This window comes from Gilliamella sp. CG16 (genome assembly GCF_046635785.1).
Classification (GTDB): Bacteria; Pseudomonadota; Gammaproteobacteria; order Enterobacterales; family Orbaceae; genus Gilliamella; species Gilliamella apicola_I.
The window spans coordinates 57672-103463 of sequence record NZ_JBIDFL010000007.1 but is presented as its reverse complement, the minus strand read 5'-3'; the positions used below and the strand labels follow the sequence as shown (position 1 = coordinate 103463).

Annotated in this window: 45 protein-coding genes, 1 tRNA gene and 1 pseudogene (1 of these 47 cut by a window edge); 27 read left to right on the top strand and 20 right to left on the bottom strand. The window is 34.7% G+C overall.

Translation table 11 applies throughout. The features are described from left to right. From ACGH47_RS08365 to ACGH47_RS08350, 4 genes are all read right to left on the bottom strand, one after another. A partial coding sequence (locus tag ACGH47_RS08365) for a hypothetical protein (protein WP_411623189.1) occupies positions 1-710 on the bottom strand: 710 nt, incomplete at its 3' end. Between the two features lie 241 nt (positions 711-951). Next, positions 952-1497 (bottom strand): hypothetical protein, encoded by a 546-nt coding sequence (locus tag ACGH47_RS08360; RefSeq protein WP_411623188.1) that lies wholly within the window; start codon positions 1495-1497, stop codon positions 952-954. Between the two features lie 365 nt (positions 1498-1862). Next, positions 1863-2933: a membrane-bound lytic murein transglycosylase MltC gene (mltC, locus tag ACGH47_RS08355; RefSeq protein WP_411590418.1), complete on the bottom strand. Its 1071-nt coding sequence runs from the start codon at positions 2931-2933 to the stop codon at positions 1863-1865. Between the two features lie 8 nt (positions 2934-2941). Continuing rightward, entirely contained in the window at positions 2942-3211 is a 270-nt protein-coding gene (locus ACGH47_RS08350) for an oxidative damage protection protein (protein ID WP_065559651.1), read from the bottom strand. A 208-nt stretch (positions 3212-3419) separates the two neighbouring features. Between ACGH47_RS08350 and ACGH47_RS08345 the strand changes: the two genes are divergently transcribed. The 3 genes from ACGH47_RS08345 to ACGH47_RS08335 all read left to right on the top strand — a co-directional run bounded on the left by ACGH47_RS08345 (position 3420) and on the right by ACGH47_RS08335 (position 6310). Next, entirely contained in the window at positions 3420-4631 is a 1212-nt protein-coding gene (locus tag ACGH47_RS08345) for an aspartate aminotransferase family protein (protein WP_411623187.1), read from the top strand. 68 nt (positions 4632-4699) lie between these two features. Further along, positions 4700-5311 carry a ribosome biogenesis GTP-binding protein YihA/YsxC gene (yihA, locus tag ACGH47_RS08340; protein ID WP_065559653.1) on the top strand — a complete coding sequence of 204 codons (612 nt, stop codon included), beginning with the start codon at positions 4700-4702 and terminating at the stop codon, positions 5309-5311. A 12-nt stretch (positions 5312-5323) separates the two neighbouring features. Continuing rightward, a complete protein-coding gene (locus ACGH47_RS08335) occupies positions 5324-6310 on the top strand; it encodes a serine/threonine protein kinase (protein ID WP_411623186.1) in 987 nt (328 codons plus the stop codon). Between the two features lie 24 nt (positions 6311-6334). Here the strand turns inward: ACGH47_RS08335 and ACGH47_RS08330 are convergent, their stop codons facing one another. Beyond that, entirely contained in the window at positions 6335-6634 is a 300-nt protein-coding gene (locus tag ACGH47_RS08330; RefSeq protein ID WP_267351934.1) for a GIY-YIG nuclease family protein, read from the bottom strand. A gap of 230 nt (positions 6635-6864) precedes the next feature. Here ACGH47_RS08330 and ACGH47_RS08325 point away from each other — a divergent pair, with 230 nt between their 5' ends. The 7 genes from ACGH47_RS08325 (at position 6865) to rpmE (ending at position 12919) form a co-directional block, all read left to right on the top strand. Next, positions 6865-7527, top strand: a complete 663-nt coding sequence (locus ACGH47_RS08325) for a lipopolysaccharide core heptose(II) kinase RfaY (RefSeq protein WP_411623185.1) — start codon at positions 6865-6867, stop codon at positions 7525-7527. Between the two features lie 182 nt (positions 7528-7709). Continuing rightward, positions 7710-8294, top strand: a complete 585-nt coding sequence (locus ACGH47_RS08320; RefSeq protein WP_267351936.1) for a hypothetical protein — start codon at positions 7710-7712, stop codon at positions 8292-8294. A 730-nt stretch (positions 8295-9024) separates the two neighbouring features. Further along, on the top strand, positions 9025-9486 hold the full coding sequence (locus ACGH47_RS08315) for a DUF721 domain-containing protein (protein ID WP_267351938.1): 462 nt from the start codon (positions 9025-9027) through the stop codon (positions 9484-9486). 61 nt (positions 9487-9547) lie between these two features. Further along, complete coding sequence (locus ACGH47_RS08310; protein ID WP_065559659.1) at positions 9548-9949, top strand: ZapG family protein; 402 nt, start codon at positions 9548-9550, stop codon at positions 9947-9949. Between the two features lie 72 nt (positions 9950-10021). Beyond that, entirely contained in the window at positions 10022-11395 is a 1374-nt protein-coding gene (locus tag ACGH47_RS08305; protein WP_324101220.1) for a Do family serine endopeptidase, read from the top strand. Positions 11396-11507: 112 nt separating this feature from the next. Beyond that, the gene (gene degS / locus ACGH47_RS08300; protein WP_267351941.1) at positions 11508-12560 is read left to right on the top strand and encodes an outer membrane-stress sensor serine endopeptidase DegS; all 1053 of its coding nucleotides are present in this window, start codon (positions 11508-11510) and stop codon (positions 12558-12560) included. A gap of 143 nt (positions 12561-12703) precedes the next feature. Further along, positions 12704-12919: a 50S ribosomal protein L31 gene (gene rpmE, locus ACGH47_RS08295; protein WP_065559662.1), complete on the top strand. Its 216-nt coding sequence runs from the start codon at positions 12704-12706 to the stop codon at positions 12917-12919. Positions 12920-13026: 107 nt separating this feature from the next. Here rpmE and metJ read toward each other — a convergent pair whose 3' ends face one another. Beyond that, a complete protein-coding gene (metJ, locus tag ACGH47_RS08290; protein ID WP_065559663.1) occupies positions 13027-13344 on the bottom strand; it encodes a met regulon transcriptional regulator MetJ in 318 nt (105 codons plus the stop codon). 174 nt (positions 13345-13518) lie between these two features. Here metJ and metB point away from each other — a divergent pair, with 174 nt between their 5' ends. After that, the gene (gene metB, locus ACGH47_RS08285; RefSeq protein WP_411623184.1) at positions 13519-14703 is read left to right on the top strand and encodes a cystathionine gamma-synthase; all 1185 of its coding nucleotides are present in this window, start codon (positions 13519-13521) and stop codon (positions 14701-14703) included. A 107-nt stretch (positions 14704-14810) separates the two neighbouring features. On the opposite strand, the gene citX is transcribed toward metB, so the two are convergent. The 7 genes and pseudogenes from citX to ACGH47_RS08250 all read right to left on the bottom strand — a co-directional run. Continuing rightward, positions 14811-15347 carry a citrate lyase holo-[acyl-carrier protein] synthase gene (citX, locus tag ACGH47_RS08280; RefSeq protein WP_220215743.1) on the bottom strand — a complete coding sequence of 179 codons (537 nt, stop codon included), beginning with the start codon at positions 15345-15347 and terminating at the stop codon, positions 14811-14813. A 70-nt stretch (positions 15348-15417) separates the two neighbouring features. After that, positions 15418-16947, bottom strand: coding sequence for a citrate lyase subunit alpha (gene citF, locus ACGH47_RS08275; protein WP_267351946.1), 1530 nt, complete (start codon positions 16945-16947; stop codon positions 15418-15420). A 12-nt stretch (positions 16948-16959) separates the two neighbouring features. Then, positions 16960-17847, bottom strand: a complete 888-nt coding sequence (gene citE / locus ACGH47_RS08270; protein WP_065559667.1) for a citrate (pro-3S)-lyase subunit beta — start codon at positions 17845-17847, stop codon at positions 16960-16962. Then, positions 17844-18134 (bottom strand): citrate lyase acyl carrier protein, encoded by a 291-nt coding sequence (citD, locus tag ACGH47_RS08265; protein ID WP_065559668.1) that lies wholly within the window; start codon positions 18132-18134, stop codon positions 17844-17846. The genes citE and citD overlap by 4 nt, the downstream gene beginning before the upstream one ends. Next, positions 18135-19190, bottom strand: a complete 1056-nt coding sequence (gene citC / locus ACGH47_RS08260; protein WP_411623183.1) for a [citrate (pro-3S)-lyase] ligase — start codon at positions 19188-19190, stop codon at positions 18135-18137. 8 nt (positions 19191-19198) lie between these two features. After that, positions 19199-20041 carry a fumarylacetoacetate hydrolase family protein gene (locus ACGH47_RS08255; RefSeq protein WP_294828307.1) on the bottom strand — a complete coding sequence of 281 codons (843 nt, stop codon included), beginning with the start codon at positions 20039-20041 and terminating at the stop codon, positions 19199-19201. A 94-nt stretch (positions 20042-20135) separates the two neighbouring features. Beyond that, positions 20136-21428: pseudogene (locus tag ACGH47_RS08250) on the bottom strand (2-hydroxycarboxylate transporter family protein); the annotation flags it as partial. Positions 21429-21707: 279 nt separating this feature from the next. On the opposite strand from ACGH47_RS08250, the gene ACGH47_RS08245 reads away from it, so the two are divergent. From ACGH47_RS08245 to ACGH47_RS08215, 7 genes are all read left to right on the top strand, one after another. Then, a complete protein-coding gene (locus ACGH47_RS08245; RefSeq protein WP_411623182.1) occupies positions 21708-23297 on the top strand; it encodes an ATP-binding protein in 1590 nt (529 codons plus the stop codon). Positions 23298-23315: 18 nt separating this feature from the next. Beyond that, positions 23316-24017 (top strand): response regulator, encoded by a 702-nt coding sequence (locus ACGH47_RS08240; protein ID WP_065559672.1) that lies wholly within the window; start codon positions 23316-23318, stop codon positions 24015-24017. A 173-nt stretch (positions 24018-24190) separates the two neighbouring features. Then, entirely contained in the window at positions 24191-25162 is a 972-nt protein-coding gene (locus ACGH47_RS08235; RefSeq protein ID WP_411623181.1) for a glutathione S-transferase family protein, read from the top strand. Between the two features lie 17 nt (positions 25163-25179). Then, on the top strand, positions 25180-25920 hold the full coding sequence (locus ACGH47_RS08230) for an amino acid ABC transporter permease (RefSeq protein ID WP_267351956.1): 741 nt from the start codon (positions 25180-25182) through the stop codon (positions 25918-25920). Further along, complete coding sequence (locus ACGH47_RS08225) at positions 25917-26675, top strand: amino acid ABC transporter ATP-binding protein (RefSeq protein WP_411623180.1); 759 nt, start codon at positions 25917-25919, stop codon at positions 26673-26675. The genes ACGH47_RS08230 and ACGH47_RS08225 overlap by 4 nt, the downstream gene beginning before the upstream one ends. A gap of 18 nt (positions 26676-26693) precedes the next feature. Beyond that, positions 26694-27119, top strand: coding sequence for a GNAT family N-acetyltransferase (locus ACGH47_RS08220; protein WP_411623179.1), 426 nt, complete (start codon positions 26694-26696; stop codon positions 27117-27119). Positions 27120-27161: 42 nt separating this feature from the next. After that, positions 27162-27998, top strand: coding sequence for a transporter substrate-binding domain-containing protein (locus tag ACGH47_RS08215; RefSeq protein ID WP_411623178.1), 837 nt, complete (start codon positions 27162-27164; stop codon positions 27996-27998). A 269-nt stretch (positions 27999-28267) separates the two neighbouring features. On the opposite strand, the gene ACGH47_RS08210 is transcribed toward ACGH47_RS08215, so the two are convergent. Further along, positions 28268-29008 carry a carbonic anhydrase gene (locus ACGH47_RS08210; protein WP_411623177.1) on the bottom strand — a complete coding sequence of 247 codons (741 nt, stop codon included), beginning with the start codon at positions 29006-29008 and terminating at the stop codon, positions 28268-28270. A 455-nt stretch (positions 29009-29463) separates the two neighbouring features. Here ACGH47_RS08210 and ACGH47_RS08205 point away from each other — a divergent pair, with 455 nt between their 5' ends. The 8 genes from ACGH47_RS08205 (at position 29464) to ACGH47_RS08170 (ending at position 38918) form a co-directional block, all read left to right on the top strand. Continuing rightward, a complete protein-coding gene (locus ACGH47_RS08205) occupies positions 29464-31776 on the top strand; it encodes an excinuclease ABC subunit UvrA (RefSeq protein WP_411623176.1) in 2313 nt (770 codons plus the stop codon). A 17-nt stretch (positions 31777-31793) separates the two neighbouring features. Then, positions 31794-32804, top strand: a complete 1011-nt coding sequence (locus ACGH47_RS08200; protein ID WP_411623175.1) for a serine hydrolase domain-containing protein — start codon at positions 31794-31796, stop codon at positions 32802-32804. Positions 32805-33045: 241 nt separating this feature from the next. Then, positions 33046-34428: an MATE family efflux transporter gene (locus tag ACGH47_RS08195; protein WP_411623174.1), complete on the top strand. Its 1383-nt coding sequence runs from the start codon at positions 33046-33048 to the stop codon at positions 34426-34428. A 232-nt stretch (positions 34429-34660) separates the two neighbouring features. Then, positions 34661-34963 carry a hypothetical protein gene (locus ACGH47_RS08190; protein WP_220215760.1) on the top strand — a complete coding sequence of 101 codons (303 nt, stop codon included), beginning with the start codon at positions 34661-34663 and terminating at the stop codon, positions 34961-34963. Between the two features lie 317 nt (positions 34964-35280). Further along, positions 35281-35955 (top strand): hypothetical protein, encoded by a 675-nt coding sequence (locus tag ACGH47_RS08185; protein ID WP_411597279.1) that lies wholly within the window; start codon positions 35281-35283, stop codon positions 35953-35955. 75 nt (positions 35956-36030) lie between these two features. Then, complete coding sequence (locus ACGH47_RS08180) at positions 36031-36621, top strand: hypothetical protein (protein ID WP_267360573.1); 591 nt, start codon at positions 36031-36033, stop codon at positions 36619-36621. A 324-nt stretch (positions 36622-36945) separates the two neighbouring features. After that, positions 36946-37998 (top strand): hypothetical protein, encoded by a 1053-nt coding sequence (locus tag ACGH47_RS08175; protein ID WP_411623173.1) that lies wholly within the window; start codon positions 36946-36948, stop codon positions 37996-37998. 440 nt (positions 37999-38438) lie between these two features. Next, a complete protein-coding gene (locus tag ACGH47_RS08170) occupies positions 38439-38918 on the top strand; it encodes a hypothetical protein (RefSeq protein WP_220215764.1) in 480 nt (159 codons plus the stop codon). Between the two features lie 404 nt (positions 38919-39322). On the opposite strand, the gene ACGH47_RS08165 is transcribed toward ACGH47_RS08170, so the two are convergent. Continuing rightward, positions 39323-39398 (bottom strand) — tRNA-Asn (locus ACGH47_RS08165). A gap of 148 nt (positions 39399-39546) precedes the next feature. Here ACGH47_RS08165 and ACGH47_RS08160 point away from each other — a divergent pair. Further along, entirely contained in the window at positions 39547-40122 is a 576-nt protein-coding gene (locus ACGH47_RS08160) for a TIGR00730 family Rossman fold protein (protein ID WP_411623172.1), read from the top strand. A 50-nt stretch (positions 40123-40172) separates the two neighbouring features. Here ACGH47_RS08160 and fruA read toward each other — a convergent pair whose 3' ends face one another. The 5 genes from fruA to ACGH47_RS08135 all read right to left on the bottom strand — a co-directional run. Next, positions 40173-41918 carry a PTS fructose transporter subunit IIBC gene (gene fruA / locus ACGH47_RS08155; RefSeq protein ID WP_411623171.1) on the bottom strand — a complete coding sequence of 582 codons (1746 nt, stop codon included), beginning with the start codon at positions 41916-41918 and terminating at the stop codon, positions 40173-40175. Between the two features lie 8 nt (positions 41919-41926). Then, on the bottom strand, positions 41927-42862 hold the full coding sequence (gene fruK / locus ACGH47_RS08150; RefSeq protein ID WP_267351979.1) for a 1-phosphofructokinase: 936 nt from the start codon (positions 42860-42862) through the stop codon (positions 41927-41929). Next, a complete protein-coding gene (fruB, locus tag ACGH47_RS08145) occupies positions 42862-44064 on the bottom strand; it encodes a fused PTS fructose transporter subunit IIA/HPr protein (protein ID WP_267380124.1) in 1203 nt (400 codons plus the stop codon). The genes fruK and fruB overlap by 1 nt, the downstream gene beginning before the upstream one ends. Before the next feature lie 389 nt (positions 44065-44453). Then, positions 44454-45482: a catabolite repressor/activator gene (gene cra, locus ACGH47_RS08140; RefSeq protein ID WP_411623170.1), complete on the bottom strand. Its 1029-nt coding sequence runs from the start codon at positions 45480-45482 to the stop codon at positions 44454-44456. Positions 45483-45610: 128 nt separating this feature from the next. Next, on the bottom strand, positions 45611-45792 hold the 3' end of the coding sequence (locus ACGH47_RS08135; RefSeq protein WP_411599607.1) for an ABC transporter ATP-binding protein. Its footprint extends 574 nt past the window's final position; 182 of the gene's 756 nt are visible here — the last part of the coding sequence; its start codon lies beyond the right edge, outside the window; it ends in the stop codon at positions 45611-45613.

Genomic DNA, 45792 nt, shown 5'->3' with positions numbered 1-45792 from the left:
ACTAAGCGCTCACCATTGAGCATCACTGCTTTTTTATCTTCCAGTCCCGCCATTTGAATGACCACTTTACGGTCTTGGGCACTGGTGACGATGCCCTGATGGTTTATTCGGCTTTCACCAAAGCCCGGTATGGTGCTATCTGATTTTAATTGACCAAATAATAAATTCGACGAGGTAGATTGGAGGTTAGATTTGCTATAGGAAATAAAATCACTGTCGGTTTGTGCACTGCCATAACCTAATGTCTTAAAAAATGTCGCATAAACATTGTCTTTCAAACCGTCATAACTGGTGGTGGTTAAAATCGCTTTATACTCGCTATCAATCGATAATGGCTCACCATTATCCGTATCGCCATTCCATAATACCGCTTCATAAGGGCTGATATCACTAAAACGGAAAGTCTTTAAGGGATATTGGTTATCTAAATCAGATTGTCGGTAAATGGTGATTTGGTATTCCGCAATTTTGGTTGGATAGTTGGTATAAACATAAAGCCCCATTGGTGTTGTAAATAATCCTTGTGAAGTTAACTTCACTTTAGGATTATAGATACTTAAATTAAGCTTTTCTTTTGCATTAAACTCATCCCGGATAATGTTCAATTTGGGCACGTTATCCGTACCGGCATAAACACCATTTGAGCCGAGTAAAAAAGCAACACTTATCCCCAAACAAAGCGGATGTCGGGTCCAGTTATGTTTTTTCATCTAATTTATTTCCTTTCTTTTAATAGCTATTATTTTTATTTATTGTTAGTTCAGTTAAATGTCTTTTATTAACATCTATACCGATTATCGTTTTAAGTTAACATTTAATTAATAATTAATGATTTAAATAACATTTTAGTTTGAGACTTTTTGAGCTGACATAACATATTGATCGAATAAAACGATCAATAAATAATAAATATTTGCCTTAAACTATCAAGATATCATCAAGTTAATATCTTTATGTGTATTTTTTATACGCTCTATCTTTTCGTTGAAATAAATTAGTTAGCAAATTGCTATCTTGCACAACACATTGACCTAAAATCTGAAAGGATGCCGCATTAATACTGTTTTTGAAAAGTCCGTATTGAGCAGCCGAGATTACACTGTATTTATTGTCTATTGATAATAGTTCTTTTATAACAGTAACAGTCTTTTCAAATAGCGCTGTAACAAAATGGCTATGACTGAAAAACAATGTTTCTAATTGACGGTGATTATCTAAATTAGGTTGCTGATATATCTCATTGTGAGATCCGACATTTTTAATCGGATAATTTGTATCTTTATAAAATCCCAAAGAAGCAAGAAATAACTTTTGTAAGGTGAATCCAGAATGGTAGATGCCTGAGTTCAATTTTTCTGTTGTATTTAATTCATCATCAATAGATCTAAGCATGATTAAATTAGTCATTGTTTTAGCGAAAGCAAAAATTGATCCAAGCAAAATCAACAAACCTATTACCAGATCAGAAAAAATACGGAACCGTTTACATTTATTCATGAATTAGAATTTCCTTTCATTTTATTGCAACTCTGTTATTAAATTTAGGTTGATGACCTTAAACGATATAAAGAAAAGATAAAATTTACTAAAAATTTAATAGCTAAAACTTTACTATTATTTTCACTTATTCTAAGTTTAGGTTGAAACCGCATCAACTCCTTATTTGCTAAGAGTTGTAAGCGGTTAAACAGCAAATAAAACAGATTATTATCAATTTCAATTACCTTCACGGTAAGCTTTTCTTAAGAAGTGAAATTTAAAATTAACAAATCGGGGTTAATTAAATAACTATTGTTTCTTTAACAAAGACCATCATAATATAAATAAATCAATATAATATGATGGCACGACAATTTTATATCCTACCTATTGTCTAATATACTACTGACTTTGATAAGATAGTTGCGAGACTCTTGTGAAACATGGGAAGTAACCAATTTTCGATATACTTGCTGTGGGGTCATAGAATTGATAATGTTAATCGCTTCGTTACGATCATTAGAGAAGGTACGAAGTACACTACCTGCACCACCATTATAAGATGTTATCATTGCGTATCTCAAAGAAATAGGATTATTAATTCCAGCTAGATATTTTGTTTTTAATAGTGATAAATAAGCGGTACCCATATCAACATTATTTTTAGGATCGAGTAAAAATTGCCTGCTAGGTTCCCCTGATTTTCCCCTTAATGAAAAAATATCGCGTCCAGCAGTATGTTGTTGAACTTGCATTAATCCAAGTGCATCACTACGGCTCACAGCATAGGGGTTAAATGCCGATTCAACTTCCATAATCGCTAAAATTAATCGTTCATCTATAAGGTAACGATTTGATGCTTCAATCACTAACGGTAAAAATTTTCTGGCGCGCTGATTGATATGATTAGGAACAAGTTTAATTTCAACATAAGTAATTTGATGAGAACCCGATGTGCGAACTTGCATATTATGAGCAAGAACATAGTCAGCAAAGTTATTGGCTCTACCACTCCAACGAATAGGTTGCATTTCTTGGTCAAGCACCTGATTATACAAAAAAGGCTCTTGTGACTGATCCTGCCCCATTTTACCATGACGAATAATATCATCTGGTTCTGGCATTAGTAGCGTTGAAACAATAGCATCTTTTAAACTGATTATAGGCATATCAGACAATGTTTCTATCGTAATCACCCCAGAAACAAAGTTAATATGAACTCGCGTTTCTAAATTATCCTCATATTGAACATAATCTTTAGGTCCCGCAATAAGCACCTCTTTGGGCCCCCATATTTGTTCAATATTATTAGCATATTGGCTGATTAAAATATTAAATGCATTGGTATCTTTAACATAATAATCTTCATTATCGAAATTTGCATTTTTACTAGGACAACCCGCTAAAAAACTTGCAGTAACAAATAATGTAATAATTTTTATGTTATTTTTCATGTGATTTCTCAATTTTGTGGTTTATAGCCATCAATAATGATATCTTCACCATCAAATAAAAATTTAACCATTTCATCTTCAATTTTTTTTCGATGTTCAGGATTCATCATATTGAGTTTATTTTCGTTGATTAACATGGTTTGTTTTTTAAGCCATTCTTGCCAAGCTAGTTTTGAAATTTCGTTATATATACGCTTGCCAAGCTCTCCCGGATATAGCTGAAAATCCAAACCTTCCGATTCTTCTTGTAAATAATGGCAAAATATAATGCGGCTCATATTAATCTTTTTCCAAATACAATTAAAAATAGTGTCCAATTATAACTGAAAACATTTATGTAAAAGAAGAAAATTATTCGGTCGCTATCCTGCGCAAAACTTTCAAATTGAATTTTAATTCAAATAAAATGAATAATTATTTACTTTACTAAACCTCTATTTGGCATAAAATAGATTGCAACATGTCAATATAGGTAAGGATGTAACAATGCAACATAACGTTTCTCGAGAACTGTTTGATAAAGTCATTTTACCCGTTTATTCACCCGCACAATTTATCCCCGTTAAAGGTGAAGGTAGCCGGATTTGGGATCAAAATGGCGTAGAGTACATCGATTTTGCTGGTGGCATTGCAGTAAACGCTTTAGGGCATTGCCACCCAAGATTAATCAAAGCATTACAAGAACAAAGTCAAAAATTGTGGCATGTCAGCAATGTGTTTACTAATGAACCGGCATTAATGCTTGCTCAAAAACTGATTGACTATACTTTTGCTGATCGCGTATTTTTTGCCAATTCAGGGGCGGAAGCCAATGAAGCAGCGTTCAAACTTGCTCGCTATTATGCCACAAAAAAGTTTCATCCTTATAAAACTAAAATTATTTCTTTTTACCAATCTTTTCATGGACGCACTTTTTTCACGGTTTCTGTTGGAGGTCAAGCAAAATATTCCGATGGATTTGGCCCTAAGCCAGCTGATATCGTTCATGTTCCGTTTAATGATCTTAATGCTGTTAAAGCGGTCATGGATGATCATACTTGTGCGGTCGTCCTTGAACCGGTACAAGGGGAAGGCGGCTTAGCATCGGCTACACCTGAATTTTTGAATGGTGTTAGGTTGCTTTGTGATGAATATAATGCCTTGCTAATATTTGATGAAGTTCAATGTGGCATGGGACGAACAGGCAGTTTATACACCTATCAACAATACAATGTGATACCGGATATTTTAACCTCCGCTAAAGCATTGGGTGGCGGATTCCCGATTAGTGCAATGTTAACCACCGATCAAGTATCCTCTGTGATGCATGCTGGTGTACATGGTACCACTTATGGTGGTAATCCTCTTGCTTGTGCAGTAGGCTGTGAAGCGTTTGATATTATCAATTCACCAGACGTGCTTTCAGGGATCGAAAAGCGTCGAGCAATATTTATTGCTAAACTGGAAGAAATTAATGACAAATTCAATGTGTTTAGAGAATATCGAGGAAAAGGGTTACTTATTGGCGCTGAATTACAACCTGAGTTTCATGACAAAGCTCGCGATTTTTTGAACGTCGCAACAGAATATAAAGTAATGATTTTAAATGCCGGTTCAAATGTATTACGTTTTACACCTTCACTGATTATATCAGAAGATGAAATCCAAGAAGGGATGAACCGATTTGCAAAAGCCGTTGAAAAAGTTGTCAATGCTTAAGTTTTTCTATACAGTAACAGCATTTTAATCGATTAAATGCTGTCTACGCATTTATAGGATACTTATTTATGTACGATATTCGACCATTAAATTATGCAAAAACTAAATTTATATTAAGTGCACCGGATATTTCACATTTGCCCTTTGACGGTGGTGTAGAAGTCGCATTTGCCGGTCGCTCAAATGCAGGAAAATCGAGTGCGCTTAATACGCTGACTAACCAAAAAGGGTTGGCCAGAACCAGTAAAACACCGGGGCGGACTCAGCTTATTAATCTTTTTGAAGTCGAGCCTAATTGTCGGTTGGTTGACTTGCCAGGATATGGTTATGCGCAAGTGCCAGAAACAATCAAGCGAAAATGGCAGAAGTCATTAGGGGAATACCTACAAAAACGTGAAAGCCTTAAAGGTTTAGTGATATTAATGGATATAAGACATCCTTTAAAAGATTTAGATCAACAGATGATTGAATGGGCGGTATCGGTGAACATTCCCGTCATGTTGTTATTGACCAAAGCAGATAAGCTGGCGTCTGGAGCGCTCAAAAAACAAGTTAATATGGTCAAAGAAGCCATCTTACCTTTTCAAGGTGATATTACAGTATCCCCTTTCTCATCACCAAAACGTATTGGTCTTGAACCATTAAAATGGCAATTAAACGAATGGTTTAACCAACAATAAAAGAGAAAATTAATGAATCATCCTGCTTTTTCATTCCAGACGCTATCCCCTGAATTTATTCTTGATTGTTTATTGTCTATCGGGATACGTGTTGATTCGGGTTTAATAGCATTAAATAGCTATGAAAATCGTGTCTACCAATTTATGGATGAAGAGCGAATACGTTATGTTGCTAAGTTTTACCGTCCACATCGCTGGAATCGAGAGCAAATTCTTGAGGAGCATCAATTTACCCAAGCATTATTTGATGCTGAAATCCCTGTTGTTACGCCTATAATAGTCAATAACAACACTCTGCATGAATATCAAGGTTATTTGTTCTCGCTTTTTCCAAGTATAGGCGGCAGACAATACGAATCTGATAACATTGAACAAATGGAGTCAGTCGCACTGTTATTAGGTAGAATGCATCAAATTGGCGCTCAAAAAAACTTTATACACCGACCGACAATCGGTCTTGAGGAGTACCTTTATCAGCCTCAAGAGGTACTTTTATCTTGTCAGTTTATTCCTAAAAATATTCATTCAGCGCTTAGAACAAACCTGACACACCTAATTAAAGCCGTTGAACAACATTGGCATAATGATTGGCAATGCATCCGTTTACATGGTGATTGTCATATTGGTAATATATTATGGCGAGACCAAGCCATACTTGTCGATTTTGATGATGCACGTAATGGCCCTGCAATTCAAGATTTATGGATGTTACTGAATGGTAATCGTCAAGAACAACGTCTACAACTTGATACGTTAATAGAAATGTATCAAGAGTTTAACGATTTTGATAGTCAACAAATTAAATTAATTGAGCCATTAAGAGCAATGAGAATGGTTCATTATCTGGCTTGGATTATTACACGTTGGCAAGACCCGGCTTTTACTGCTGCTTTTCCTTGGATCACAGATGTTGATTTTTGGTATCAACAACTCAAGGAATTTGAACAGCAAACTAAAGCAATTTACTCACCACCTTTAGCATTGATGTCGGCATTTTGAATTATAAACTCATCTAAAAATAAATTAGTTAGCAATGAATCTTGCCAATAATTCCGTTAAGTTAGGAGATTGTGCAATGAGTTTTTCTTTATGAGTCTTAGAAAGTTGTTTGATACGATACTCAAGCTTTAAAGCTGTGGATTTATCCCCAACATAAACTTGATAGACAAGCGTAAGATCTTGATGACCTTTCAAATATTTAGCGCCCTGACCAGTTTGATGTTGATGTAAACGTCGACTAATATCAGTAGTAATACCGGTATAGAATGTTTGATTAGCCGTTTTAATAATATAGAGAAACCAAACTGATGACTTATTTAGCATAGTAAACAATAGCAGTTAACGTATTTATCAATAATTTTCAATTATAAGAAAACATTTTAATCAGCGCAAAATTTTGATGATTATAATTAGGTTATGTAAACGTTATAATTATCATCGTTTCATTTACTTTAAGATAGATAGTGTTTAAGATAAACCAATTGTGTTGTTGTATGTTGGAGCCAAGTAATTTGAATAACTTTGCAAATATAATTGAAACTGAACGTGGTGATATGAAGTTCGCTTACGTCCAAAATGATGAAATTGACTATCTTGAACTGTTTGATCACTTTCTGGCAGAGGAAGGTCACCATGAATTACTGGATCCTAGTGATCGTATTGAAAGATATACTTATTTAATTAATCATAATCAAAGCAAATTTATTTTTAAAATTGATGGTGGCGTTGAAAATCGTTTGGAACGTCAACTGATTGCCAAAATAACCGGTGATTTTTATTTCAATTTAATCCATAAATTAGCTAAAATTTCGCAGGATAAATGCGACATAGCTTATGAGCTTTATTTAGTCGCATTCGATAAAAAAACTAAACGCCACTATATGATTTTTAATTTTATCGAAGGTCGTTCATTAACAAGGGACGAAATGAAATTACATGGCGAACAAGTCAAAAATTGTATCGAAAAACTTCATCATTATAATTTAGTCTCTAACGATGTGCATGGCGGTAATTTCATTTTAACGCCAGATGGCAAAATTAAAGCCATCGACTTAACAAATTCAGGGTTTATTTGGCTAACCAAAGCTAACGATGCCATAGAACTGCAAGAACGATTTAATATTAAGATTAAAGTTCCGGCTATGGCTATGGCAATTAAAAAATTCACCCATGGATTTAAACGATTATCACGAAAAATTCGTGGTAAAAAGGTTTAATATTATCTTAATGATGTGAGGTAATTATTTACCTCACTCGCATAACGTCTAAAATTGTTATTGATTTCCACATTTTTAACATTGGTTCTTTTCATTCAATTTTAAATATCAATTTATGGTTAATGTTTATCAATATGAGTAAACTAATCAATAAACCATTTAACACCTATGAGGAGCTAGCCATGAAAGCGTTTATAATTTTATTCACTCTTGTTGCAGTGCTAACGGGCTGTACATCGCCCAAAATGGCGTCGATTTATCAAACCCAAGGCGTCGAAATATCACAAAACGCATCGGGCGATGATATTCTCAATAAATATAGCAAAACAATACCAACCCAAAATCTTCATTCTTCCTTGTCGCTGTGTATTGCACAAGAACTCAATAATGGACCAGTTGTGCTAACAAACGAAAGTTATTTTGGATCACCTTGGTGGTATTCATACAACATCCCTAATCAACAATCGATCACAATAAATGGGGGGCAAACGATTAAGCTAGTTGAAGGAAATCATGTTGTTGCCAATGCCATAACCGACTATCATTATAACGCTAAATATTTTGTCAGTTATACTTTAACGGCTACTCACCATCAAAACAATATTCATTATCTATTTAGCAACATTAAACAGGCTCAACAATATACGGGTTCGACAGTAAATGATGGTTTTGAAAACGTTAAAACTTTACAACGATCACATCCTGACTTAGTTATCGATGCACTAAATAAAGAAATCAATAAGATCCAATCATGTTTATTAAAATAATAACACGTTTTATTTGAATTAAATTTTTCTGAACTTATTAAGTATTAAACCAAAATCACCGTATTTAATATTTTAGTGTCATTAAACAGAAATCATTAACATACGGTTTGAAATACTGGTTTTAGATCAGGACATAATTTAAAGCGAATATTTTAACAAGCACAATTAAGATGCAAAAAACCAAAACAGTGACAAAATACGATAACCCAATCGCTTCATACTATTTATACTTTTTCTGTTTAATTAAATTTTTTTAAGTTTTGTTATTAATTTTTATAATCGGCAATGATAATCTTATTTAAATTACATTCCACGTTATTTATTTACACTTTGCAACATTTTTTTATGTTTTAATTTGAAATATATCAAATTAAATTAGCGATATAACTAATCTGTATCAATTATTGCTTTTAATCATTTACTGCTTGGATATCTTTGTTAAAATAATAGTAATAAATGATGATTTCCTTTTTTATAAAACGATAATTATGCTATTACTTGAAATAAACGTTTTTAAGCGGTGCTATTCCTATAAAGGATCGACTTCCAAAACAAGTTGTTTATTTTCAGTATGCTAGATTAACAATATGAAAAAGTTTTTTTAACTATCTGTAAATATTTTTTTTTAGTAAGATATTTTTTATTAGATGCGCTAAATTATTTTAGTCATATATTGCGTATGTTTTTTAAACAGAGCAAAAGATCATAATGGAGAGCATGAGGTTAGCCTATGCGTGATAATGAACCACAAATACTTTCGTCAATTTTGACGCAAGATTCTTCTTTATTGCATATTCAAGAAAGAATATATGCGTTAAAAAAATTAGCTAATGTTGTATTTGATCTATTGCCTCCTCCGTTAAATGTTCAATGTCGGGTATCTAATTTTAGGCAAGGTATTCTCATTCTTGAAGTCAGTTCAGCGAGTTGGCTTACTCGGCTAAAATATGAACAAAGCAATTTATTAACCGGTATTCGCAAAAACCTATTGCCATCTTTAGCATCAATTCAATATCGTATTAATCCTGATATTGCTGCACCTTCATCCCAAAGGGTTAATCATTCGTCAAATGATGCTACAATGAACAGTACCATGACACAAATTAGTGCAACTTATTTATATGCATTAGCAGAAAATGCACCAAATAAACTAAAAAAACAATTGATTAAACTTGCTAACCATGCAAAATGATAACTAGCAAGTTTATATTAATTTTATATAATCAGACTATATAAAGTACAAGGAGTAATTTATGGAAAAAGACATCATCATTTATATTTTAATTGGATTAGTGATAGGCTTGATTGTTGGCGCTATTTTAATGAATGTGGTTAGTCCTAAAGCTCGTCAATATGCAAATACCAAACGAGAGCTTGATAAAGCACAAGAAGAGTTGAAAACTCAAAAACAAATGATTGCTCAACATTTTTCCCACAGTGCTGAAATCTTAGATAATATGGCTAAAGAGTTTAGACGTCTTTATCAACATATGGCAGAAAATTCGCAACAGATTATTGGTAGCGAAAATATGCCTAATCTTAGTCTTGATGAAAATAATTCTGACAGTAGCCCAAAATTAGTTTTAGAAAAGCAACCTAAAGATTATTCTGATAATCCTTCAAATTTATTTAAAACGGATGATCAACGGTCTTAATACGAATTCACTAGTAAGCGCTAGTACAAGTTTCTATTATTTTTAAATTATTCGAAAAGCGAGAGTTGTAAAATGAACAATTCAGTAAAAAAACAAAAAAAACTATTAAGTGTTATTGCTTTAAGTATAAGTATAAGTTTATCGATGTTTTCAAATGCTTATGCTGCTTTTCCATCGATACCTACCGATAATAATACTGAAAAACCGAGTTTGGCTCCAATGCTAGAAACAGTATTACCGTCTGTTGTCAGCATTAAAGTTGAAGGTGTTGCTCAGATGCAAAATAACATGCCAGAGGAATTTAGACGTTTCTTTGGTTATCCTGACAGTCAATCGAGAGCGTTTACTGGTCAAGGTTCTGGTGTCATTATTGATGCTGAAAAAGGCTACGTAGTAACCAATAATCATGTTATTGAAAATGCAGATAAAATCATTATTTCTTTAAATGATGGTCATGAGTATCAAGCCAAATTAATTGGTAAAGATCAACAAAGTGATATTGCATTACTGCAAATTCAAGATGGTAAAAAATTAACCGCACTGAAACTCGCTGATTCGGATAAATTACGTGTTGGTGATTATGTTGTGGCAATTGGTAATCCTTTTGGAATTGGTCAAACGGTTACTTCGGGTATTATTTCCGCGCTTGCTCGTAGTGGACTTAGTATGAATGGTTTTGAGAATTTTATTCAAACAGATGCGTCAATTAATCGAGGCAATTCAGGTGGAGCCTTGGTCAATTTAAATGGTGAATTAGTTGGAATTAATACCGCTATTATTGCACCTAGTGGTGGAAATGTAGGTATCGGTTTTGCAATTCCAAGTAATATGGTGAAAAATTTAACTTCGCAATTAATTGAATTTGGCGAAGTCAAACGGGGTGTATTAGGTATAAAAGGAAATGAATTAACTTCTGATATTGCAAAGGCGTTTGATCTCGAAATTCAAAAAGGCGCATTTGTTAGTGAAGTTATCGATGACTCGGCCGCAAAGGAAGCCGGTATTAAATCTGGCGATGTGATTGTGTCAATGGATGGAAAACCCGTTGATAGTTTTGCCGAATTACGAGCTAAAATTGCTACCGCTGGTGTTGGACGAACTGTTGAATTAGGTTTAATTCGTGACGGTAAAAATCTAACCGTTAGTGTAAAATTAAAAAATAGCGACGAATCGACGACCGAAGCAAAATCTTTACACGCTTCCCTTGACGGCGCTATATTAACTAATGGTGAAATTAAAGGACAAAAAGGTGTAATTATTGAGAGCATTGCTAAAAATTCACCTGCATCAAGTTTAAGCCTGCAAGAAGGCGACCTTATCACGGGTGTAAATAAAACACGTGTCAACAATATTGCGGATCTTCGCAAAATTATTGACAGCAAACCATCTGCAATTGCGCTAAATATTGTTCGGGGTGATAGCCGTTTATATTTAATTTTACGCTAATTCCTGAATAAATTTTTTTTCGTCGATGCTTTTGTATCGACGAAAATCATTAATTTCAACATCTAGTCAGATGTGCTAAAATCTTCTTATCACCCTTTACAATCAAATCATTATGCTTAAGAAAATTTTATGGCCTATATTGATTGGTACTGTTTTAGCGATAGTGCTATTGATTATATTTCCGACCTTGCGCAATGGAACACAATCAAACTTTTCAAGATCAATCTTTGATAACGAACCCATAAGTTATTCTGATGCTGTCAAAATTGCTGCACCCGCGGTTGTGAATATCTACAGCCGTTCAGTGAATGCAATGTCTCAACAATCGACAGATAACCCAATTACACCACTAGGTTCTGGGGTAATTATGAGTAAGCAGGGTTACATTATTACTAATTATCATGTTGTTGATGGTGCAGAACAAATTATCGTTGCTTTACAAGACGGACGAATTTTTGAAGCGCTAACTGTTGGTTCTGATAAACTGGTTGATATTGCAGTTCTTAAAATTGAAGCTACCAATATACCAACAATTCACATCAATCCTAACCGAGAACCAAAGATTGGAGACGTTGTTTTAGCTATAGGTAATCCATATAATATTGGGCAAACCATTACGCAAGGTATTATCAGTGCAACAGGACGTGATGGTTTAAGTCCTTATCGTCGACAAAACTTTATTCAAACTGATGCATCAATTAACCATGGTAATTCTGGAGGGGCACTCGTCAATACTAAAGGTGAATTAGTCGGAATTAACACCCTAACCTTTGCTAAAAATTTAGGAAATGAAGTACCCGAAGGTATCGGTTTTGCCATTCCAACGGCCTTAGCGGTAAAGATAATGAATAAATTGATTCAAGATGGCAAAATAATTCGCGGTTATATTGGTATTGATGGATTAGAATTTACGCCTACTCGAAATCCAAGCGATATGCCGGTTGTTTTAGGTATTTTGGTTACTAATGCCGAAGGTCCCTCTTTACAAGCCGGAGTACAAACAGATGATATTTTAATTATGGTTGATAACAAGCCTGTAAAATCCATTATTCAAACAATGGATCAAATAGCCGAGTTGAAACCAGGCACAACCGTCCCCATAGTAGTATTGCGAAACGGTGAAAAGGTTGAGTTACAAGTAACTATTGGTCAGTTACCTGTTTAAACAAGGCTTTTATTGCTTGATTACCAGCAGTTTAAAGCGTATAATTCGCAACCTTAATCATGTTTTTTAACACTCGTATGGTGTATAGACTTTGCTTTCACAGCCGTTTATATAGCGATACGAACCAACTCTAGAGGCTTATTATGAAAGAAGGTATTCACCCAGAATATAAAGCAATTACAGCAACGTGTTCTTGCGGTAATGTTATCAAAACTCATTCAACTATTGGTCATGATATTCATCTTGACGTATGTGGTGAGTGTCACCCATTCTATACTGGTAAACAACGTGATGTTGCAACTGGTGGACGTGTAGATAAATTCAAACAACGTTTTTCAATGGTTGGCGGTAAAAAATAGTTTTTGTTGTAACGATTTTTCGTTATTATCATAAAAAAAAAGGCGCTTTATGCGCCTTTTTTATATCCCTTCTCTAATGATACTGAACGATGATAACCATTTAATTTTTATTCATCAATCAGATCAGGATCAATACCTAAATCCCTCATCATTTTTTGAGCTTGCTGTGGAATACCATCTTCTCGATCCTTTTGTAAGTCTTCATCACATGGTAAAGGCTGCCCTGTATAAGCATGCAAAAAAGCTTCACAAAGAAGTTCACTATTGGTTGCATGACGCAAATTATTCACTTGTCGACGAGTACGTTCATCAGTCAATATCTTTAAGACTTTTAACGGAATTGAAACAGTAATTTTTTTTACTTGCTCACTTTTTTTACCGTGCTCTGCATAAGGGCTGATATAGTCGCCATTCCATTTCATCATTTTTCCACCAAATTACATCACAAATAATGTGGATAATTTTAACGTTTTTTTTGTTTTACTGCAATCTACACACCAAGATACTTAGACGTCTAGACATGTTGACGTCTTTATTAATTGTGTTATTCTTATACAACTGATATCTAAGAATAAATCAAGAGGTCTAGGAAGGTTATTATGGCTAATCAATCTAACAATCAAAGCCAATGTGCTAATTTAAATCAAGGGACGATTGCTGTCCGGGGTGGTCTAAATACCGATGATCAATACGGTAGTGTCGTTCCAGTGATTACACCTTCAACATGTTACCGCTATGAAGAGTTTGCAAAACCCAGAGAATTTGATTATGGTCGAAAATCAAATCCTAGCCGACGATTAGTTGAACAAACCGTCGCAAAATTGGAAGGTGGAGCGGATGCCATATTAACGAATTGTGGAATGTCAGCCATTCATTTAGTTAGCGTTGCATTATTATCCCCTAATGATTTAGTGGTTGCGCCTCATGATTGCTATGGTGGCAGTTATCGGTTATTTAACAGCTTAAGCGAACGAGGTCATTTTAAAGCAAAATTTGTTGATCAGTCCGATCCTGTTGCATTGAAAGAAGCGTTAAATCTACGTCCTAAATTAGTCTTAATTGAATCACCAAGTAATCCCCTATTGCGTGTTGTCGATATTCAAGCGATCGCTCGCCAAGCACATGAAGTTGGTGCAATTGTACTTGTAGATAATACTTTTATGACACCTATTCTACAAAAGCCATTAGAACTTGGAGCCGATATTGTCACCCATTCTTGTACCAAATTTTTAAATGGTCATTCCGATTTATTGGCTGGTATTTTAGTCTTCAAAGATCAAAAATTAGCAACAGATGTCTTATGGTGGGCAAATAATATTGGTACATTAACGTCATCATTTGATAGCTACTTATTATTACGTGGATTACGTACTTTAGCTGCTCGTGTCAAATTACAACAAGACAATGCTAAACAGGTGGTTGAGTTTTTAGTGAATCATCCTAAAATTGCTAAAGTTTTCCATCCATCTTTACCGTCTAATCTTGGTCACGATATCGCAAAAAAACAGCAAAAAGGGTTTGGTTCCCTCTTAAGTTTTGAATTGGTCGGTAATGCTGATGTTATGCCTAAATTTTTAAAAGCGCTGAATATATTTACGTTGGCACAATCATTAGGTGGAGTTGAAAGCTTAGTCTGTCACCCTGCAACGATGACCCATTCAGGAATTAGCGCCGAAGCACGTAAGACGGCTGGCATTTCCGATCAACTATTACGCATTTCAGTTGGATTAGAAGATATTGATGATTTAATCGGTGATTTAGAACAAGCATTAGCGGCTATTTAGCTTTAATTATACAATTAAATTATGGGTTGATGATTTTCACTATTATAATCTTTTTCATCAATCCTTTTAAGATTTAATTAATTGATTTTGATGATGAATTTTAAATCTTATTTGCCGTAATGGATAATTTTATTTTGAATTGCGGTAAATATCTCATCAAGTGAGTGTCGTTTGGCTCGTCCGCAAATTTTTGCTACTTCATCACACACTAGACATTGCCTTGGACGTTGTTCAAATTGAGCTCGAGAAAGGCTCTGTTGGGTAGTGGGATCAATAACATCAATATCCCATAATCGTCCTAAAGGATGATTATCTTCAATATCAATACAAAATTGTTTTAACTTTTCTGTTTGGCAAGCTACCGAAATAATCGCTTCAAACCCTGTGATTTGATGATAATGCTGTTCATTCACGATAGTAATATTGTTTGTACTCAAACAGTGATGTAATGCTTGGATCGCTTGATTAAATAGATAGTGTGCTCCACTACTATTTTTAATAGCCCCTGGAATAACCAAACAAAGTGAGATGATTGGTTGTTGATAGTGTGTGATTGCAAAAAGTTGATTGGCAACTCGTTTTTCTTTCGCAAGTAACATCTGTTCAAGCGTGATTGGCGTACCATCATCAAATTTTACTATCATTGTGGTTTTGTCTGCTATTTAGATAAAAGAAGGCAATAGCATGTCATCATGTCATGCTATTGCAAGTTAGTTAGTCTTTAACTTCGCGTACGACATCAATCACCGAACCATCTCGGTAATGAACAATACCAACAATTTTATCCTTAAATTCAATTGGTTTTGGTTCACCAGTCAATGACACCGCACGTTGGTAAAGCTCTTCAATGCTCATCACCGGCAAGTTTGCTGCTTTTAAACGTTCAGCGATTTCTGGACGATTAGGGTTAACAGCAATACCATGGTCAGTTACAAGCACATCAACGCTCTCACCTGGTGTTACAACAGTGGTCACTTTCTTAATCACAGTTGGAATACGGCTACGAATTAATGGCGCAACAATAATGGTTAAGTTTGCACCAGCAGCGGTATCACAGTGACCACCAGACGCACCTCGCATAACACCATCCGATCCCGTTAATACATTAACGTTATAATCAAGATCGATCTCTAATGCACTAAGGATAACAATATCTAACTCATCAACACTTGCCCCTTTCGATGCAGGGTTTGCATAGACATTGGTTGAAACTTCGATATGATCTCGGTTTTTACCTAAAGATTGTCCTGCGGTACCATCAAAACTTTGCGTATCAAGTAAACGTTTAACTAACCCTTTTTCATGTAAATCAACAATACTTGCTGTAATACCACCTAATGCAAAAGAGGCAGTAATATTTTTAGCTCGCATACGATTTTCTAAGAATCGGGTGGCTGCCGTTGAAGACGCACCTGAACCGGTTTGAATTGAGAAGCCATCTTTAAAATAGCCAGAGTACTCGATGACATCCGCAGCATAGCGAGCAATCATTAGCTCACGTGGATTGCTGGTAATTCTTGCTGCACCGACACTGATTTTAGTCGGGTCACCAACTTCATCGACTTTAACAATATAATCGACTTGATCCTGACGAATACTTGCCGGATGATTTGGATAACCAACGATATCTTCAGTCAACAAAACTACTTTTTTCGCAAATTGCGCATCAACCATCGCATAACCCAATGCACCACATTGAGATTTACCCGATACACCATTCGCATTACCTTGTTCATCAGCTGTTGAAACAGCTAAAAATGCGATATCAATGTTAATTTCACCACTTTGAATAAGTTTTACTCGTCCACCGTGTGAGTGAATATGAACAGGATTATCCATTAATCCATGTGAAATAGCATCAGCCAATTTACCTCGTAAACCAGAGGTATAAATTTTGGTAATTACACCTGCTTCAATATGTGGAATCAAGGCAGAGTTACAACTTAACAATGAGCTTGATGCTAACGTTAAGTTTTTAATACCAAGTTTGCTGATCGTTTCAACAACTTTGTTAATGACCTTATCACCTTCACGAAAAGCATGGTGGAAAGAGATCGTCATTCCATCACGTAATTCACATTTATGAATTGCTTGTTCGATAGAATCACATAATTTACGTGTGTATTTTGACTCATCTTTTAAATAAGGCGTTGTTGCATTAGCATCAACAAACGGTGCAATATTTTTTAGATCAGGATGCTGTTTTAGCAAATCATCAATTTTTTTGTCTATAGAAGTCGTCATTTTTTAATCCTATCAAATTTCTTTACGTACACCAGAATATTTGGCTAGCTCAATAATTTTTTGAGCACGTGCAATAATCGGTGCATCAATCATTTTGCCATTTAATGAAACCACACCAAGCCCTTTTCTTTCACCTTCTTCAGCAGCTTCAACCACTTTTTGTGCGTTTTCAACTTCTGCAGCTGTTGGCGCATAAGCATTATGTAGTAATTCAATTTGTCTTGGATTAATCAGTGATTTACCGTTATAACCTAATTTTTTGATTAAGCTAACTTCTTTCAAGAAGCCTTCATCATCATTAACGTTAGAATAAACCACGTCAAATGCATCAATACCCGCCACTCGCGCTGCATGTAAAACAGCACAACGTGCATAAAATAGTTCGGTACCGTCTCCACGCTCAGTTTGCATATCAACTAAATAATCGAACGCAGCTAACGCTATACCAATTAAACGTGGTGAAGATTTTGCGATTGAAACAGCATTTACTACACCTAACGCAGATTCAATAGCTGCCATTAATTTAGTACTACCAACCTCACGACCACACTCTTTTTCAATTCGTTCAACGTGAGCTTCAAGTTCATGGATATCTTCAGCACTATTTGTCATCGGTAGACGTACAACGTCAACACCTGCTCTCACAACAGCTTCAAGATCTTTTAATCCAAATGGAGTATTGAGCGCATTGATTCGAACAACAGTTTCAATTCCATGTTCTTTATAAACCGGAAGACGTAATGTTTGTGCAACCAATAAACGAGCAGAATCTTTTTCTTTTAATGATACTGCATCTTCAAGATCGAACATGATTGAATCAGGCTTATAGACAAACGAAGTGGATAACATCGCGGCATTCGCACCCGGCAGAAATAACATACTTCGACGCAATTTTTTCATAGTAATTTACTCCAATCTAAGTTCTCTTCTTCTGCGCCACGCAATACTGCACATTGTACTCGAGCTTTAATCGCACAATCTAAAGCGCCTTTATCATCAATAATAATTAAACCGTCAGTCACATTAAGACTTGTTAAGGTTTGCTCTACAACGGCGCGTATTTGATCGCCAAATTGCTTATTAACATCACTATTAATAACAATTTCAATTCCTGTATTAGGAGTGACTTTCACTAACAAATCGCTTGATTCGAGAGTGCCAGCCATGGCTTCTTTCTTGATTTTCATTTAGTTACCTTTTGAACGAATTAAATTTTTGACTGAATCTAAATTAACCTCTAGATAGTTCCATGTTGTTTCTGGAACTAATCGTTTTACCTCTTCATATTGCTCATCAGCCAGTAATTTTCTAACCAACGAAGCGGATATGATATCTTCCCCTTCAAGAATGCGCTGAATTTCAACCAACGTCACAACCGGGTAAGGACTAACATCTTTATCCTGTAACCAATAACGCATTGAAGTATTATAAGCATTAGTTATTTGACTGTAGGGCTCGGTTCCAACAAAACGATAGGTAATATTCAGTGCTGGGGCAATATAATTGCGGAAAATTAATAAATCGATCCCCATGCAAGCGTAATCAATTTTATCATTATCTTTTAAAAAATAAGTAGGAAATGTTGCTCTCGATATAATATAGGCTGAACTTGCATGTACCGTGACATTTTTTAAGTGTTTCGATCCCTCTTTCACGAGCTGCAAACGCACATCAAATGGGAATAGTGAAACATTTTCATTTACGACAAAAACATGAAGCCAATCACATTGACTGGCAGCATATTGTAAAAGATGTTGGTGACCTTTTGTAAATGGATTAGCATTCATCACTACACTGCCAATCTTGTTCCCTTCCTTACGGTGTTCACTTAAATATTTACAGTATTGCTTAATTCCAACGGGGGTATTTTCCATTAATACGACAAGATTGTTTACCTCGACGATAGGATAAAATCCACACCCTTTGAAAAAGTCGATATTTTCAGGTTTAGTATATAAAAAGAGATGAAAATGCCCCTGCTCATTAGCATATTTGATAACGTTATCCAACAAAGTCAAATTAAGCTGATTTCCACGATAATCGGGGTCAATCGCAACACATTTAATAATATTGTCATCAATGCCAGCACAAGCCACCATTTTACCGTCCATGTAAGCAACGATAAATATATGGACTTGAGGGTCTAAGTTTAGATCCGATAGCGTTAACAAACGAATAATTTGTTCTCGTTCAGTTAATGATTTAGAGATATCTACCACTGAAAAATCGACTAAACTATACATAATATCACCTATTTTTCTGCTACCACATAGTTAGTTAAACGACCAATTCCAGAGATTTCAACTTCAATTTTATCGCCATCTTTCATAAATACTGGGGGATTGCGTTTTTTACCTACACCACCCGGTGAACCTGTCAGAATAACATCGCCAGGAGATAAACGGGTAAAAGTACTGATATAAGAAACAAGTTCAGGCACAGTATGGACTAAGTTTTTGACATAATCGTGTTGCATTTCCTGACCGTTTAAATAGGTCGTTAAAGATAATACGGTAGGATCAGGAATCTCATCAGTCGTGGTTAAACATGGGCCAAACGCACCTGTACTTGGCCAGTTTTTACCTGCCGTAAACCAAGTATATTGCCAATCGCGGATAGAACCGTCCATATAACAGCTGTAACCCGCTACATGTGATAATGCATCTTCTTGCTTAATACGAAAACCACCTTTACCAATGATAATGGCAAGTTCACCTTCATAATCTAGTTCATTGGTAATAGCTGGTTTGAGAATATTTGTTTTATGCCCTGTTTGTGAATCAGGGAAACGAACAAATAATGTTGGGGCTGAACTGGTTTCATTAAACTCTGCTCTTTTTTCAGCATAGTTCATGCCAACACATAAAATTTTATTTGGATTCGGTATAACCGGTAAATAAGTGATATCTTGCTCATTAATGTCACTTGGAGCATTAACATAGGTTTTTGCTAGCGACAAGCCTTCTTCATCAGCAAGTAATGATTTCAAATCAGCATATTTATCACCGAATTTTTGTTTTAAATCAACAATACCATGATTAGTGAGAAGACCAAAACTTGCTCTACCAGAGACAAGATAACTGACAAGCTTCATGAGTACTCCTTAAAAGCTGTTTGTATTGATTATTACTATAAAATAAAAACAAACAACCCTAGTCTAGGCTAAGGTTGTTGTTAAAAAAATTTAACTATACTAAGAAATTGCCGAGAATAAGTAACGATACCGATACATTAATCGCACCACCAATACGGGTTGCAATTTGTGCAAATGGCATTAACTCCATTCGTTCTGCTGCGGTTAATATTGCAACGTCACCTGTTCCGCCTTGACCACTTTGACAACATGAAATAACAGCTGCATCTACTGGATACATACCTAATTTTTTCGCTACAAAGAAGCCTGTTGTTACTAAGCTCACTACGGTACAAACAATGACTGCTAAGTTAGTTAACGTAAATGCAGAAACAATTTTATCCCATGGAGTGATTGCCACACCTACCGCAAATAAAATTGGATAGGTTACAGACGTTTGGAAAAATTTGTAAACGACTTGTGAACCACTCAATACTTTCGGTGAAACACCAGATATTAATTTAACAAATACAGCTGCAAATAACATCCCTACTGGCGCTGGAATACCCGTCACTTTATGACCAATCATACCAACCATATAAAGGATAGCGGCTAATAATACACCTGAAGCAAATGTTGTCACATCGATAACAGAATCTGCTTTTGTTGCTTTTTTATCTGTAATTTCGTCTTCTTCTGACGCTGGTAATAATCGTCCGTTACCTGTTAAATGTGGATAAGCTTTACCAATACGGTTAAGCACACCACCACAGATAATACCCGTTAACCCACCTAACATTACGATCGGTAAAACACGACCTAAGGCTTCACCTTGTTCCATATGCAAAATTGCTGCGTAGCCAATTGAAAGTGGAATTGCACCTTCACCGACACCACCAGCCATGATAGGTAATACCAAGAAGAAGAAAGTTTCAAACGGTGTTAAACCAAGTAGATAACCGACACCAACGCCAACAAGCATCCCGACAATCTCACCACATACCATCGGTCCAAAGATTTTTAAGAAACCTTGAATAAGTGTTTTCTTATCCATGTTCATAATACTACCAACGATGATACAACAAATGTATAAATAAAGAATATGCGTATCTTTATAGAACTTAGTTGTTGCTTCAACAACTGGCGTAGGAAGAATTCCATAATAAACTAAAGCAGATGGAATGAAGGTTGCACAGATTGCTGCTGCACCCATTTTACCAACGATCGGTAAACGTTTACCAATTTCACCACACAAAAAGCCAAAAAATGCACAAGTGACAACCATAACAACGATTTCACTCGGTAACTTACCTGTTACTAACACTTCGGTGAAAATAAGAATACCAGCAATAATAAATAATGGAAGTGGAATTACACCAATTTTATAATTGTCCATGAGTCGCCACCAATTATAAGGCCACCCTTTTAAATTTTGCTCAACGGGCTTACTCGTTGATTCTTTTTGATTATGCGTTTTTCCAATTGAATTGAAATCCACCATATGTATTTTTTCTCCAAAATGATTTGATTTGTTCGAATTAATTGGCGCGTATAGTGACAAAATATGAATCTCATTTTTGTGATATAAATCATATTTTAACTGTGGTTTTTATGGTTTTAATGGCTCAAAGTTTTTTTATGCTGTGTTACACTCACCTCTACTTTAATTTGAAAAGTAAATGTAAAAATGCGAAAGAAAGTACAATTATCATTTACTACGAAATTATTTTTATCTCTTTTGATCTTTTCATTGATTATTTTAGCTCTATTACAAAGTTATATTTGGAATGCGACAGAAACAAATTTATACCGAAGTTTAGGTGAAAAAGCGCAAATTCAAGCAAGAGAATTAGCAGTAATACCCAGTTTAATAAAATATGTTAGAGAAAAAGATACGAATAAAATAGCTGAATTAGTAATTGATATTTTTCAACAAAGTGACGCAAGTTATATTGTTATTGGTGATGAAAATGCCCATCGCCTTTTTCATACTGCCAATAATGCCCTATTTTCACCCATGATTGGTGACGATAATCAGCAAGTACTCAATGGCAATAGCAGTGTTACCATTAGTAAAGGTTCACTTGGGTTAGCATTAAGAGGCAAAGCACCAATAATTGATCAAGGTAAAATTGTTGGCATTGTTTCAATTGGTTATATGATTGATGATATTTATGCACTACATATCAAACAAGTAATCCCTTTTATCTTTTTTTGTTCATTACTATTTTTAGCATTGTTTATCTTTTCTTATTGTTTTTCTAAGGCAATCAAAAGACAAATGTTTAATTTGGAGCCGAAAGAAATTGCATTACTGGTAAAAAGTCAAAAATCAATTATGGAATCCATTTTTGAGGGTGTCATTGCCATTGATCTTGAATACAAAATTATGAATATCAATCAATCAGCAAGATCGATGTTAAAAATTAAAGTCAAAGATAACGAATTGATTCATCATACCTTATGGGATTTTATTGAATCAACAGAATTTATATGTGGAAATGATAACAAGATCCGAGATATACATGATCATATTTGTTATTTTAATAATATTATTGTCATTGCTAATCGAATTCGAATTATGGTTGATAATAAGATTAAAGGTTGGGTTATTACGTTCCGTAATTACAATGATATTAACTTATTAAGCATGCAATTAACTCAGGTAAATCAATATGTGGATAATTTGCGCACATTAAGACACGAGCATCTTAATTGGATGGCAACACTATCTGGCTTAATTTATATGAAGCGTTACCAAGAAGCAGAATCTTTTATTGCGTTGCACTCTGCCGATAATCAAGCTAGCTTAGATTTTATAACTGAACATTTTAAAGTACCTGCTGTATGTGGTCTGTTAATAGGTAAATATTCTAAATCACATGAAATTGGTTTAAAACTGATGTTCGATCCTGCATGCCAGCTAAATGCATTACCCGATTCAATTACCGAAACAGAATTTATGTCTATTTTAGGTAATTTACTTGATAACGCATTCAATGCTAGTTTGAAAAACGATCGTGGCAATAAAACAATCTATTTATATCTTAGTGATGCAACCGATGAAATTGTTTTAGAAATTAGTGATCAAGGTTGTGGTATAGATGAGAAAATTCGTGATTCAATTTTTAAACCCGGCGTCACATCACAAGATACTAAAGAACATGGGATTGGTTTGCATCTCGTTTTGACTTACATTAAAAAAGCTAATGGCTATATTACATTTGAAGATAATGAACCTTACGGTGCAATTTTTTCCGTTTTCATACCCAAATAACATGAGGGATAAGAAAGTATGAATCAATCAAAAGATGATATAATTAAAGCACTTATAGTTGAAGATGAGCCAATTTTAGCTGAGCTAAATGCTGATTTTATTCAACGTGATACCAAAGTAAACGTTATCGGTATTGCCTCCAATTTAGCTGAAGCAAAAATAATGATCGATAAATTAAAACCAACTTTAATTTTATTAGACAACTATTTACCAGATGGAAAAGGTATCGATCTTTTTGAATATATCATTAATAATCATCTAGATTGTTATGTTATCTTCATTACTGCAGCCAGTGATATGGATACGTGTAGCAAAGCAATACGCTTGGGTGCATTTGATTATTTAATAAAACCACTGTCCTATCAACGTTTAAAACATTCGTTAGAGCGCTTTGAGCTGTTCTTATATCGGCAAAGCCTACAAAAGCATGTCAATCAACGAAGAATTGATGAACTTTTTAATTTGCAAACGAAAGATTTTGTCGGCATTAATCGTCATTCAAAAGGTATCGAGGAAATCACTCTACAAAAAGTTAAAGATCTATTTATGAAAACAGACAAACCGTTAACGGTAGATGATATAGTCGAAAATGCCCAAATCAGTAAAACGACCGCCAGACGATATTTAGAACACTGTGTTCAAACAAAATTATTAACCGTTGAACTTAACCATGGAAAAATCGGGCGTCCTGAAAGACTATATAAACGATTAGGTAAATAGTTCCAATTACCAAACACGAGTTAAGTACCACTAAAACCAGCTATCCATATAATTGATAATTATATAAATATGCTTATTTATTATTTTATCCTCTAAATATTTGATGCTAGATTGAATTTATCCAATCCTGAAACAGGATTGATTCTGCCGTATCAAATAAGAGGAGTAAGCATATGTCTATAGCGATAGGAAAGGTAGTCACTACCGAAAATAATGAAATTAACCAAGATGGCGCTTTTGTTCGTCAATCTAATCGATTTGATACTCCCTTCGGCAACGAGCCAGGCATGCTGCCGGTTGAATCGGGTCGTTATCGTTTAATTTGGGCGGCAATTTGTCCTTGGGCACACCGCCAGATGATAGCGATTAAGTTATTGGGGTTAGAGCATGTGATCAGTGTTGGTAAAGTATCACCCGTCCGTACCAGCCATGGTTGGGAGTTTTCGCTGGATCCTAAAGGCGTCGATCCGGTGCTCGGTATTCGCTACTTACCTGAAATTTATGCCTCGACAGATCCCAATTACCATGGTCGAGCAACCGTACCAACCATAGTGGATGTGAAAACCGGCAAAGTGGTTAACAATGACTATTTTAATTTAACCTACTACTGGGAAACCGTTTTTAAACCCTTTCATAAATCAGGTGCGCCCGATCTTTATCCTCTACATTTACGTAAGGAAATTGATGAACTTAACCATGTGATTTTTCATGAAGTGAATAATGGCGTTTATAAGGCAGGGTTTGCACGCTCACAAAAAGCTTACGAAGAAGCTTATCATCTTGTATTCAATCAATTAGATAAACTGGAGCAACGTTTAGACAAATCACGCTATCTATTTGGTGATAATATTACTGATTCCGATATTCGTCTGTATGTTACATTAGCACGCTTTGATGTTGCCTATTATTCTGCATTCAAAACTAACCGTAATCGAATTATTGATTACTCTAATTTATGGGCTTATGCCAGAGATCTGTATCAAATCCCGGCTTTTGGTAAAACCACCGATTTTGAAGCGATAAAAAAGGGCTATTTTTTGAGTAATAATGCGCATAATCCTTATGATATTTTGCCTTTAGGCCCTGATGTCAATAATTGGAATACCCCCCATAATCGAGATAAACGGTTTAGTACAAGTCACTAATTATTGGGATAATACGAATGCCAAATATAGTAGATATTGGATTAATTTTCAGCCAAATTCCGACATTACTTGCTTATTTGCCGGTCACATTGTTTATTACTCTTTTTTCAATGTTACTGGGAGTAATGTTAGGACTCATCATCGCTATTATTAAAATGAACAAGATACCTGTTCTTTCCCAGATAGCGATGATATTTGTTTCATTTATTAGAGGCACGCCATTGCTAGTGCAACTCTATTTAAGCTTCTATGGTATTCCTATTATATTACGTTATATCAATTATTATTATCATACCGATTTTAATGTTAACAGTGTTCCGCCAATGCTGTTTGTTTTGATTGCGTTTTCCTTTAATGAAGCGGCATATAATTCAGAAACAATACGTGCCGCATTACAATCGGTAAATAAAGGACAAATTGAAGCAGCACAGTCCCTTGGGATGACCTATAGCCAGTTATTACGTCGAATCATCATTCCGGAAGCCTTTATTGTCGCCCTACCCAATCTTGGTAACGCACTAATAGGCTTACTTAAGGGCACCTCCCTCGCCTTCGTTTGTTCTGTAACTGAAATGACGGGCAGAGGTAAAACCTTAGCTGGACATAGTTATCGCTATTTTGAAGTCTATATTTCATTGGCACTCATCTACTGGGCATTAACCATCATTATTGAATTAATCGTAAGATATTTGGAAAAGCGCCTTACGATATCTGACACGGTGAATACGCCAAGTTATCGACGAGGGAAGCTATTATGATAAATGTGCAAAATTTAACTTTATCTTTTCAAGATCATTCAATACTTAATAATCTTAATTTTCATATTAAACCTCATGATATTGTGGCAATTATCGGTGCGTCAGGAGCAGGCAAATCAACATTGCTACGATGCTTAAATTTATTAGAAAGACCACAATTCGGTAAAATTACTATTGACGATATTGAGTTGGATGTCAGCCGTGTAAAGCGATCGCAATTAGTCAGATTTCGCCAACAAACTGCAATGGTATTTCAACAATTTAATTTATTCCAACAAAAAAATGCATTAGAAAATGTAATGGAAGGATTAGTTGTTGTAAAAAAATATCCCAAAGATAAAGCACAACAAATAGCTTATGACAAATTAGTTGAAGTTGGACTAGGTGAAAGAATCTATCATTACCCCAAACAGCTATCGGGAGGACAACAGCAACGAGTAGCCATTGCCAGAGCGTTAGCCATGGATCCTAAAGTATTATTACTTGATGAACCCACTTCCGCCTTAGATCCTGAATTAGTCGGAGAAGTGTTAGCTACGATAAAATTAGCAGCAAAATCAGGTATAACTATGCTCCTTGTCTCTCACGAAATGAGTTTTGTGCACGAAATCGCAACCCGAGTTTTTTTCTTGGATAAAGGGCAAATAATAGAAGACGGCACACCCAAACAAGTTTTTACCAATCCAACTCAGCAAAGAACCCGTGATTTTTTAGCACGCTATTACAATACCATGCAAATGGAGTATGAAATCTAATGATTAAAAGAGGTCGTAATGAGTATTGTTTTACAACAACATTGTCAAAATATTAACTGGCAAGATGTCGCTGACTTGCTTGCCTTTTATGGACTCAGTTCGCTTGATGCAAAAACTCAAGAACAAGTCTTTAAACAGAGTTATGGCGTCGTTTTTTTACTGGAAAAAAAACGAGTAGTGGGTGTGGGACGCACATTATCAGATGGTATTTGTCAGGCAGCCATTTATAACATTGCGCTGGCAAACCATTTACATGGTCAGCAATTTGGACGGTTAATTGTGGAAAAACTGGTAGAACAGGTCAATCACTGTAATATCATTCTTTATACTCATCCCCAAACCATCGAATTTTATAAAAATTTGGGGTTCGATTTAATGAAAACGGGAATGGCTCGTTATCAGGTCGATCATCGAACAGAAATGAGAAATATGGGTTTTATCTAAAACTGTTTTAGCTTTATTCCGTAAAAAAAGGAGAGTAGCATTATGAATATCCCCACAAATTATTTTATTTCAGCTTTAAGCGTACTAACTTTAACTGTTTTGTTATCTGGCTGTGATAACGCCAAGGAAAACTCACCAACAATCCAAAAGGAAAAAATTACTATTGCTACCTCTGGTGCACCCAGCCCTTTTACAACAGTGAATGATAAAGGAGAATTAATTGGCTACGATATTGAGGTAGTCAAAGCGGTATTTGCCCAATTACCACAATATGAAATCAATTTTGAAGTTACCGAGTTTCCTTCGGTTTTAGCAGGACTTGACTCTCAACGTTATCAAGTCGGAGCCAATAATTATGCGATGAATGAAAAACGCAAAGAAAAATATTTTTATTCTTCGCCAATTTTCATGAACCAATATGTGATAGCAGTAGCTGAAAATAATGACAATATTAACCGTTTTAGTGATTTAAAAGGCAAATCGACTGAAGTTTCACCGGGGCTTAATTATGCTACAGCCTTAGAGTTATACAATGAACAACATCCCGATAACCCCGTCAACATTATTTACAGTGAAGCAGACTTACTGCCAGTGTTACAGCATGTTGAAACAGGACAATATGATTTTCAGTTAATTGATAAAGTCATGTTGTCACAATATATCAGCGAACATAACTTGAAACTCAAAAGTATCGATTTAAGCAACGAAGATGCTGAACGTATTGCTTCCCCCTATAGTTACTTATTGATCAGCAAAGGAAAGAAAGGTGAACAATTAACCAAAGATATCAATCAAGGCATCCAAAAGATCATCAATAATGGAAAATTATCAGAAATTAGTATTCATTATTTTGGTGCTGATTATTCACCCAAACAGTGAACTAACATAATCAAAATAACCAATTAGTTTATAGCTAAAACATTGGGTTAAATAGCGTTGCCTACCATAATGAAATAGATATATAAAGCACTTATTCACAATGCTTTAAAATGCTGAATATTATGGGCAAGGCTTAGTAAGGATTTATACTCAAATGGTATCAAGGTCTTTACTTTTACAAGTATCTTTAAGCTATAAAATGTAAGACTAGAAGATTTTCTTATTGATAATTAATGGCTCTTGGAAAGATGATTCCAGAGCCAAACTAATTAATCAACAATGATTCGTCCATTTAACGGTTGAATTGGTCGGTTATTATCATGCTGCATAATGGAATGAAATTTTTCGATTTGTGCTTTTGATGCATAACTTTCATGTTCTAACACAATCCACCTTACCCCTTCTGTACAAGGTGGCGTAGTCAGTGAACCACTAAAGCGGTAGTAGTCCAATACATTGGGTAATAACGCTTTTATATCAATGGTATTATCTAATAACAAACTATTATTAACCACTGTTGGCATTTGCTGCCATGCTTTTTCTAATTCTAAATTAGTTTTACCTTCATTGAACATTAAGGCCATTACCGCTAAATCGCCATTTTGATTTTTATAAACAAAATGCGCCTCCATCGGATAATGCTTACCGTTAATTTCATTTTCGCTAGGCGTATGAAAGTGGAATTGCTGCAATGTAAAAACTTCATCATCCAACGTTAAACTATTTTCACCCGATACATTGATTTGTATAGTATGACCATTATTAATCATTTCTTGCTTAGCAGAATTGAAAATAAGACTAAGCTCAGGATGATTTGTTTTAAACGCATGTTCAATATTGATTGGTGATTGATTCTTGCCATTTTCACAAGTTGAATATTCCGGTGAAAGCTTTCCCCAGTTTTCAGGCTTTTCTTGCCCATCATATCCCCAATGAGTGGTATGTTCATTTGCAAAACAGGGGAAGCTAAATGTTGCAATTAAAGCAACAATCCTTATGTTCAATTTCATAATTTCTCAATTTAATAATGTGATTTGTGGCGAAATTATAGACTTATTAAACTAGCCTGACTATCTAAAATTAGTTAATTAAAACAATTCTCTCAAAAACCTCATTAAGGCCTCTTAAAAAATTTGAACTGTTTTTTAAATAAACAATATATTTAACTAAATGTCGGTAAAATACAACCAATGCACAAAATTGCAATTTTGTCAATAAATTTTAAAAAATATAGATATTTCATTTCACTAATAAAAAATAATGCTCTATATTTCCTCAATAGTTTGATCTAAACGATAAATAAATTAGTTGAAATTTCTTAATTAAAAAGACAAGGTGTGATTAGATGAAAAGTATAAAAATAACAGGAGCTCGGATTCACAATCTTAAAGATGTTGATATTACTATTCCCAAAAACAAATTAACCGTTGCCACTGGTATAAGTGGATCAGGAAAGTCTAGTCTGATGTTTGATATTGTGTTTGAAGAAGGACGTAAAGGGTATCTTCAATCATTAGGAATCTTTCCGGGACTTGAAAATGAGAGAAAATTCGCAAGCATAGAGGGTATCGGCCCGACAATTGCAGTTAAGCAAAGCGTTGTACGTCAGAATAACCCAAGATCAACAGTCGGTTCAAAAACAAACATATTCAACCTTCTTGCCCTACTGTATTCAAGTGAAGGGCAGGTTAAATGTTCAGAGTGCAACGAAACTATTGGACAAGATAGTGTCTGCGCTAAGTGTGGACATGAGGAAGAGCGCCTTGAATTAGGCTATTTTTCCTATAATAACCCTAACGGAATGTGTATGAAATGCGCTGGCAGAGGCGCATATTATCACGTTAATATGGAAAAGCTTATTGCAAATAAAAATCCCACCGTTCGAGAGTTATTTAATTTTATCGGGGTAACCCCCGGTATACTTCGCGTCTTGGAAAGGAATTTCAAAGGCTATATGGATCAGCCTTATTTAGAAATACCGGATGAAATAAAAGAAGAAGTGGTAAACGGGCATTATGTCAGCAATAACAGTGCAAATCAAAGCTTCTGCTTATCAAGAATTTTGCAAGCTAAACACAAAAGAGGCGAATATTTAAATGGTCTGTACGAAATAACCCTCTGCTCAGAATGTCATGGATATCGCATTGGTGAAGAAGCTCGCAACATATTAATTAATGATAAACATATTGGTCAAGTCGGCAAAATGACTTTAGACGAGGCTAAAACGTTTTTTGAATCGGCATTAGAACTAAACGAAATAACGCAATTTGGGAAAAATCTTCTTAAAGATATTTTGGGTAAAACAAACTCATTAATTGCTTCTCGTTTAGGGCATTTATCACTTTATAGAGAAATGTCCTCACTAAGTGGCGGAGAAATACAACGACTCTTCCTTAATTCGCATTTGGAATCGAAACTGGAGTCACTTATCTATATTCTTGATGAACCCACAGTGGGTCTACATGAATCAGAAAAAATTGAACTTTTACAATCCATAAAAGCGCTTAAAGATTTGGGCAACACGGTTATTGTCGTGGAACATGACAGAAGTACGATAGAAATAGCTGAACATATCATTGATATTGGCCCAAAAGCGGGGATTGAAGGCGGAGAAGTTATTTATGAAGGTGATTATGCTGGTCTGTTAAAATGCGATAAATCATTGACAGGACAATATCTTTCCGGTAAAGCAAAAATGCCGGTAAGGATGTTAAAACAAAATATCGATGATTCTGCTATTCCCCGTTTAGTCATTCGACACGCCAAAACCAACAATTTAAAAGATATTTCAGTCGCATTTCCATTAGGCATTCTTATTGGGGTTTCGGGCGTTTCCGGAAGTGGTAAAAGCTCCTTGATATCGAGCACGCTAACGCCCCTGTTAAAAAGTTATTTTCGCTTAGACGCCAATAAGAACAATACCAATGGAGAAGAAAACGAAGTAGATTTTGAAGATGAATCACTATTAATCGAAACAATAGCAGAAAGGCTTGATGGTGCAGAAAATATTTCTGGCTTTGCTGAAGTATCGCAGGCACCAATAGGAAGAAATATAAATTCGAATCCTGTCACTTTTACCAAAATATGGGACAAGATACGCAGATTATTTGCAGAACAACCCGAAGCAAAACGGTTAAATTTAACGGCGGGACACTTTTCCTTCAATTCCGAGGGCGCTTGCCGAGAGTGTCATGGTAGTGGACGTAAAGCTATTTTTCCTGAAGGTAGTTTAAAGATGTACGCAACATGCGAAAAATGTAAAGGTAAAAGATATAACAACGAAGCTTTAACTGTCACGTATAAAGGGAAAAATATTTCAGAAATTCTTGATATGCAGATTTCGGAAGCGATAGCCCTATTTAGTGATAATGATGTCATCGTTCGTCCGTTACAGATAATGGAACGGATTGGTATGGGATATATAAAGCTTGGGCAACCCACTTCAACAATGAGCGGAGGGGAAACCCAAAGACTAAAACTCGCGAAGGAATTAGGACGGCAACGAAAAGGAAATATCTTGTATATCATGGATGAACCTACTACCGGTTTAAGCCTTTATGATACAGCTCAGTTGATAAAACTGTTGGATGAATTAATCAAAAGCGGAAACTCTGTGATTGTTATTGAGCATAATCATGAAGTTCTTGAATCGTGTGATTGGATTGTGGAACTTGGTCCTGAAGGAGGATTAAAAGGTGGTGAAATCATTGCCGAAGGAACCCCTAAAGACTTGGTGAAAAATCCAAAATCACTAATCGGAAAATACCTTACGATTTAAAAAGTGGATACTTGATTATGGCTAATATAAAAGAATTAGAAACCATTGATGCAGAATCGGTGGATATGAATCCAGATAAATTGAGAGAGCTGGATATCGCCTTGAATTTTCAACTCGGCATTATTAAAGGAATCGCTATTTTGAGAAAAGGCGGCATTGTGTTTGAAAAATATTTCAAAGGTTACCATGCTGAAAATACTCATCATCTCACTTCAGTAACACAAAGTGTTACTTCCGCTTTAGTGGGAATAGCCATTGATAAAGGATATATAAAAAGCGTCGATCAACCAATACTGGATTTCTTTCCAGAAGCGGAATCCAAAGCTAGTGATATGTTAAAGCGACATCTGACAATCAAACATTTACTAACCATGACTGCACCCTATTCTTGGAAAAAGAGTGAGCCATTAGATAGGTTGAGAAGGCAAAAGAATTGGACGATGTTTATGCTTGAAATGTTGGGACAAAAAGGCCAGCTTGGGGAGTTTCAATTCAATATGTCTAATGCGCACCTTCTTTCAGCGATTATTACGCGGAGTACGGGGCTATCAACCCGAGAATTTGCCAATAAATCATTTTTTAGTCATTTAGGGGTGAAAGAGATCGATGACCAACAGATGAAATCCTTTTCTAAAGAAGATGTCTATGGTGAAAGTATTACCGGTTGGATAAAAGATCCTCAAAATATCAATACTGGAGGCTGGGGACTGTCTTTAACTCTGCGTGATATGCTTCGTTTGGGATATTTGTATTTGAATAAAGGCCATTGCAATGACAAGCCAATCATTTCAGAAAACTGGATAAATGAATCGCTAAAACAGCATACGGAAGATTGTGGCTATATGTGGTGGCTTAGAGAAGATAAGGGGATTAACACTTTTCTTGCAGCAGGCATAGGCGGAACTTATCTCTATTGTGTTCCCGAAAAGGATCTGATAGTGGCAATCGTATCGAAAGTCGACAAGATGATAATCGACAGGTGGGAACTCATGGCGGATTATATCATTCCATCGATAACAGATAGTTAATTTTAAGTCGTTAACAAAATTTTGTTTCTGCAATTCATTCCACCAAAAGGCAAGAAGGTTTTACCGCCATGAACTGTCTAACAAAACGTTTTAGGTTGGGATAGGTGCTGTTCGGGCAGGTGCTATAAAGTGAAAAATATAATGGATATTTTGCTCTCGATAACATGTCGATTAGAAGCTTTTTTGCGCTAGAGAAAAATAACATCACTATTTATTAAAAAATAAACTTAAAGAGAAATCTATGTCAAATTTTCAAGAAAAATTGCAAAAAGGCATGTTTGAAGGTCCAATCATGCCAATAATTATAAAAATAGGGATTCCCATTCTCATTGGTCACTTATTAAATTATGCTTACTTAATCATAAATACCTATTTTATTTCATTGATCAATCCTACTTCTTCAGCCCCGTTGGCGGGAACCGGTCTTTTATTTCCATTATTTTTTGTCTTTGAAGCTATCGCCTCAGGTTTAGCCGTTGGACTCAGTACCACAACGGGGCGATTGATCGGCGAAAAAAGATTTAATCATTATCAAAATCTAGGTGTTACAGGTGTCGTCATAGCTTTACTGCTAACCGTGCCATTTATGATTATGTGTTATGCTTTTGGCCCACAAATTATTAATTTATTATCAGGTGATAAATTAAGCCTAGAAGCAACAGTCTATAGTCTACAGTTTTTATATTCATTAGCCCCAGGTTTACTGTTCATAATATTATTACAGGTTTATGGCGGTATTCTTATTGGCGAAAGCCTGACATATGTTACTGCAATATCATTTATGATTATGGTAACGCTCAATATCGTACTTGATCCGATATTGATATTTGTACTCGATATGGGGGTGGCTGGTGCAGGTTTAGCCACAACAATATCGTTATTTATGGCTTTTATCTATTTAATCCGCTTTATACACAAGGGAAAATCAAGAATTCCGTTAACATTTAACTTTGCTCACTTTAACGGAAAAATTGCCAGAGAAATCATACGGATTGGATTGCCTCAGTTTTTAATGACAGCCTCAACTTATATCATTATCGTTGCATATAACAAAATGATCACCAATACCTTTGATGAAAATGCAATGAATGCATGGACATTGGTTGGGAGAATTGATCAGATTTTAGTTATTCCGATGATTGCTATTGCTGGTGCAATGACGGTCTTTATTTCGCAAAATTATGGACGTAATCAACTTGATCGGATTAAAGAAGCTTTTAATCTAGGCTTAAGGGCAATAATGATACTATGTAGCATCATTGCAGCACTTTATGTATTACTTTCTCCTTGGTTATTTTCAATATTTACTTCAATACCAGAAGTGATTGATCTTGCCACAAAACAAGTGCTAATCGTATCATTTACATTTTGCTTTATGGCAATATCATGGATAATCGCATCATTCTTTCAAGCGACAGGAAAACCCCTACCTGCGGTAATTATCCTTTATATTAGAATGATCATTATTTTTTCTATAGGACTATATTTAGTCTATGCTCAAAAAATGGGAATGAATGGCATTTTTATCTCTATGGCAATCGGAAACCTATTTTCATGTTTATTGTCATTTTTGTGGGTGAAGAAAAGTCTGAAATCATTAAAATTCAAATCAATTTTGGAATAAGTTATTCTCGTCTATTGCTACGCTATTATCACAAACAATATTAAGCAAATAAGCTAAGTACAAAAGTTAATCAAGGAGAAGAAAGATATATTGTAAAAAATAATTGGGTAGATATTGAATATCATTATATTATTGGAAGAAAAGAATAGGGAAAAATTAATATCTATGAAGCACATCCCCGAATTAAAGTCGAAATTCAATCTATCCAATAAGATTATAAATGGATGACAATATGAAACTATTAAAGATTTTAATAATACTATTGCTATTAATTAAAGGTTTTACCCAAATTCTTATTTGTAAAGATGATCCTACTGTCTTTTTGGCGCTAAAATTGAATCCTCTTTCTGAAAATTATAATTATATTAATTATTTAAGTCACAATAGTTATTATGTTTTGTTTTCTGATGAAAATGAAATGATAGGACAAAATATCATTGATATGATTTATAAGATTCCTTTAATTCTTTATATTTCAGTTTTGCTTATATTATTTTTTTTAAAACATAAAAATACAAAAGAGAAAACCCTATAAAGCAATTTTTGCCACCTATTACTTTCTTGATATTTTTTTGCTTTTTATAAAGAGGTTAATGAACCACAATTATTAAGTAATGAAATAGAGAAACATTTACTAGAAAGAGGATTAGATAATTATGATATAACAGCTATCGTAACTTATAAAAAAGACATTAAAGAAATTTATTCTGATGATGATTTTAAGTTTAAACTGGATGCTTATTATTATTTATACCATTTCAAAAATAATCACTGAGTATTTGATAAAGCGGAAAAATGAGTTATAAATAGTCTTAACAGGTTGATTTAATAGTAAAAGGAAACAATTTTAAAATGAGAATATTATTACTGATTCTATTGTCTTTGGCTAATATAGCATGTAGTCAAAAAATAGAAAATCAATCAGCAGTGACTCAAACAATCCCACATTTTGATGCTACGGTTTATCAACTTATTGACCTTTTTAATAAAAAGAATTTTAAAGAAATTAACCAATATATTAATAAAGATATAGGTCTTTTCATTGTATATAATGGAAGTACCAGCCCAACAATGAGAAGAATTGAACAATTTAAATCGAATAATAAAATAATTGAAAATACAATACCGTCTTGGGTAGACGATGAATTGCTAGGGTTTTCAATATCTGGCAATCCTAAAATACAATATGAACAATATCCTACATTTGATCCATGTAGTGAAAAAGTCACTAAACTAGGTCTGTATGCCAATTCAAAAGAAAAAAATATTGAGGCTTTAAAAATAGCGCTTGGTTATTATCATTGGGAACTAAAACACTATCAATTTGAAAAAAACCCTGTTTGGGAGGAATATCAATCCATTGCCGATAAAATAGCCCCTAAAACAGTTAAAGTTGTCTATATAGAAAACTTTCCAGGTATAATACCGAATCATGAAAAAAATATTTTTATATTTTATCTAACCCAATTAGATAATAAATGGTATTTATCCATTCTAGATTTTTATACTATGGATTGCAGTGCATAAAATGCGTGGTAATAAAAAATATATCGGCAAAAATTAGACTAAATTCCTATAATACCAAAGATGGAGATGATGAAAATGAAAATAAACCGCACTACCATAAAAATTAAAAACTATTTGATTAGTTTATTTTTAGCAATTTTTTTACCATTCAGTTGTAATGCCTACGAAAATCAATATATAGATACAAAATTCGTCTATGAAGCACAATATGATCGAAATAATGATTATTTTAAATCAAAAGAGTTAGACATGCTTTTTAATCTTAATAATGAAGACTACTACCTACCAGATACTTTTGGTCTTGATGCAGAGTTTTATTATGTTCGACCGATATGTATTAAAGGTAATCTTAAAGATAATTATATTCTTTTATATGATAAAAATGACATTTTAAGAGATGTGCTCCTCGTTGCTAATAAATATGTATATTCTATTGATGTTCGATTAGAAAATAATAAAAATGGAATTTGTTTGGGGACATTTGATAAAGAAAATGATTTTTTTGAGATTGAAAAAATTTATGAAGTCACTAAGGAAATAAAATTAAAACCTTTATCAATTGAAACCAAAATATTGGACTGTCCTATACCTGCTGATTACAATACTGAGGATATTGTAGGAATGGAAGATTACTTCAAATATGGCGTATTACGCAATAGAAAATAATAGTTTTAAAAAAGAATTAGTTTTAAATAGTTTTATAGAAAATCAACATAAAAATCCTGAATAATGATATACCAATTTATTGCGACTAAATGATATATAATTATTCAGGATTTTTTTACTATGGATTGCCGTGCATAATATGCGTGATAATAAAAAAATATTCTGGCAAAAATTGTTAATATTCATAGTAAGTTATCAATTAAAGATCCACCTAAAATAAAGAAGAAATAAATTCACTATTATCTGAAATCAGGTATATACTCTCCATAAATTCTGAAAACCGCACTCATATACTGCACCCGTTATTTTATACGGGCGTTAAGTATGGAGGGAAACATTGTAAAAAATAAACAAGGAATATTGGCAATGAGATTGATAATAGTATGTTTCACCATCCTATTTATGATAGGTTGTAAGCAAATGGCGAATAGCCAACCGATTAATAAAAATAAAAAAGACGATCTTATTACCCAAATTATGCAAGCTCCACTTGCCAGCCCGCCAATTGGTGATAAACATGTTTTATATCCTTTTGCCACACATTGGCAAGATGCAGAAACAGAAAATGAACGTTCTGGGAGTGAAAAAGCTTTTGATGAATTGGCCAGAAATTTATATAAGCAGTCCCAATCAGAACAATCCTATAAGATTACTTTAACCCAAGAAAATTTAAAGCAGATTGTTCAGGATTCCTATGATATCCCATTTAATATCAACGATATTTTAAACCAGAAGATTACAGTTCATGTGGAAAAAATAGCCGGCTTTCCTCAGTTTGATCTGTTTCTACTCACCACTGAGAACCTTGAGTTAGAATGCAACCATTGCGAGTATGGAAGACACCTTATTTTTCAATCCATTATCTCTATCAGCTCTGATCAAATTGTGGATAGATTAGTAGCCACTTACGAATATGGAAATGATCTGGGTAGAAGCTATCGATTTTTCTATTATGATAATGGGAAAATAATTATTAGGGATCTTGGTAGTGATGAGACAGACAGTGATGCTTATGAAAAAAGAACATACCAACTGACACCCCAAGGCAAATTCATCCGCTATTATGATACTAATGGTTCTTTTCAAAATACAGATCTTAATGATACAGAGGAAGGTTTAGTTCAAAACCATACTCGCGAGGGGCTATGGATAGAGATAACAGTCAGTAAATATGCGCCTCTAGGTATCGGTTATATTTATCTCGAATCGGAATACAAAAATGGCCTGCCTGTTGGTATTTGGAAATGTCATCAATTAGAACAACAATATAATGAACTGAATGAACCTATCTTATCCACCCGCAAAAAAGGCAAACTTTTGTACACAGAAACCTATAAAGACGGTGAGCTTGTCGAACGTAAATTTATAAAACCATAGTTAATGGTGAAATAATTACAAAATTTTGCAGAAATAGAAAAATTTATGAAGTCACAAAGGAAATAAAGAGAAAAAACGTAAGGCTATTTTATTTTTATCCTGTTTATTAAGGATTAAAAATATGATTTGTAATCAGCAAACTTTATGGATAATAAAATCATTGAAGTTTATAAAAGAGATTAAAAATGAAGAAATTTATCTTTCCTTGCTGTTTTCTAACCTGATTGTTATTGGTTATTTAAGCGGCAGTATAAAAAAATTTTTCTAGAACATACTTTGCCTTTTACGTTGTAGTTTCCTTACTACCTATAGTAAGAGAGAGAACTACAACTTCAACAAAAGAAACCAGAACAGCTAGAAAAGCTGGAAAGGCTGAAAAGAATACTGATTTTTTCAAAAAGATCAGGAAAACCAGTTTATCCTACTAATAAAGGAGAAGAATGAAAAATAAACTAGAGCAAATCAAATTATTTTTTAAAGATAATTTAATTATAAAAAACGATAACAATGAATTAAGAGATAGTTTAAATATTGAAGATGCAGAAATACTATTTAATATCGGTTTACCAAACTCTACAGAATTAGACTTTAAATTTACAAAAGAAATTAACTATCTAAATAATAAAGAATTGATTTTAGATGATAGTGAAAGCAGAAAGATAATATATAGTATTACAACTAAGCAAGTTTATTTATTTTTTCCTTCAAATAAGAAAAAAACAATATTAAATGTAGGATTATTTCAGTTTCTATTCTCTATTTATTATTATGAATTTTTTTTAAATAATTGGAAAAATGATAAAGAAAATAGATCACATTATTTTAATGATTTTGAACAAAAAATGAATAAATTAAATAATAATTATCAAAGTTTAGATTATTATTGGGAAGCGATTATAGAAGAGTTATCACCTATTTAACAAGGAATTCGATAAGTTTATTATTTCTACAAATAGAACTGATTATTTAAAGAGGCCTTTTTATAAATGGATTTATAGGAAGGTCTATATTTGGTACTTATGGGGGAGCTAATGCTATTACCTGTCAGATACCAAGGGTTTTGATGCCGAACAGGTTGCCAAAGCTTCAAGCCCAAAGTTTTTTGTTGCTGAAGCTACTGCTTATCATGCAGCTCTCGAAAGAGATCCTCAAAGTATCGCTTTACTTTTTATTTGAAAAAAATGAGCATTTTTGCTAACCCTCATTTGAACCCGAAAAAATATTAAATTGATAGATGTATAAGGATGAGCGGTATACTAAAAAAATATAAAATATTGATTTATAATCAAATAGAGACGTATAGATATGAGATGAAGTGAAAAGTTGGCTCCTCCAACTGGACTTGAACCAGTGACATACGGATTAACAGTCCGCCGTTCTACCGACTGAACTATGGAGGAACACTCTACGGTCAGAATATTAACGATCTATAATGATTATGTCAATCGTTAAAACACGAAATAAAACTAACTGCTCAGTGAGTAAACAAATAATACATCGCCTATGCTAAAATAAAGGGCTACGGTAAGAATAGCTAGAGTATGATTTATGAAAAAAAATATTTGTGTATTTTGTGGTGCCAGTGAAGGCAATCGATTGGAATATCGAACAGCTGCCGAGCAACTCGGTAAAATTATAGCAAAACAAAATCGGCGATTAATTTATGGCGGAGGTAATAAAGGGCTGATGGGAATGATTGCGAATGCTGTTTTAGCTCATGGCGGTGAAGTCATCGGCATCATCCCTGAACGTTTAGTTAAAGCCGAAACTGCTCACCATGGCATTACCCGATTAGAGGTGGTCGCCAATATGCATCAACGTAAAGCAAGGCTTGCAGAACTGGCTGACGGTTTTATCGCTATGCCAGGCGGTACCGGCACATTAGAAGAGATTTTTGAGGTTTGGACTGGTATGCAAATTGGTTATCATGAAAAACCGGTGGCATTATTTGATATTGCAAACTTTTGGCAATCTATGTTGAGTTTTTTAAAGCATGCTGTGCAAGAAGGGTTTATTCGGGAAAATTTTTATAACACATTAATTGTTAGTGATAACGCCGAATTTGTGCTGAAACAAATGGACGATTTCGTTCCGAAAGATTTACAACGCTGGGTAAAGAAATAAGTGAATATAAGAAAAACGCCATCATTAGATGGCGTTTTAATCTATGCTTATTAAGCTGTCGTCGCTACAGCTTCTTTTTCTGGCGCTTTAATAGCTGCATAAGCAAGCCCTGCAATAACCGATCCAACAACAATGGATAACAGATAACCACCCACAGGTTTAACGACACCTGGAATTGCTAGAACAAATAATCCACCGTGTGGCGTCATTAATGTTGAACCAAATGCTAATGCCATACCACCAGTGATTGCGCCACCTAGAATACAACATGGAATAACACGTAACGGATCACGCGCAGCGAAAGGAATTGCCCCTTCAGAGATAAAGCAAAAGCCCAAAACTAACGAAACCTTACCGCTTTCTTGCTCTGCTTTAGCAAATTTTTTACGGGCGATTAGCGTAGCTAATCCCATCGCTAATGGAGGTACCATTCCACCCGCCATAACTGCAGCCATAGGTGCATAAACTTGGGAGGAAATCATACCCATACCAAATGCATAAGCAACTTTATTAATTGGTCCCCCCATATCAGTACACATCATACCACCTAGTAATGCACCTAAAATAACTGCATTAGCACCATTCATTGTGCTTAACCATACAGTAATAACTTTCATTAACCATGCGATTGGTGTACCAACGACAAATTGCATGACAATCCCTGTCGCTAATGTTGCCAATAGTGGCACAATTAGAATCGGTTTTAAGGCTTCCACACTTTTTGGTAATGGTAAATATCTAGTGACCGCTAATGCGACATAACCCGCAAAATAGCCAATAATAATACCACCTAAAAATCCAGCTCCAGTTGAAACAGCAAGTAAACCACCAACAAGACCAGGCGTAAGCCCTGGTCTATCCGCAATTGAATAAGCAATATAACCAGCCAGTAATGGAACCATTAATGAGAATGCTAAATCACCAATTTGTTTTAAATGAGGTTCACCAACTAGCTCTTTTACAAGAGTTTGTTTAACAACTTCTACACCATTTTCCATAACAGTTACTGTTTTTAATACTTCTTGGAATTGACCAAAAGCAAAGGAAAGTGCGATGATCAATCCACCGGCAACCACCATTGGTAACATATAAGAAACACCAGTTAGAAGATGTTTATAAAAACTTTTCTTCTCATTGCTTGATTTAGCCGATGCTGAAGTTGATGAAGGTTGATAAACCGTTGCCTCTTCGAATGCTTTATCAAACTCTTGCGCAGTCTTTTTGAGCGCTGGGCCAGTTTTTGTTCGATACAATTTTTTACCCGCAAATTTACTTAAATCTACATCGATATCGCAAGCAGCAATCACAATATCTGCTGAGGCGACTTCTTCTGGCGTGAGTTCGTTACCAACTCCGACTGATCCACGCGTTTCAACTTTACACCACCAACCACGTTTTTTGGCTTCTTCTTCAATCGCTTCGGCAGCCATAAAAGTATGTGCCACTCCAGTTGGACACGCTGTTACTGCAACAATACGTTTTACAGCCGTATTAGTGGTAGGAGCTGAAACACGTTGAGCTGATTGTTCAAAAACAACCGCTTTACTTTGTGCTTCTGTTAGAATTTGTTTTGGGTTGGCGAATAACGCATTAATATCTTCTACCACATAAACTTTTTTACCGATAACGGATTTATCACTAATTTCACCAGTCCCGATAGCAATAATCGCATCAGCAGAATCTGAATTATCGGTTACGTTAAAATTCAACGAATTGGCAGCCAATGCGAGTTCCGCTCTGGCTAAACGTCCATTTACAGGACCTGTATTATTACCTTCAACAATATAAATATTCATGCTAACTCCTAACCAGCATTTATTTCAATTTTGCCTAGCATATCAGTTACAGCTTGGCGATCCGAAATCCCCACACCCGCTTGTCCAACAGACAAAGCAGCAACACTTGATGCAAATACCAGGGTATCTTTAATCGATTGATTTGTTATTAATCCATACATGATTCCAGCAACCATTGAGTCACCAGCACCGACCGTACTCACTACTTGACATTTTGGTGGTTTAGCCAACCATGCTTCATGTTGAGTCACCCACAAAGCGCCTTTACTTCCTAGTGAAATCACAACATTTTCAACGCCACCTTTTACTAATTCCATCGCCGCTGTTTTAATTTCATCTAATGTCGTTAATTTACGTCCGACCCACATTTCAAGCTCTTTATCATTTGGTTTGATTAACCATGGCTTAGCTTTCAATCCAGCGACTAACGCATCTCGGCTACTGTCAAACACCACTTTTGGGCAGATCTGTTTAACTCGCTCCATCCATTGTGTAAATTTATCAAGTGATACGCCGGCAGGTAAACTGCCACTTATCGCGACCATATCGATATCTTTTAACCATTCAAGAGAACTTGTCACAAAACGTTGCCAATCATGCTCAGTAATTGTAAAACCTGAAAAGTTTAGATCCGTCACTTCGCTATTTTCTTCAGTCAATTTGACATTAATACGTGTACGACCTTCTACAGTTTGGAATTTGTCGACTACATTTAATGAATTAAATAATAGATTAAAACCATCTCGGTTTTCTTGACCTAAAAAACCACCAACAGTTAATTTTATATCTAGATCAGACAATACTTTAGCAACATTAATCCCTTTGCCTGCGGCAAGTAAAGCATTCGTTTGAACTAAATTTACATCACCCAACTCGACTTTTGGACAAAATCCTAATAAATCATAAGCAGGATTTAAGGTGATTGTTGCAACACGATAATTCATTATTCTGTTCCCTCACCAAGTCCGCTTTCAATTGCTTTACCGATAGCATCAAGTGCTTGCTCAGCATCATCACCGACCGCAGTAAATTGCAAACGGCTGCCTTTTTTGGCTCCAAGTGCAACGATTTTCATTAAGCTGGTAGCACTTACTGGCTCCCCTTTTCCATCAAGATTCGCAACAGTTACTTTGCTATTAAACTCTTTAACCAATTTAACTAATACTGAAGATGGACGAGTATGTAAACCATTTTCGTTAGGCACGATAAATTCACGAGTTAAAGCTTGGCTTGAATCCGATGCTAATAGCGCTGCTGAGTTAGCTTGTTCAGTTTGAGAATTATCGATAGTTGAAGGCAAGTCATCTGTCATCAGTAAATTGATTAATTTATCCGCGCTTGCCGATAACATTAAATCTAACTTTTCATAAAATGCTAAACGTGCAATACGATCAATAACCTCAGACATTGAATTATCAACAACCGACATCGTGATAAGTAATTTTACCGGTTTATTATCTTCATTTACGTTGCTTATTGTACGACTAATCACAATCGCATTTTTTAGATTGCCTTCTTTGCTATCGTTCAACCAAACCCCACTACCTAGATAAGTTGGTTTATTATCCAGCACATGAGTGATAAAAGCCGTATTTACAGCATTTTGTTGTTTTAAGCGTGATGCATTTAACGCTTGTAAAGTGGCTAAACTATCAGCATTGATATCCAATAAAAGTGATGATTCATTCATTGAAAATTGGCTGTCTTCTTGTTCTGTTTTTCCGGTTAAAATAGCAAGTGCTTCATCTGCTGTTTTAATATTTTTGATTCGTTCCTCAACACCGTCAGCACCTAAAACATGCGTCAATTGACGAAGTAACTCTAAATGCTCGTCAGAACTAGCGGCGATACCAATAGCGACATAAGCTTTTTCACCATCATCACCCCATTCAACACCTTCAGGAAAACAAAAAACTTGAACACCCGTCTTTTTAACTAAATGACGAGTGGTGGTAGTGCCATGTGGAATAGCAAGGCCAATACCCAGATAAGTGGCAGCTTGCGCTTCACGTTCAAGCATTCCATTTACATATCCTTCTTCGACAAAACCGGCACTAGTTAATGCTGCCGCTACTTTTTTTATCGCTTCTGTTTTATTAGTAGCGTGTTCATTTAAATGTATATCTTCTTTAACTAAATGAAACATAGAATAAATACCTCTGGGTTAAAAATATTGGGTCGACTAAAATGACTCATCTATAAATCCATTTAATGATTTTTATTGAATCGTTTCAGCAATAATGAATAAATTAAAATTATTTATCCAATAAATTATAACTATCAATAACAAATATGTGATCGAGATCTAATTTTTTGATCTTAATTTATTTATTATAAATGCAAAATAGATTTTAGACATTTTTTGTTATTTAGTTACATCATTTTGCTACCTTTAGTGTAAGGTATTTTTCATTAATTTCTAAGTCAAGTATTTCAGCCTTCATAAAACGTTAAACATGTCCAAGCAATAATATTATAGCGTTTTTAATAATACATCATGCAACAACCTAGCCAGTGACAAGCTTCCAAGTTTTTTTATTTTTCGTATTTACTCATACGTTGACGGCTCAAACTGCCACGGTAAATTAATTGTCTTGGGATCATAGTAGTACCTGATTGATAACTTTGCTGATTCAAACAATTTTGGAGTAATGTGATAGTCAACTCCACTATTTCTTTATGATCCTGAGAAAGTGAAATCACTTTACAGGGCAAAAAATCGAGTAATTCATTATCGCCAAACGTTGCAATAGTTAATGATTCAGGTAAATGACCAAATTTTCTTAATATGGCATCAATTGTACCTTGAAGAAGTGAAAATGAAGTTGCAAAAATACCATTTGGTAATTCATGATTGCTTAACCAATGACTAAAAGCCGTATCAGCATCTTGTCGGCTATAATTATTAGCATATAAAAAATCAACACCGTTACAATTTTTTAATGTTACTGCGTTGAACCCTTCAAGACGATGCTGACTTACCGATAAATTAGGTAGAGCACCAATATAAATGACTTTGCCTTGAACAAAATGATTAAATGTTTGGGCAAGTGCTTTCGCATCTTGTTTATCTGCACCAACAATATTTCTAAATTTTTTACTCGATAATGTTCTGTCTAATGCAAATAGAGGAATCTTAAAATTTTCCCAATCATCATAAAACGCATAGTCTGAATCCGTAACAAAAGACGATGACAGAATTAAAGCGTCCACCCTTCTTTGTTTTAAATGTGCAATGCATTCTTTTTCAATTTCTGGATTATCGTCAGAACAGGATAAAAGTAGTTGGTATCCTTCTTTTCTGACGAGTTGCTCTAAATAACTGGCAATGCGGGTATAACTACTGTTTTCTAAATCAGGGATAATAATACCAATAGTTCTTGTTTTACCTGCTCGAAGTCCTGCAGCAACAGCATTAGGCTGATATTTGTGCTTTATAACAATTGCCATCACTTTAGCAATAGTTTGATCACTTATTCGATATTTTTTCGCTTTTCCGTTTATTACGTAGCTTGCAGTCGTTCTTGACACACCAGCTAAAAGTGCAATTTCCTCTAACTTCATCACTGTTATCTCGGCAAATGGCGTGTCTTTTTTTTAGCATGGAAAGAAGGAATTAGCAAATATAAATTTGCTTTAACTTGTTTATTATTTGCAATATTTTACGCTTAAATAACATACGACAATCTACATTAATAATATACAGCGATATGTTGTCCTTGGATGGTTTCAATGCTAACCGGCGTATCAAAAATATCTTCTAAAATAGCTGAATTCATAATCTGTGTTGGAGTTCCTTGATAGACCAGTTCCCCATTTTTCATCGCTAAAATATAGTCTGAATAGACTGATGCAAAATTGATATCGTGAATAA

Excerpts from the sequence above, each read along its gene's own strand:
- ACGH47_RS08360 (WP_411623188.1), bottom strand. The coding sequence starts at position 1,497 with ATGAATAAATGTAAACGGTTCCGTATTTTTTCTGATCTGGTAATAGGT.
- mltC (WP_411590418.1), bottom strand. The coding sequence starts at position 2,933 with ATGAAAAATAACATAAAAATTATTACATTATTTGTTACTGCAAGTTTT.
- ACGH47_RS08350 (WP_065559651.1), bottom strand. The coding sequence starts at position 3,211 with ATGAGCCGCATTATATTTTGCCATTATTTACAAGAAGAATCGGAAGGT.
- ACGH47_RS08345 (WP_411623187.1), top strand. The coding sequence starts at position 3,420 with ATGCAACATAACGTTTCTCGAGAACTGTTTGATAAAGTCATTTTACCC.
- yihA (WP_065559653.1), top strand. The coding sequence starts at position 4,700 with ATGTACGATATTCGACCATTAAATTATGCAAAAACTAAATTTATATTA.
- ACGH47_RS08335 (WP_411623186.1), top strand. The coding sequence starts at position 5,324 with ATGAATCATCCTGCTTTTTCATTCCAGACGCTATCCCCTGAATTTATT.
- ACGH47_RS08330 (WP_267351934.1), bottom strand. The coding sequence starts at position 6,634 with ATGCTAAATAAGTCATCAGTTTGGTTTCTCTATATTATTAAAACGGCT.
- ACGH47_RS08325 (WP_411623185.1), top strand. The coding sequence starts at position 6,865 with ATGAAGTTCGCTTACGTCCAAAATGATGAAATTGACTATCTTGAACTG.
- ACGH47_RS08320 (WP_267351936.1), top strand. The coding sequence starts at position 7,710 with ATGAAAGCGTTTATAATTTTATTCACTCTTGTTGCAGTGCTAACGGGC.
- ACGH47_RS08315 (WP_267351938.1), top strand. The coding sequence starts at position 9,025 with ATGCGTGATAATGAACCACAAATACTTTCGTCAATTTTGACGCAAGAT.
- ACGH47_RS08310 (WP_065559659.1), top strand. The coding sequence starts at position 9,548 with ATGGAAAAAGACATCATCATTTATATTTTAATTGGATTAGTGATAGGC.
- ACGH47_RS08305 (WP_324101220.1), top strand. The coding sequence starts at position 10,022 with ATGAACAATTCAGTAAAAAAACAAAAAAAACTATTAAGTGTTATTGCT.
- degS (WP_267351941.1), top strand. The coding sequence starts at position 11,508 with ATGCTTAAGAAAATTTTATGGCCTATATTGATTGGTACTGTTTTAGCG.
- rpmE (WP_065559662.1), top strand. The coding sequence starts at position 12,704 with ATGAAAGAAGGTATTCACCCAGAATATAAAGCAATTACAGCAACGTGT.
- metJ (WP_065559663.1), bottom strand. The coding sequence starts at position 13,344 with ATGATGAAATGGAATGGCGACTATATCAGCCCTTATGCAGAGCACGGT.
- metB (WP_411623184.1), top strand. The coding sequence starts at position 13,519 with ATGGCTAATCAATCTAACAATCAAAGCCAATGTGCTAATTTAAATCAA.
- citX (WP_220215743.1), bottom strand. The coding sequence starts at position 15,347 with ATGATAGTAAAATTTGATGATGGTACGCCAATCACGCTTGAACAGATG.
- citF (WP_267351946.1), bottom strand. The coding sequence starts at position 16,947 with ATGACGACTTCTATAGACAAAAAAATTGATGATTTGCTAAAACAGCAT.
- citE (WP_065559667.1), bottom strand. The coding sequence starts at position 17,847 with ATGAAAAAATTGCGTCGAAGTATGTTATTTCTGCCGGGTGCGAATGCC.
- citD (WP_065559668.1), bottom strand. The coding sequence starts at position 18,134 with ATGAAAATCAAGAAAGAAGCCATGGCTGGCACTCTCGAATCAAGCGAT.
- citC (WP_411623183.1), bottom strand. The coding sequence starts at position 19,190 with ATGTATAGTTTAGTCGATTTTTCAGTGGTAGATATCTCTAAATCATTA.
- ACGH47_RS08255 (WP_294828307.1), bottom strand. The coding sequence starts at position 20,041 with ATGAAGCTTGTCAGTTATCTTGTCTCTGGTAGAGCAAGTTTTGGTCTT.
- ACGH47_RS08245 (WP_411623182.1), top strand. The coding sequence starts at position 21,708 with ATGCGAAAGAAAGTACAATTATCATTTACTACGAAATTATTTTTATCT.
- ACGH47_RS08240 (WP_065559672.1), top strand. The coding sequence starts at position 23,316 with ATGAATCAATCAAAAGATGATATAATTAAAGCACTTATAGTTGAAGAT.
- ACGH47_RS08235 (WP_411623181.1), top strand. The coding sequence starts at position 24,191 with ATGTCTATAGCGATAGGAAAGGTAGTCACTACCGAAAATAATGAAATT.
- ACGH47_RS08230 (WP_267351956.1), top strand. The coding sequence starts at position 25,180 with ATGCCAAATATAGTAGATATTGGATTAATTTTCAGCCAAATTCCGACA.
- ACGH47_RS08225 (WP_411623180.1), top strand. The coding sequence starts at position 25,917 with ATGATAAATGTGCAAAATTTAACTTTATCTTTTCAAGATCATTCAATA.
- ACGH47_RS08220 (WP_411623179.1), top strand. The coding sequence starts at position 26,694 with ATGAGTATTGTTTTACAACAACATTGTCAAAATATTAACTGGCAAGAT.
- ACGH47_RS08215 (WP_411623178.1), top strand. The coding sequence starts at position 27,162 with ATGAATATCCCCACAAATTATTTTATTTCAGCTTTAAGCGTACTAACT.
- ACGH47_RS08210 (WP_411623177.1), bottom strand. The coding sequence starts at position 29,008 with ATGAAATTGAACATAAGGATTGTTGCTTTAATTGCAACATTTAGCTTC.
- ACGH47_RS08205 (WP_411623176.1), top strand. The coding sequence starts at position 29,464 with ATGTTTGATATTGTGTTTGAAGAAGGACGTAAAGGGTATCTTCAATCA.
- ACGH47_RS08200 (WP_411623175.1), top strand. The coding sequence starts at position 31,794 with ATGGCTAATATAAAAGAATTAGAAACCATTGATGCAGAATCGGTGGAT.
- ACGH47_RS08195 (WP_411623174.1), top strand. The coding sequence starts at position 33,046 with ATGTCAAATTTTCAAGAAAAATTGCAAAAAGGCATGTTTGAAGGTCCA.
- ACGH47_RS08190 (WP_220215760.1), top strand. The coding sequence starts at position 34,661 with ATGAAACTATTAAAGATTTTAATAATACTATTGCTATTAATTAAAGGT.
- ACGH47_RS08185 (WP_411597279.1), top strand. The coding sequence starts at position 35,281 with ATGAGAATATTATTACTGATTCTATTGTCTTTGGCTAATATAGCATGT.
- ACGH47_RS08180 (WP_267360573.1), top strand. The coding sequence starts at position 36,031 with ATGAAAATAAACCGCACTACCATAAAAATTAAAAACTATTTGATTAGT.
- ACGH47_RS08175 (WP_411623173.1), top strand. The coding sequence starts at position 36,946 with ATGGAGGGAAACATTGTAAAAAATAAACAAGGAATATTGGCAATGAGA.
- ACGH47_RS08170 (WP_220215764.1), top strand. The coding sequence starts at position 38,439 with ATGAAAAATAAACTAGAGCAAATCAAATTATTTTTTAAAGATAATTTA.
- ACGH47_RS08160 (WP_411623172.1), top strand. The coding sequence starts at position 39,547 with ATGAAAAAAAATATTTGTGTATTTTGTGGTGCCAGTGAAGGCAATCGA.
- fruA (WP_411623171.1), bottom strand. The coding sequence starts at position 41,918 with ATGAATATTTATATTGTTGAAGGTAATAATACAGGTCCTGTAAATGGA.
- fruK (WP_267351979.1), bottom strand. The coding sequence starts at position 42,862 with ATGAATTATCGTGTTGCAACAATCACCTTAAATCCTGCTTATGATTTA.
- fruB (WP_267380124.1), bottom strand. The coding sequence starts at position 44,064 with ATGTTTCATTTAGTTAAAGAAGATATACATTTAAATGAACACGCTACT.
- cra (WP_411623170.1), bottom strand. The coding sequence starts at position 45,482 with ATGAAGTTAGAGGAAATTGCACTTTTAGCTGGTGTGTCAAGAACGACT.